Below are 54,925 nucleotides of genomic sequence, written 5' to 3'. Positions count from 1 at the left end.
TGCCGGGCGAACTCAAGACGGTGCCGGAATCGCGCTTTCATCGCGCGAAGTAAGCGCCTTCCGCGCCACGTAAAAAAGCCCGCTGACCGCGGGCTTTTTGCTGGATGGCGGCAGCCGCTCAGACGTCGAAGAACGCCGTCTCGTCCGCGCCCTGCATGTGGATGTCGAAGCGGTAAACCACCGCGCCGCCCTGTTCGCCGCGCTCGGCGACCAGCGTCTTGCGGCGTTGCGCCGGCACGCTTTGCAGCACCGCATCGCCGGCGTTGGCCTCGGCCTCGTCGCTGAAATAGATGCGCGTGAATGCGTGCAGCAGCAGTCCGCGCATCGTGACGATCACATTGATGTGCGGAGCCTCGCCCGGCGCCTCGGCGCCCGGCTTGACCGTGTGGAACACGAAGCGCTTCTGCGCGTCGGTGCCGGTGCCGCAGCGGCCGAAGCCGCGAAAGCCGCGCTGCTGCGCTTCCTCCACCGATTGCGGGTAGCGGCCGTCGCCGTCGGGCTGGCTGATCTCGACCATGGCATCGAAGATCGGGGTGCCGTCGCCGTCGATCACCCGGCCTTCGAGCCGGATGCGTTCGCCGGTGGCGCCGTCGAGTGCCACGGCCGAATCGAATGGCTGGTCGAAGTCGTAGCCGTACTGGGTGGCCGTGAGGCCGTAGGCGAAGTAGGGGCCGACCGTCTGCGAAGGGGTCTGGCCGAAGTTGGTTTCGAGTGCGCTCATCATGATCGGGGTGCTCCTCAGCGGTTCTCGAAAGGCGTTTCGTCGGCACCGCGCAGCACGATGTCGAACTGGTAGCCGAGGGCGTAGTCGGGCTCGGTGATGTCGAGGCTGAAGTCGGCCACAAGGCGGTTGCGGTATTTCTCGGGCGTGCCGGTCACCATCGGGTCGTACTGCAGCAGCGGGTCGCCCGGGAAGTACATCTGCGTGATCAGCCGGCTTGCGAAGTGCTCGCCGAACAGCGACAGGTGAATGTGCTGCGGGCGCCAGGCATTCGGGTGGTTGCCCCAGGGGTACGCGCCGGGCTTGATCGTCAGGAAGCGGTAGCGGCCTTCGTCGTCGGTCATGCAGCGGCCGGCCCCCAGAAAGTTGGGGTCGAGCGGCGCATCGTGCTGGTCGACCTTGTGCACGTAGCGGCCGGCTGCGTTGGCTTGCCAGAGTTCCACCAGCGTGTTGCGCACCGGCCGCTTGCGCTCGTCGAGCACCTGGCCGGTGAGGATCATGCGTTCGCCCAGCGGCTCGCCGTTGCGGCGCGCGTTGCGCGTGAGGTCGTGGTCGAACTCGCCGATGCTGCTGTGGCCGTACACCGGTTGCTGCAGTTCGCCGAGCGATGCCTTGAGCGGAATGAGCGGCTGCAGCGGGCCGCGCTTCGCGGTCGACTTGTAGCCGGGGTAGATGTAAGAGGGGTGGCTGGCCCAGTCGCGCGGCGTGAGCGTCGCGAGGGGTTGCTTGGTGCGGTCGAGCATGTCTTGTCTCCTGGGGAAGGGCACGTGGGAAGTCCTGACTTTAGAGGCGCCTTCCAATGATGTAAATTGAAGATTCGATGAATTTCAATAAGCATTGGTAATTGAAAGCCCCCCTGAAAGCCCCGCCCGCGCCATCGCCTGCCTTTGCCCGCAACGTGCAGTTGCGACACCTGCGCTGCTTCGTCGCCATTGCGCAGGAGCGCCATCTTGCGCGTGCGGCCGAGCGCCTGGCGCTGAGCCAGCCGGCCATCTCCAAGACCCTGGTCGAACTCGAGACGCTCGCCGGCACGCGCCTGGTCGAGCGCAGCAGCGCCGGCCGGCGCGGCGTGCAGGGCCTGACACCGACCGGCGAGCAGTTGCTCGGCCACGCGCTGCGCGTGCTCGAAGCGATCGACGCCAGCGCCGAAGCGATTGCGCCCGCCGCGGGTGAGCGGCTCGAGCGGCTGCGCATCGGCGCGCTGCCGAGCGTGGCACCGGCATTGCTGCCGCAGGCGCTGGCCAGACTGCGCAGCCATTGGCCGGCGCTGCAGATCGTCGTGAAAAGCGCCGCCAACGCCGTGCTGCTCGACGAACTGCGCGCCGGCGAGCTCGACCTGGTGGCCGGGCGCATGAGCGATCCGCGCCTGATGACGGGCCTGAGCTTCGAACTGCTCTACACCGAGCCGCTGGTGTTCGTGGCGCGCAGCGGCCATCCGCTGGCCAAGCGCGCCGCCGCGGTGCAGGCGGTGCTGGCCCATCCGCTGGTGGTTTATGCCGAGGGCACCATTCCGCGCCACAACACCGAGAGCTTTTTCCTGGCGCGCGGCCTTGCGTTGCCGCCGAACGCGCTGCAGACACTGGACTTGATGGTGGCGCGCGCGTTGGTCGCGGCGTCGGACGCCGTCTGGATCACGCCGCTGGGCGCGGTGCGCGCCGACCTGCAGGCCGGTGCGCTGGTGCGGCTGCGCATCGACACGCCTGGCACCGAAGAGCCGGTCGGTTTGCTGCTGCGCAGCGAAGCGCGCAGCTCCGCGGCGTGCACGACGATGGTGGGCCTGCTGCGGGAAGCGGCGCGCCAGAACCAGCCGCGGCCCGGCCGGAAGCCGGTGTGAGGTTCTAGTCCTGGGTGGCCCGCCGCTGGACACACGCGATGTAGGCCTCGCCGTCCGGCGGTCGGCCGGCGCGCTGGCTCTCCCACATCATCCGGCCCAGGCATTCCATCGCCTCGTGGTGCGCCTCGAGCAGCGAATCGCGCCGCGCGGCCAGCAACTCGACGGCCTGGCGGATGCCGCGCGGCTGGTCGATCGAGCATTGCTCGCTGATCGACAGGTGCATCGACAAATGCAGGAACGGGTTCTCGCGGCCGTCCTGGCCGTCGTAGACGCGGGCCACGGCGGCGTCGGCATCGGCCAGGTCGGCGTGGTATTCGGGGTGCTGGTCGATCCAGCCGGCGGCGATGGTTTCCAGCGCCTCCATCGGCAGGCCCTGGCGGCTCTTGGCGTAGACGCCGCAGAAGAAGCGGCGCACGTCCTCGGGAGAAGGATTGAACATGCGGCAAGCGTAGCACCGGGCCCGGCTCGCCGATAATCCGCCGAAGCGTCTCAGGCAGACGTTAGCGTTACCATCCGGAGTCCATTCTTGACCCAGCAAAACACGCCCGGCCGCAGCGCGCGCCGGGGCAGCGGCGGCATCACGCTGAGCGACGTGTCCAAGCTCGCGGGGGTGTCGGCCATCACCGTTTCGCGGGTGCTCAACACGCCCGATCTCGTGTCGCCTGAAACGCGCGAGAAGGTGCGGCTCGCGGTCGAGCGCACCGGCTACGTGCCCAACCTGCTGGCTGGCGGACTTGCTTCCAATCGCAGCCGCCTCGTCGCCGCGTTGGTGCCGACCATTGCCGGGCCGGTGTTCCTCGAAACAATCCAGGCGCTGACCGAAGCGCTGGCCGACAAGGGCTATCAGCTCATGCTGGGCCAGAGCGGCTACAACAACTCGCGCGAAGACGCGTTGATCGACGCCATCGTGGGACGCCGGCCCGACGGCATCGTGCTGACCGGCATCATGCGCTCGGCCGAGGGTCGGCGCCGCCTGCTGGCCTCGGGCATTCCGGTGGTTGAAACCTGGGATCTGACGCCCACGCCGGTCGATATGCTGGTCGGCTTCTCGCACGAGAAAGCCGGCGTTGCAACGGCGCAATTCCTGCACAGCAAGGGCTACCGCCGGCCGGCCATCGTCACCGGCGACGACCACCGCGCCAATTTGCGGCGCGGCGGTTTCGAGCAGGCCTGGCTGGCGCTCGGCGGCGGCGCGGTGCCGGTGCAGACCGTGCCGGCGCCAACCACCCTGGGCAGCGGCCGCACTGCGCTGTCCGAACTGCTCGTGGCCGACCCGGCCACCGACGTGGTGGCCTGCAGCTCCGATGCCCTGGCGCACGGCGTCATCATCGAAGCGCAGGCGCGCGGCCTGCGCGTGCCGCAGGACGTCGGCGTGATCGGCTTCGGCGATCTGGCCTTCGCTCGGCACGCGCATCCGGCCATCACCACCGTGCGCATCGACGGCACCGCCATCGGCCGCCAGGCCGCGCGCTTCATCGTCGACCGCGCCGAAAGGCGGCCGGTCGAGCACAAGGTGCTCGACCTCGGCTTCTCGCTCATCGAACGCGAAAGCGCCTGAGTAGGCTCGCCCCCAGGCTGCGCGCACTGCGTGTCGCTTCTCCTTCCCCCTGCCGGGGGCAACACCGGCAGACCGGCGGAGCCGGTTCTGCGGTGTTTCTGGGCTGGGCCGCGCGCGGGAAAACGGCCTTCCGATCTTGAACTGCCTTCCGATCTTGTAACGCGCTGATTTGTTGGTTGACCTGAGTTGGGCTCGGCATCTATGATCGAATGACAGCGCTAACATAAACAGCGCCATTCGAGACAGGCCATGACCGAACGAAAAAAACCTGAAGACCTCCGCTCGCACCGCTGGTACGGCGTCAAGGATCTGCGCAGCTTCGGCCACCGCTCGCGCACGGCGCAGATGGGTTTCAGCCGCGACGACTACCTCGGCAAACCGGTGGTCGCGATCCTCAACACCTGGAGCGACATGAACTCCTGCCACACCCACTTCAAGCAGCGGGTGGAGGAGGTCAAGCGCGGCGTCTGGCAGGCCGGGGGCTTTCCGGTCGAGATTCCCGCGATGAGTCTGGGCGAGGCGTTCCAGAAGCCGACCACGATGCTCTACCGCAACCTGCTCGCGATGGAGGCGGAAGAGCTGATCCGCTCCTACCCGGCCGATGGCGTGGTGCTAATGGGCGGCTGCGACAAGACCAGCCCGGGCCTTGTGATGGGCGCGCTGGCCATGAACCTGCCGACCATCTTCGTGCCCGCCGGCCCGATGCTGCGCGGCGACTACAAGGGCACCTACCTCGGTTCGGGCTCCGACACCTGGAAGTACTGGGCCGAGCTTCGCGCCGGCAACATCAGCGAAGACGACTGGCAGGACGTGGAAGACGGCATCGCCCGTTCTCCCGGGACCTGCATGACCATGGGCACCGCCAGCACCATGACCAGCGCGGCCGAGGTACTGGGCCTGACGCTGCCGGGCGCGTCGTCGATTCCGGCACCGGACTCGCGCCACGCGATGATGGCTACGCACACCGGCAAGCGCATCGTCGAGATGGTGTGGGAAGACCTGAAGCCGCTCGACTTCCTCACGCCCGCGTCGTTCGACAACGCCGTCACCGCGGTGCTCGGCCTGGGCGGCTCGACCAATGCGATCGTGCATCTGATCGCCATGGCGCGCCGTGCCGGCGTGCCGCTCGACCTGGCCCGCTTCGACGAACTGGCGCGCAGCACGCCGGTGCTCGCCAACCTGCGGCCCGGCGGCAAGTATCTGATGGAAGATTTTTTCTACGCGGGCGGCCTGCGTGCCTTCCTGGCCCAGATGGGCGACCTGATCGACGGCAGCCAGATGACCTGCAACGGCAAGACGCTGGGCGACAACATCGCCGGTGCCGAGGTCTACAACGCCGACGTGATCCGTCCGCGCGCGCATGCACTGCTGGAAAGCGGTGGCCTGGCAGTGCTGCGCGGCAACCTCGCGCCCGACGGCGCAGTGATCAAACCGGCCGCGATGGAGCAGCACCTGCGCCGCCACACTGGACCGGCGCTGGTGTTCAGGAACTACGACGATCTCGCCGCGCGCATCGATTCGCCCGACCTGCCGGTGACAAAAGACAGCGTGATCGTGCTGCAGAGCGCCGGCCCGCAGGGCGCGCCGGGCATGCCCGAGTGGGGCCAGCTGCCGATCCCGCAGAAGCTGCTGAAGGAGGGTGTGCGCGACATGGTGCGCATCAGCGACGCCCGCATGAGCGGCACCAGCTACGGCGCCTGCGTGCTGCATGTCACGCCCGAGTCGCATGTGGGCGGGCCGCTCGCATTGGTGCGCGATGGCGACCTCGTCACGCTCGACGTCGACGCGCGCCGCATCGACATGGAAGTGAGCGAAGAAGAGGTCGCCCGGCGCCGTGCCGACTGGAAAAAACCAATTCCCAAGTTCGGCCGCGGCTACGGCGTGATGTTCCTCAAGCACGTGCAGCAGGCCGACACCGGCTGCGACTTCGACTTTCTCGCGCCGGACTATGCCCAAGTGCAGGCCGGCGAGGACGAGCCCGAGATTCACTGACCTGGAGACAAACCATGACTTCATTCGCCGATCCCGATCGCCGCGCCGTGCTGCGCGCCGGCGCAGCCTTGCTGCTGCCGACCCCGTTGCTTGCGATGGCGCAAGGCGACGCCTGGCCCGCCAGGCCCATCACCTACGTCGTGCCCTTCACGCCCGGTGGCTCGACCGACGTGATCGGCCGCGTCATCGCGCAGAAGCTCGGCGAGGTGCTGGGCCAGCCCGTCGTGATTGACAACAAGCCGGGTGCCGCGGGCGCGGTCGGCGCGGGCTATGTCGCCAAGGCCAAGCCCGACGGATACACGCTGTTCGGCGGCACCATCAGCACGCATGCGATCAACGCGAGCCTCTACAAAAACCTGCCCTACGACCCGGTGAAGGACTTCGAGCCGATCTCGCTCGTGGCCTTTCTGCCGAATGTGCTGATCGTCGACCCGGCGCTAGGCGTGAACTCGGTCGCCGACCTGATCGCACTGCTGAAGAAAGACCCGGCCCGGCGCACCTTCGCGTCGTCCGGTGCCGGCACCTCGACCCACCTGGCCGGCGAGATGCTGGCCGACATCATCGGCATCAAGCTCACGCACATTCCGTACAAGGGCACGCCGCCCGCGATGCTCGACGTGTCGTCGGGCCAGGTCACTTTCATGTTCGACCAGGTCACGGCCGCACTGCCGCTGGTGCAGGCCGGCAAGCTCAAGCTGCTGGCCGTGACCACCGCCAAACGCATGGCGCTCGCGCCGCAGCTGCCGACGATGCAGGAGGCCGGTGTCATGGGCTTCGAGATGGCGTCGTGGCAGGCGGTGTACGCGCCCAAGGGTCTGCCGGCGCCGATCGCGCAAAGGCTGTCGAAAGAGATCGCGAAGATCCTCCAGAGCCCCGAAGTGAAAGAAAAGCTCACCAACCAGCTCGGCATGGACGTGGTGGCAGGCTCGCCCGCCGATCTCGCCGCACTGATGCAGAAAGAGATCCCCCGCTGGGGCGAGCTCGTGCACAAATCCGGCGCAAAGGCAGATTGAAAACATGACCCAAGGCAACTCCCCCCTTTCGAACGAAGTGCGCGAACTGCTGCGCCATGTCAGCGTCGCCACGCTGTGCACTCAGCTCTTCAAGCGCGGCTTTCGTAACGTCTACCTGCAGGGCGTCGGTCGGCTCACCAGGCCGAGCGGCGGCAACCTGGTCGGTCCGGCCTTCACCATGCGCAATATTCCGGCGCGCGAAGACCTGGACCAGATCAGCGCCTTCGACGACCCGAACCATCCACAGCGCAAGGGCATCGAGAGCGTGCCCGAGGGCTATGTGCTGGTGATCGACTGCCGCGGCGAAACACGCGTGGCTTCGGGCGGCCAGATCCTCACGACGCGGCTCAAGGTGCGCGGCGCCGCAGGGCTGGTGTCCGACGGGCCGGTGCGCGACAGCGGCCCGATCTCGCGGATGGACTTTCCCGTGTACTGCGCCGGTGGCAGCGCGCCGCTCAACCTGATCCACCATCACGCGATCGATCTCAATGTGCCGATCGGCTGCGGCGGCGTGCCGGTGTACCCGGGCGACGTGATCGTGGGCGACGATGAGGGCGTAGTGGTCATCCCGGCTCACCTGGCCGAAGAGGTGGCGCGCGACGCCACCGAGCAGGAAAAGATGGAAGCCTTCGTGCTCGAACGCGTCGAGGGCGGCGCGAAGCTCGCCGGCACCTATCCGCCGAACGCGGACACCAAGGCGGCCTTCGAGGTGTGGCGCAAGTCCAAGGGGATCTGAACGGCATCGAACCTGGCAGCGGTTCGCCGCAGCAGTTCGGCGACTTCATCGGCACCGAAATGATCAAGTGGGCCCAGGTCGCCAAAGACGCCGGTATCCAGCCCGAATGACAGACGCGACGGCCAGGCGGCTGGCTTCTAGACTCGACGCACTCGCAAGGAGTCCCAATGACGACCGTCCAACACCTCCCCTCCGCCGGCAGCTTCAAGACCCCGCCGCTCTCGGCGGCTGCCCGTATCGGCGATCTGCTCTTCGTTTCGGGCACGCCCGGCTACTACCCCGATGGGCGCATTGACGAAGGCGACTTCGGCGCCCAGTTCGACCAGGCCGTGGCCGCGCTGCGCGAGGTGCTGGCACGCAGCGGCGCTTCGATGCGCTCGCTGGTCAAGGTGAACATGCTGCTCACCCGAGCCGAAGACGTGGCCGAGATGAACCGGCGCTATGCCGAGGCGTTCGGGCCGGCGCCGTACCCGGCACGCACGACCTGCGTGGTGGCGGCGCTGCCCGATCCGCGCATGCTGCTCGAGATCGAGTGCGTGGCGGGCGTCGAAGCGCCCTGAAGCGCTCCGGGCCGGCTAGCGACGCCGTTTCGTGCGGGTCGCCGCGCGCTTGGGCGGAAACCCCAGCGCCGCACGGGCCAGTGCATCGGCCTCGCCGTTGCGGTGGCGCGGGATCCACGTCAGCGCCACGGCGTCGAACGACCGCAGCAACGCGCGCGCCTCATCGAACAGCGGCGCCAGGCGCTCGACCGGTTTGACAGCCGCATCGCCGAGCTGCTCGACCAGGATCCTGTTGTCGCTGCAGGCACGCACGGCCGTTGCACCGAGGGCTCGGGCCTCGCGCAGCGCAGCCATCAGCGCGCGCAGCTCTGCCTCGTTGTTGCAGCCGCGCTCGCCCGTGGCCTGCGACAACGTGTGTCTCGTGCCGTCGGGCGCGACGATGACCGCGCCGAGGCCCATGCGGCCCGGGTTCGGCATGGCGCTGCCATCGCAATGGACGAGCCAGATCTGCGCGTCGCCCGCGGTAAGAAGACTCATCGTCAGGCGCGGCGCTTGAACAGCGCCGATGCGCCGCTGGCGCGCGCCGCGTCGTCGGCCGTGGCCAGAAGCGCCGGCCCGAGCGCCAGCATGCGTTCTTCCGACAGCCGCACCAGCGGGCCCGCGATCGTGATGACGCCGATCACGGCGCCGTTGTTGGCGCGCACCGGCGCCGCCATGGCGGTCATGGCCGGCGCGAACACTTCGTTGATCATGCTGAAGCCGCGCTTGCGTGCGGCGCGCAGGTAAGTCAGCAGCGCCTTGACCGTCGTCGGCGCCCGGGGGCCGAAGTCCTTCGGGTTGCCGAAGCCCTGGCGTGCAACCAGTTCCAGCGCCTGCTCGTCGGTCATGGTCGACAGCCAGGCATGGCCGGCCGAACTGCACGAGAGATTGACGGACAGGCCCATGTCGGGGTCGTAGCGCAAACCCGTTCTGGCGCCCTGGGCCTTGGCCACGAAGGTCAGCTCGTCGCCATCGACCACGGCCAGCCGGACCAGTTCGCCCGACTGCGCGGCCAATGCGTCGAGCAGTGGCTGCGTCACGTCCACGATGCCGCTGTTGCTCAGGAAGCTGAGCCCCAGCGACACCATCTTGATGGTGAGCATGTAGTCGCCATGGCTCTGATCCTGGCGCACATAGCCGCAACGGATCAGCTCGGTCAGCAGCCGGTGCGTGGCGCTCAGGGGCATGGCGAGGTCAGCCGCCACGGCCGACAGGGGCCGCCCTTCGGGGTGCAAGGCCAGATGCTCCATCACCTTGAAGCTTCTCTCGAGGATTGCGCTCATTTCTTTCAGTCCGGAACCGTTGCCAGGCTTCACTGTAAGGGATTTGGCCAAGTGTTTTCCATATGGAAATGTTTTCCACCACTGACTATGATCGCGCCAGATCGCACCTTCCCCGGCAACGTGCACACATGGCGCGACCTTCACAACTCTCCTGGAGACTGCTTTGAAATCACTGCTTCGCCTGCTGGCCGTCGCCTGCATTTCCACCGGCTTGGCGGCCGCTGCCCTGGCCCAGGAGGGCCAGGAACGGGTCATTCGCTTCGGCCACCTCAACAATGCGGACCACCCAGTGAGCTTCGGCGTCAAGCGCTTCGCCGAACTGCTGGCCACCAAGAGCGGCGGCAAGATGAAGGTTCAGGAATATCCCGCCTCGCAGCTCGGCAACGAGATGCAGCAGCAGTCCGCGTTGCAGGGTGGCGTGCAGCAGATGTCGGCGCCTGCCACCACCTCGCTGGCCGGCATCGTCAAGGAGTTCGGCCTGCTCGACTTCCCGTTCTCGGTCAGCACCTTCGCGCAGGCCGACGCGCTGCTTGACGGCCCGCTCGGCCAGACGCTGCTTGCCAAGTTGCCCGAGAAGGGCCTGGTCGCCCTGGGCTACTGGGATCTCGGCTTCCGCAACGTCACCAACAGCAAGCGGCCGATCACCAAGGCCGAGGATCTGGACGGGCTCAAGATCCGCGTGATTCCGAACCCGGTGTTCCTGGAAACCTTCAAGGCCTTCAAGGCCAATCCGGTGCCGATGCCGTTCGCCGAGCTCTACGGCGCGCTCGAAGCGAAAGCCGTGGACGGCCAGGAAAATCCGTTCGCCGTGATCCAGTCGAACAAGTTCTTCGAGGTGCAGAAGTTCCTGAGCGCCACGAACCACGTCTACGCGGCCAACATCATGCTGGTCAGCAAGAAGTTCTGGGATCAGCTCACGCCCACCGAACAGAAGTGGATGCGCGAATCGGCCAACGAAGCGCGCGGCTACCAGCGGCAGGTCAGCCGGGCCGCGGCCCAGAAGGCGGTCGGCGAGTTGCAGACCAAGGGCATGCAGTTCAACGAGGTGGCGCCGGCCGAGCAGGCCCGCATGCGCCAGATCGCCAAGCCGGTGATCGAGCGCTTCTCGGCGAGCTACGACCCGGCCGTCGTCAAGCTCTACAACGACGAACTGGCCCGCATCCGCAAATGAGCGGCGAACCGAAGCCGACCATGAAAATCCTCGTTCTCCACGGGCCCAACCTGAATCTTTTCGGCCGCCGGGAGCCGCACATCTACGGCCACACCACGCTGGCGGAAATCAACGCGCGGCTCGCCAGGCTGGCTGCGGAACTGGGCGTCACGCTCGACACGATCCAGTCCAACCACGAAGGCGACCTGATCGACTTCCTGCACAGCAACATCGACGCGGCCCAGGGCGCGCTGGTCAACCCGGCCGGCCTGACGCAGCACGGCGTGCCGCTGCACGACGCGATCAAGGCCATGCCATTCCCGACGCTGGAGATCCACATGTCGAACATCGCCGCGCGCGAGGCGTGGCGCGCGCATTCGATCATCTCGCCGGCGGTCAAGGGGACGATCCAGGGCCTCGGCCCGCAGTCCTATCTGGCGGGGTTGCGTGCGCTGGTCGAAATGCAACAGGATGCCAAGGCCTGAGGGCGCCCACGGCCAGCGCCGTCAACGCGGCGGCAATCCAATCGTGGCCGCGAGCGGCACCGCGTCGATCGCCTCGCTGCCGGCAACGACGATGGCGCGTCCAGGCTGCTCGGCGGCCCCGAAGCCGCCCAGCGTGCGCCACAGGCAGCGGATCGACGCCGCATCGAGCGCGCCGGCCGGCTCGTCGAGCAGGGTCAAGGCGCGGCCCGATGCGAGGGCTGCGGCGAGATAGACCTTGCGCCTCGAACCGGTCGAGAGCATGTACAGCTTTTTGTCGATGTGCGGCGCCAGGGCGAAGCCTTCAACCAGCGCGCGCCAGAGGGCGTCGTCGAAGCGGGGGTCATCGCCACGCAGCGCTGCCGTGCATGCGTGCACGGTCATCTCGTCGAATTGCTCGGTGGCCGGGTCGCAGAAGAAAACGTTGCGGCGGTAGGCGTCCGGTGCGGCGTCGAGGCGCGTGCCGGCCAGCATGAGCCGGCCGCTCGCAGGCAGCACGCCGGCCAGAATCCGCAGCAATGTCGACTTGCCGCTGCCCGTGTCGCCGTGCAGCAGGGTGACGCCGGCGCCGATGCGCGCCGACCAGCCGTCGGCCAGCGGTGGCTGCCCGGGGTACGCGAAGCGCAGGCCCTCTACTTGCAGGATCTGGTTCACAGCATTCCCGAAATCTTCTGCGCCGCCGCCAGCAGCGCCGGAAGCATCGTCTCCTGCATCACCTTGGCGCTGGTGCGGTTGGCCTGCCCGCTGATGTTGAGCGCGGCCACGGTGCGGCCGGCGCGGTTGACGACCGGTGCGGCAATCGAGATTAGCCCTTCTTCCAGCTCCTGGTTGACCAGGCACCAGCGCTGGCGGCGCGCCTGCGCGATCTTCGAGAGCAGGGCATCGATGTCGGTCACCGTGTGCTTGGTCAGCGCTTCGGGCGCGGAGGCGGCCAGCCGCGCGCGCAGGTCGATTTCGTCCAGGCCCGCCAGCAGCAGCCGGCCCATCGAGGTGCAATACGCCGGCAGCCGCGACCCCACGCCGAGGGTGATGCTCATGATCTTGTGGGTGGGCACGCGCATCACGTAGACGATGTCGGTCGCGTCGAGCACCGCGGCCGAGCACGACTCCTGCACTTGCTGCACCAGCGCCTCCATCACCGGCTCGGCGCGATTCCAGATCGGCATCGACGACAGGTAGGCAAAGCCGAGGTCGAGGATGCGCGGTGTCAGGCTGAACAGCTTGCCGTCGGTTTCCACATAGCCGAGGGTCTGCAGCGTCAGCAGGATGCGGCGCGCACCGGCGCGTGTGAGGCCGCTCGCCGCGGCGACCTGGCTGAGCGTCTGTCGCGGGGCCTGGGCGCTGAACGACCGGATCACCTCGAGGCCGCGCGCGAACGACTGCACGTAGCTGTCGCCGGGGCGGGGAGGTGCCTCGGCGGTGGGGCTCGGTTGGGGGGTGGTTGCCATGGCGCGTCGAATCTCCTAGAATTCATTATAAGAACAAACGTTCGCTCTACGAACATGAGACGAACAAAGCGCAAACAAAAATGGCGCAGCGATTTGTTCGGTGATTTCCCTCCATCCTCAATCCCGCAGGAGACAAACCCCATGATCGACAAGATCGCGCGCTCGGTCGCCGATGCCATGGCCGACATCCAGGACGGCTCGACCGTGCTGATCGGCGGCTTCGGCACCGCCGGCATTCCCAATGAACTGATCGACGGCCTGATCGAGCAGGGCGCCAAAGACCTCACGGTCGTCAACAACAACGCCGGCAACGCCGAAGTTGGCCTGGCCGCCCTGTTGAAGGCCGGGCGCGTGCGCAAGATCATCTGCAGCTTTCCGCGCCAGGCCGACAGCCAGGTGTTCGACGGCCTCTACCGTGCCGGCAAGCTCGAGCTCGAACTGGTGCCGCAGGGCAACCTGGCCGAGCGCATCCGCGCCGCGGGTGCCGGCATCGGCGGCTTCTTCTGCCCCACGGGCTACGGCACGCAGCTCTCGGGCGACCGCGAAACGCGCGTCATCGGCGGCGTGCACTACGTGCTCGAGTACCCGATCCATGGCGACGTGGCGCTCATCAAGGCAGAGCGCGGCGACCGCTGGGGCAACCTGGTCTACCGCAAGGCCGCGCGCAACTTCGGCCCGGTGATGGCCATGGCCGCGAAGAAGACCATCGCGACCGTGCACGAGATCGCCGAACTCGGCACGCTCGACCCTGAAACCATCGTGACCCCGGGCATCTTCGTGCACCAGGTCGTCCAGATCGACCGCGTCGCCACGCAAGCCGGTGGCTTCAAGAAGGCAGCATGATGAAGCTCGCCCCCAGTCTTCGCGCACTTCGTGTCGCTACGCCAACCCCCTGCCGGGGGCAACACCTGCGGCCCGGCAAAGCCGGTTCCGCGGTGTTCCTGGAATTGATCTCGCCCGCATTCGGAGTGCAGTCATGACAACAGTCACTTACCAACGCCGCACCAAGGACCAGCTCGCCGCGCGCGTCGCAGAGGACATCTTCGACGGCGCCGTCGTCAACCTCGGCATCGGCCAGCCAACGCTGGTGGCCAACCATCTGCCGGCCGGCCGCGAGGTCATCCTGCAAAGCGAGAACGGCATCCTCGGCATGGGCCCGGCGCCGGCCGCGGGCGAGGAAGACTACGACCTCATCAACGCCGGCAAGCAGCCGGTCACCCTGCTGCCGGGTGGCTCGTTCTTCCACCATGCCGACAGCTTCGCGATGATGCGCGGCGGCCACCTCGACATCTGCGTGCTCGGTGCGTTCCAGGTGTCGGCCACCGGCGACCTTGCCAACTGGCACACCGGCGAGAAAGACGCGATCCCGGCCGTCGGCGGCGCGATGGACCTTGCCATCGGCGCCAAGCAGACCTGGGTGATGATGGATCTGCTGACCAAGCAGGGCGTGAGCAAGCTGGTCAAGCAATGCACCTATCCGCTGACCGGCATCGGCTGTGTCAAGCGCGTGTACTCCGACCTCGCTACGCTGGAGTGCACGCCCGACGGGCTCAGGCTGGTCGACAAGGTCGATGGCCTCGATCACGCCGAGCTCGAAAGGCTCGTGGGCCTGCCGATCGCCGCCTGACCAACTTCCACACGAGACAACACATGACCAACCAAGCCTTTATCTGCGACGCCATCCGCACCCCCTTCGGCCGCTACGGCGGCGCGCTCAGCAGCGTCCGCACCGACGACCTGGGCGCCGTGCCGCTCAAGGCGCTGATGGCGCGCAACCCCAAGGTCGACTGGCAGGCCGTCAGCGACGTGATCTACGGCTGCGCCAACCAGGCCGGCGAAGACAACCGCAACGTGGCGCGCATGTCGGCGCTGCTGGCCGGCCTGCCGCTCGAACTCGGCGGCTCGACCGTCAACCGCCTGTGCGGCTCGGGGCTGGACGCGGTGGGCACGGCCGCGCGCGCCATCAAGGCCGGCGAGGCGGGTTTGATGATCGCCGGCGGCGTCGAGAGCATGAGCCGCGCGCCATTCGTGATGCCCAAGGCCGAGTCGGCCTTCAGCCGCGCCAACGCGGTGTACGACACCACCATCGGCTGGCGCTTCGTCAACAAGAAGATGAAGGAACTCTACGGCGTCGACTCGATGCCCGAGACCGCCGAGAACGTGGCCACCGACCACAAGATCGAGCGCGAAGCGCAAGACCGCATGGCACTCGCCTCGCAGCAACGCGCCGTGGCCTCGCAGAAGTCTGGTTTTTTCGATGCCGAGATCACGCCCGTGACCGTGCCGCAGAAGAAGGGCGATGCCATCGTTGTCGGCAAGGACGAGCATCCGCGCGACACCACCCTCGAAGCGCTCGCCAAGCTCAAAGGCGTGGTGCGGCCCGACGGTAGCGTGACGGCCGGCAATGCCAGCGGCGTGAACGACGGCGCCTGCGCGCTGCTGCTGGCCGACGAAGCCAGCGCGGCCAAGTACGGGCTGACCCCGCGCGCCCGCGTGGTCGGCATGGCCACCGCCGGCGTGGCACCGCGCGTGATGGGCATCGGCCCGGCGCCGGCGACGCTGAAGGTGCTGGCGCTCACCGGCATTTCGCTCGACCAGATCGACGTGATCGAACTCAACGAAGCTTTCGCGGCGCAGGGCCTCGCGGTGCTGCGCATGCTGGGCCTGAAGGACGACGACGCGCGCGTCAACATCAACGGCGGCGCCATCGCGCTCGGCCATCCGCTCGGTGCCAGCGGTGCACGCCTGGCGACCACGGCTGTGAACCAGCTGCACAAGCAGGGCGGGCGCTACGCGCTGTGCACGATGTGCATTGGCGTGGGGCAGGGCATTGCTGTGATCCTCGAGCGCGTCTGAGCGGCCCGGCTCGTTCACATCTCGAAATCGGCGGTACGGACCCAGATTGGCTCGCGCTCGGTCTCGGCAAAGCGCGCCCAGGCCACCACGTTGATCGCCACGTGATGTTCCTCGTAGGCCGCGACGGCTCGGGCAGGGCCGTCCGGGCCGTCGATTTTTACTGCGAAGTGTGAATGCAGCGCGTCGGCGGTGATGTACGCCGGAATCTCCCGCCCGCGCGCCGCCAGCGTGAAGGCGACGCCGTCTCCGAACCACTGGGCGCCGGCCGGGCCACCGATCCGGTTGCCCTGCGCACTGCGCGACAACGGCGCGGACTCGAGCGCGCCCGCAACCGTTGCAGCGCTGGCCGGCAGTGAATCCGCAGGAAGGCTCGGCAGTTCCGGCAGGTCTTCAGCGTTGTAGAGATTTTTCCGGGCGAACTGCATCTCCACATCGGCGATGCGAACGAGATCGCCATGCAGCAGATAGGTCGCCGCCACCGGCTCCCCGTTCACCGTGGTGCCGTTCGTGCTGTGCAGATCGCGAACGGCCACCACGTCTGCCCGTGAGACGAACATCGCGTGAAAAGCGCTGACGGTGGCTCGCTCCAGCACCAGGTGGTTGCGCGGGCTGCGGCCGACCAGTGTCTCGCCCTCGCGAAGGCGCACGATCCGGACGACCCGGCCTTCCATCGACAAGATCAAGCTGGCCATGGTTGCGTGTGTTTCACTCGCCGCGATGCTGGCACGGCGCAAGCTTCATGCCAACCCTTGACAGTCTGCGCTGCGCCACACCAGCGTCGCCGCCGTCAGGTCTTCCAGCGCCGTCCCCACGGCCTTGAACACCGTGCGTTCATCGCCGGAAGAGCGGCCCCCGCGCTCGCCGCGGCACAACTGCGCCAGTGTCGCCTGGAGATCCGTGGCGGCCAGCGTGCCGGCTGCGATTGCGTCGAGCAGGTCGCCCGCCTTCAGCAGCGCCTCGTCGGTGTCGACGAAAACGCGCACGCCGTGGCCGAAGCAGGCCGGGTCGGCCTCCTTCATGGCGGGTGTGAAGCTGCCGATCAGGTCGAGGTGCGTGCCCGGCGTGAGCCACTCGCCGCGCACCAGCGGTGCGGTGGCCAGGGTGGCACAGCTCACGATGTCGGCGGCGCGCACGGCCAGCGCCAAGGCGTCGGGCTGGTCGGCCACCGCATGCGCGTTCCAGCCGACGGCACGCCATTCGGCCGCCAGCGCCCGCGCGCCTTCGGGCCGGTGATTCCACACATGCACCTCGCGGATCGGGCGCACGCTCGCGTGTGCGGCCGGCAGCAGCTTCGCGACGCGGCCGGTGCCGAGCACCAGCAGATTGGCCGCGTCGTCGCGTGCCAGAAAAGATGCACCGAGCGCCGCCGCTGCCGCCGTGCGGTGCGCCGTGATCTCGTTGCCGTCCATCTGCGCCAGCGGCACGCCGGTGTGGGCGTCGTAGAGCACGTAGGTCGCGTGCAGGCCGGGGAGGCCACGGGCGCTGTTGCCCGGAAAGATGTTGATGGTCTTTATGCCCAGGTAGCCCGCATCGCTCCATGCCGGCATGATCAGCACCGTGCCGCGCTCTGCGCCGTGGCCGATGCTGTGCACATGGCGCGGCGGCACGGTGACATCGCCGGCAAAGGCCTCGCGCAAAGCGGGCACCAGGCGCTCGAAGGTCAGTGCGGCGCGCGTGGCGGCGGCATCGAAGGTTTTCATGGCGGCCGAGTATGGCGCGCCGGCCCGTGCCGTGCCGGTCAGTCTTTGCGCAGCAGCGAGGCCTGCGGCGCGGCGCCGTCCAGCTGCTCGCGCAACGCGTCGCCGAACAACTCGGCCAGGTGCGCGATCTCGGCGCGTTCGGCATGGGCCTCTTGCCAGCGCAGGAAGTAGCCGTGGCCGGTCGTGACCTCGAAATCGAACGGCGCGCAGAGCCGGCCGCTGTCGATTGCGGGTTGCCCGATCACGCGATCCCCCAGCGCGACACCGTAGCCTTCAGCGGCCGCGGAGTTCGACAGGTCGAGCGTCTGGAAGTCCAGTCCCAGGGCGGGATCGATCTCGTGCAGTTGCGCGGCCTCGAGCCACTGGCGCCAGTCTTCGTGGTCGGTGCGCGCATGCAGCAGCACGCTGCGCGCCAGATCCTTCGGCCGCCGCAGCGCCTGAGCGCCATGGGTGAGGCGGGGCGAGCACACCGGCGTGAGGCGCTCGGCGAACAGCAGCCGCTGGTGCGGAGCGGGGGCGTCGAGCCGGTCGTACACGATGCCGGCGTCGAAGCGATCATCGTCCAGGTGATGCGACATCGTGGTACTGACCGCGATGCGGAACCCGGGGTGCCGGCCCTGGAAGCGCATCAGCAGCGGCATGGCCCACAACATGGCGCAGGTGGGCACCATGAAGCGCAGTTCGGGCGCCTCCATGCGGCGCCGCAGCACGCGCGTGGTCTGGGCGATCTGGTCGAGCGCGGAGCGGGCCGTGCTGGCCAGCAGCCGGCCGGCGTCGGTCAGCACCAGCCCGCGCGCCTGGCGCAGGAACAGCGCCTGGCCGTAGAACTCCTCCAGTTGCAGCACCTGCCGGCTGACCGCACCCTGGGTGACGCACAACTCTTCGGCCGCCCGCGTGAAGCTGCCGGTGCGCGCCGCCACCGCAAAGCAGCGCAGCGCCGCCAGGGGCGGCAGCAGCCGGCTCGGCGAGACGGCATCGGGCCCGTTTGCGCCGGGCGCATGAGTGGTGGTCATGGGTCGATGAGATTTAATGGATTGTGCGGCCGCGGGGCTGCCCGTCCAATACGCCGATGCAATATGCACGCCACACCGGCTCGCCGGCAACCCCCCGATGACTGCCGCCAGCCCTGCGCCCGAGGGCGGCCTGCTCTGGGGCGGCCGCTTTGAAAGCGGCCCCGATGCGGCGCTGATGCGCCTGTCGACCTCGCCGCCGTCCTACTTCCGCCTCGCGCCGCAAGATCTGCGCGGCTGCCGCGCCCATGCCCGTGAACTGGAGCGCGCCGGCCTGCTCGATGCCGGCGAAACGGTGCGCATGCTGTCGGCGCTGGACGAGGTCGAGGCCGATATCGCCACCGGCCGCTCCCAGCCGCAGCCGCGCGACGAGGATGTGCACACCTTCATCGAGCGCCTGTTGACCGAGCGCCTCGGCGCGCTCGGCGGCAAGCTGCGCGCCGGCCGCTCGCGCAACGACCAGACGGCCAACGACCTGCGCCTGTACCTGCGTGAGCAGGCGCGCGGCCTCGGCGCGATGGTGCTCGATGTGGTGAACGCACTGATGGCCCAGGCCGACCTGCACAAGACCACGCTGGCGCCGGGCTTCACCCACCTGCAGCCGGCGCAGCCGATCGTCTGGGGCCACCAGCTGCTCGCCCATGCGCAGGCGCTGAGCCGCGACGTGGACCGGCTGCACGACTGGGATTGGCGCTCGGCCCGCTCGCCGCTTGGCGCGGCCGCGCTGGCCGGCTCGGCCATCGCGATGCACCCGGAACTCGCGGCGCAGGAGATGGGCTACCTCGGCGCCTGCGACAACTCGATCGACGCGGTGGCCAGCCGCGATCACGTCAACGAGTTCCTGTTCGTCGCGGCGCAGATCGGCGTCGACCTGTCGCGCCTGTGCGAGGAAATCTGCCTCTGGTGCAGCCGGCAGTTCGGCTGGCTCAAGCTGGACGACGGCTTCTCGACCGGCTCTTCGATCATGCCGCAGAAGAAAAATCCGGACATCGCCGAGCTCACGCGCGGCATCTCGGGCCGGCTCATCGGCAACCTCACCGGTCTGCTCGCCACCTGCAAGTCGCTGCCGCTGGCGTACAACCGCGACCTCTTCGCCGACAAGCACGCGGTGTTCGACAGCATCGACGGCCTCACCCTGTGCCTGCCCGCGATGGCAGGCATGGTGCGCACCTGGCGCGCCGACACAGCGCGCATGCGCAGCCAGGCCGGCGAAGGGTTCACGCTCGCCACCGAAATCGCCGACTGGCTCGCGCGCCAGGGCACGCCGTTCGCGAGCGCGCACGAAGTGGCCGGCGCCGCCGTTCTGTACTGCGAGCGACGCGGCATGGAACTCGAAGCGCTCACGGCCGACGACCTGGCCGCGATCGACGCGCGCCTCACGCCCGAACTGCTGCCGCACATCTCGCTGGAACGCGCAGTGGCCGCACGCAGCGCCTGGGGCGGCACAGCCCCCGGACGCGTGGCCGAACAACTGGCACGGCTGCAGGCCAAGGTCGCGGCGCAGCGGCATTGGGCCGAGGGCGGCAGCCACAGCAGCGCACCGGAGAACGCACCATGACGACGCTCGACGCATCGACCCTGCCGCGCGTGCGGCGCCATCACATCGGCCGCTGGCTCGCCGCCGCCGCGATCGTGCTGCTGCTGGGCCTGGTGGTGCGCGCCTTTGCGCTCGGGCAGATCAATTGGGCGGTGGTGGGCCGCTTCCTCACGGCGCAGTCCATCCTCACAGGCCTGGGCTTCACGCTGGTCATGACGGTGCTGGCGATGCTGCTGGGCATCGGCAGCGGCGTGCTGTTCGCGGTGATGAAGATGTCGCCCAACCCGGTGCTGCGCGGCGTGGCGGAGTTCTACATCTGGATCTTCCGCGGCACGCCGTTGCTGTTGCAGTTGCTGCTGTGGTTCAACCTCGCGCTGGTGTTCCCGACACTGGGGATTCCGGGCATTCCGGGCCTGTCGTGGCGCACGGTCGACGTGATGACGCCGTTCGTCGCCACCTTGCTGGGCCTGGGTCTGAACCAGGGCGCCTACACGGCTGAGGTGGTGCGCGGCGGCATCCTCTCGATCGACCTCGGGCAGACCGAGGCGGCCAAGGCGATCGGCATGACGCGCCTCACCACGCTGCGCCGCATCGTGCTGCCGCAGGCCATGCGCGTGATCATCCCGCCGATCGGCAACGAGGTGGTCAGCATGGTCAAGCTGACCTCGATGGCCAGCGTGATCCAGTACCCCGACATCCTGCGCAACGCCCAGACCGTCTACTACGCCAACGGCCTGGTGATCGAGCTGCTGCTCGTGGCGAGCTTCTGGTACCTCAGCGTGGTCACCGTGCTGAGCCTTGGGCAGATGGTGTTGGAGCGCCACTTTGCCAAGGGCCAGGTGCGGCGGCAGATCGCGGTGGCACCTGGCGCCGCCGCTGCGCCCAAGGTCGAAGGAGCCGGCGCATGAACGGCGCCACCGCATCTCCCATGGTTCGTCCCATGGTTCGCATCGCGGCCGTCAACAAGCACTTCGGCAGCTACCACGCGCTGCGCGACATCGACCTCGAAGTGCGCGCCGGGGAGGTGCTCTGCATCATCGGGCCCTCGGGGTCTGGCAAGAGCACGCTGCTGCGCTGCATCAACCAGCTCGACAGCATCGACGCCGGCGCAATCTGGGTCGACGGCGAGCTCACAGGCCACCGCATCGTGGGCCAGACCCTGCACCCGCTGGACGACGCGCAGATCGCTGCGCAGCGCGGCAAGGTCGGCATGGTGTTCCAGCGCTTCAACCTGTTCGCCCACATGACCGTGCTGCAGAACGTCATCGAGGGCCCGGTCACGGTGCAGCGCCGTCCGCGTGAAGACGCGATCCGCGAGGCGCGCGAGCTGCTCGGCCGGGTGGGGCTGGCCGATCGGCAGAACCACTACCCGAGCGAACTGTCGGGTGGCCAGCAGCAGCGCGTGGCGATCGCGCGCGCACTCGCCATGGCGCCGCAACTCATGCTGTTCGACGAGCCCACTTCGGCGCTCGACCCCGAGCTGGTCGGCGAGGTGCTGGCCGTGATGCGCGACCTCGCCGCCAGCGGCATGACCATGGTGGTCGTGACGCACGAGCTGGGCTTCGCCCGCGAGGTGGCCGATCGCGTGGTGTTCATGGACGCCGGTGCGGTCGTCGAGCAGGGTCTGGCCGCCGATGTGCTCACGGCGCCGCAGCATCCGCGCACGCGCGATTTCATATCGGCGGTGATCAAGTGAGCACCGCCGCCTTGTCTCCCTCTTTCTACCCACCTGGAGTTGCCACCATGAAGAAGCTGTCACACGCACTGCCCGCCGCGCTCGCACTGGCTGGCGTTGTCGCCACATCGGCGTTCGCCGTCGAAACACCGGCGCGCATCAAGAAGGCCGGCAAGCTCGTCATCGCCACGCAGCCCAATTACCCGCCGATCGCTTACAAGGATCCGGCGACGAACAAGCTCATGGGCTTCGACATCGAACTCGGCGAAGCCATCGCCAAGGAACTCGGCGTGCCGGCGGAATGGCAGGAGATCGGCTTCGCGCAGATGCTGCCTTCACTCACCACCGGCCGCGTCGACATGGTCATGGCCGGCATGAGCGACCTGCCGGCGCGGCGCGAGACGGTCGACTTCGTCGACTACCTGCGCACCGGCCCGCAGTTCTACACCTCGCCGGCCGGCGCGGCCGCCGGCATCAAGGCGCCGGCCGACCTGTGCGGCAAGAAGGTGGGCGCGAGCCGCTCGACCAACTGGCCGGTGCAGATCGCCGAGTGGAGCAAGGCCAACTGCGAAGGCAAGGGCAAGGCGGCCATTGCGGTCAGCGGTACCGAAGGTTCGGTCGACGCGCGCGCACAGCTCAAGACCGGCCGGCTCGACGCCGCGGTGCAGGGCAACGAGACGCTGCCGTACTTCCAGAAGGTGGAGCCGAACGCCTACGTGATCCTGGGCGAGGCTTTCGCCGAGAACCTGGCTGGCATCCCGTTCGCCAAGAGCGACACCGCCACGCGCGACGCGGTCAAGGCCGCGCTCGACGCGCTGCGCAAGAACGGCACCTACGCCGCGCTGCTCACCAAATACAGCCTGCCGCAGAACGCGCTGCCCGAGTTCGTGCTGAACAAGGGCCAATGACGCAATGACCACGCCCGAGCGACTGGAAGCCCTGCGCAGGAAATACGAGAACGCCGGCGGCGGCGAGAGCGACGACCCGGTGTTCCGCGCCGTCGCCGACCAGCAGTTTTCCGAGGGCGATCGCCGCAAGTGGCCGTTCTCCGGCGCCGCCACCTTTCTTGGCACCGACTATCGGCCCGACGCCCACACACAGGCCGGCTTCGGCGGGCTCGATTGCGCACTGATCGGCGTGCCGATGGATCTGGGCGTGACCAACCGCGCCGGTGCGCGCCTCGGCCCGCGCGCGGTGCGCGGCGTGGAGCGCATCGGCCCGATCGAGCATGCGCTGAAGATCGCGCCGATGACCATGCTGAAGGTGGCTGATGTGGGCGACGTGCCGTTTCGCAGCCGCTTCAGCCTCGAGAGCTGTCACGAGGATATCGAGCAGTACTTCAATGGCGTCGTGGATGCCGGCGTGATCCCGCTGGCCGTGGGCGGCGACCATTCGATCACGCTGTCGATCCTGCGCGCGCTGGGCCGGAAGCAGCCGGTGGGCCTGGTGCACATCGACGCGCATTGCGACACCGGCGGCGCCTACGAAGGCTCCAAGTTCCACCACGGCGGGCCGTTCCGGCAGGCGGTGCTCGACGGCGTGCTCGACGCCGAGCGCACCATCCAGATCGGCATCCGGGGCGGCGCCGAATACCTGTGGGAGTTTTCGGAAGACGCGGGCATGACGGTGCTGCATGCCGAGGACGTGATGCGCATGGGCACTGACGCCGTGATCGCGCAGGCCCGCCAGGTCATTGGCGACGGGCCGATCTACGTGAGTTTCGACGTCGACGGCGTCGACCCGGGCTTCGCCCCCGGCACCGGCACGCCCGAGGTGGGCGGTCTCACGCCGCGCGAGGTGCTGGCCATCCTGCGCGGCCTGCGGGGCTGCCCGATCGTGGGGGCCGACGTGGTTGAGGTGGCGCCCCAGTACGACGCCACCACCAACACGGCGCAGATCGGCGCGCAGGTGCTGTTCCTGGAGCTGTGCCTGGTGGCGGAATCCTTGCGGCTGCAGCGCGGCCGCGCCGGCTGACGCGCGCCAGCAGCAGACCACTGCGGTGTGATCAGGCGGGTACGCCGGCTAGCTGCGTCCACTGCAGCCCGTGCTTGCCCAGGTACTTGCGCAGCCGGTCGGCGTCGTTCACCACGCTGCGCTGGGTGCGCGATGCGTGGAACAAGCGGCGGCCGGCATCCGACAGCGTGCGCGACTGCCGACACACGCGCACGACGGCCTCGAGTTGCAGCCGGTCGAATAGGTCGAGTGCCGCCGCGCGCTCGGGGCCGAGCAGGGCGTCGAGGTCGACATCGTCGCTGCCGCCGGATTGCGGCGCCGCGCGCTTCCACAGCCAGCGCAGGCGCGCAATCTCGGCTTCGGCCAGTTCCACGGTGATACGTCCACCATCGGCCAGCGTCGCGAGCCGCGTCACGCTGGCGGAAAGGTCGCGAAAGTTGCCGCTCCACAGCGCGTCGGTGCTCTGCGCAAACTGCAGATACCTTGCGCGCGCCTCGGCATTGAAGCGCACCACGCGGTTGTTCTCGCTCGCGTAGAGCGTCAGCAAATGATCGACGTTAGGGTCGATGTCCTCGGGCCGCTGCGCCAGCCCGGGCAGGTCGTAGGTCCAGAGGTTGATGCGGGCAAACAGGTCTTCGCGAAAACGCCCGGCCGCCACCTCGTGGCGCAGGTCGCGGTTGCTGCCCGCGATGAGCTGGAAGTCGCTCGTGACCTCGCGGTCGGCGCCCATCGGGAAGAAGCGCTTCTCTTCGATGGCCTTCAGCAGCATGGCCTGCTCGTCCAGCCCCAGCTCGCCGATCTCGTCGAGGAACAGCACGCCCTCGTGCGCGCTGCGCAGCAGGCCGGCACGTTCGGCCGCGGCCCCGGTGAAGGCGCCCTTCTTGTGGCCGAACAGCGTGGAGGCCGCACCGTCTCCGCGCAGCGTGGCGCAGTTGACTTCGACAAAAGCGCCGGTCGTCACCTGGTGCCGCGCCTTCTTGAGCTCGAACATGCGCCGCGCCAGAAACGACTTGCCGGCGCCGGTCGGCCCCACCAGCAGGATCGGCGCGCGCGACCGCACGGCCACGCGCTCGATTTCGTCGATGAGCGTGTTGAAGCGCGCGTTGCGCGTGGCAATGCCGCTCTTGAGGAACGACACCGCATCACGCTGCTCGGCCTCGAAGCGCCGCGCGATCACGTCGTAGCGCGACAGGTCGAGGTCGATCAGCGCCACGCTGCCCGCCTCGCCCGGGCGCTGCCGCTTCGGCGGTGCGGTCTGCGCGAGCACGCCGGGAATGAAGCGCGATTCGGCCAGCAGGAACATGCAGATCTGCGCGACGTGCGTGCCGGTGGTGATGTGCGTCCAGTACTGCTCGCGCTCGGTGTCGAAGGGGTAGGCGCGCGCCCAGTCGTAGAGCCGCGCATAGACCTCGCCGAAATCCCAGGGGTCGGCGATGGCGAGCTCGACCAGGTTCACCACGGTCTCCGGCGACACGCTCGCAATGTCGGCCCTGACCACTTCGGCCAGCGCGAGGTGGTTGCGTGTGTGGATCAGCTCCAGGCGGGAGACGACCTGGTCTTCGTGCTGAACCAGCGACACCGTGGGCCGCCACTTCGCCCATCGACCCGCGCCGCGACCCGAGTCGAGCTGCGTGCCGAGGAAGCCGATGACGACAGTGGGTTTCATTTGAAGATGGATAAAGTACTAGCCAGTATTCTAGAAAAAACCAATCGATTCGCCGAGGGGTCGCACGCTTTTCAGAAAAAGCTTCGCAAAATCAACAGCTTGGAGCGCTTCTGCCTTGGGTCTGCACATTGGCACACTCTTCGCAGTACCAAAGGCAAGCGCCGTGTGGCGTGAGTCGGGGGAGGGCACAGTTGGTGTCCTCCCCGAACGACCCGGAGAACCAGAAAAATGAACGACGAAAGCAACAACTACGACCTGCACGAAGTCGCGAACGGCGTGCCCGTGAAGATGTGGACGCGCGGCGTGCCGGTGGAAGACGAGGCGAAGCAGCAGCTTGAAAACGCTGCGCGCCTGCCGATCGTGTTCAGGCACATCGCGGCCATGCCCGACGTGCACTACGGCATCGGCGCCACCGTGGGTTCGGTGATCCCGACCTTCAAGGCCATCATCCCGGCCGCGGTGGGCGTGGACATCGGCTGCGGAATGATGGCCTGCAAGACCACGCTCAACGCGCGCGATCTGCCCGACAACCTCGGCCCGCTGCGCGCCGCGATCGAGAAGGCCGTGCCGCATGGCTCCAACCCCAGGCGCCAGGGCCGCGACAAGGGTTCGTGGGAAACACCGCCCGACGAAACCGACCTGGCCTGGGCCGCGCTGAAGGACGAGTTCGACGTGATCTGCGAGGACTACCCGCGCATCAAGAACACCAACAACTACAAGCACCTGGGAACGCTCGGCACCGGCAACCACTTCATCGAGGTTTGCCTCGACGAGCAGGGTGCCGTGTGGTTCATGCTGCACTCGGGCTCGCGCGGGGTGGGCAATGCCATCGGCACCCACTTCATCGAACTGGCGAAGAAGGATGCCGAGCTGCACCAGCGCAACCTGCCCGATCAGGATCTGTCGTACTTCGAGGAAGGCAGCCAGTATTTCGGCGACTACGTGCGCGCCGTCGGCTGGGCGCAGAAGTTCGCGCGGGCCAACCGCGAAGTGATGATGCAGCGCGTGGTCGCGGCCGTGCGCAAGGTCATCACCAAGCCCTTCGAGGCGCATGTGGAAGCGGTGAACTGCCACCACAACTACGTGAGCCGCGAGCTGCACTTCGGCGAAGACGTGCTCGTCACGCGCAAGGGCGCGGTGAGCGCCAAGCTCGGCGAACTCGGGATCATCCCCGGCAGCATGGGTGCCAAGAGCTACATCGTGCGCGGCAAGGGCAACCCCGAGAGCTTCATGAGCTGCAGCCACGGTGCGGGCCGCAAGATGAGCCGCACCAAGGCCAAGAAGCTCTACACCGTGGCCGACCAGATCGCCGCGACCGAAGGCGTCGAATGCCGCAAGGACGCCGACGTGATCGACGAGATCCCGATGGCCTACAAGGACATCGACGCGGTGATGGCAGCGCAGAAAGACCTGGTGGAGGTGGTTTACACGCTCAAGCAGGTGGTGTGTGTGAAGGGGTAGCGCCGTGTACGGCGTTGCCGGAAGAGGACGAACATGAAAAGCAACAAGCAACGCCGCGCCGAGATCAAGCAATTGCGACTGGCTCGCGCGGCGCGCATCGAAGCGCAACTGCGCGCTGCGCCCCGTGACCGCCATATGCCTGTGGCGGGCATGGTGCCGGCTGACGCGCATGTGCTGGCCAGCATCAACAACAGCTATTTCCTGCCGGCGTTCTACGTGGACAAGGCGTTCCGCTGTGCCGATTGCGGCGCCGAGGAGGTCTGGACTGCGAAGCAGCAGAAGTGGTGGTACGAGACGATGAAGGCCAGTATCGATAGCCAGGCCAAGCGCTGCCTGCCTTGCCGGCGCGCGCGCCGCGCGCGTATTGCCGCTGCGCAAGCCGTGCCGGGTGCGAACCGTCTCTCGCTCGAAACAGAAGCCTTGCGCGCGCTGGGCGCAGTGCCGCCCGATGCCGCGGCGCTGGCCCAGGTGGCAGCCGCGCTGCAGAGCAAGTGGTGGAGCCTGCGCGTGGTGGCCATCCAGGTACTGGGACGCTGGGGCGGTGCGAATCAGGTCGCGCAGCTGCATGCGTTCGTCGCGGCCCGATCCACGACCTGCCGCCGCTATTTCGGATGGGAGCGCGTGGCGGCAGATGCGGCTCAGCGCGCGCTGGCCGGGCGTACCGACGCATGAGTGCAGGCGTGATCGAACTCGACGGCTCCGAAGGCGAAGGCGGCGGCCAGATCCTGCGCACGGGCCTCGCGCTGTCGATGGTTACCGGCCGGCCGCTGCGCATCGAGCGCATCCGCGCGAAGCGCCCAAAGCCCGGCCTGATGCGCCAGCACCTGGCCTGCGTGAACGCGGCGGCTGAGGTGAGCGGTGCGCAGGTCGAAGGCGCCGAACTTGGCGCGCAGACGCTGACCTTTGCGCCCGGCCCGGTGCGCGCGGGCGATTACCGCTTCGCCATTGCGAGCGCCGGCAGCTGCCTGCTGGTGCTCCAGACGGTGCTGCCATCGCTGCTGCTGGCCGACAAGCCGAGCCGCGTGCAGCTGGCCGGCGGCACGCACAACCCGATGGCGCCGCCGTTCCACTTTCTGGAGCGCGCCTACGCGCCGTTGGTGCAGCGGATGGGGGCGCGGCTGCAGCTCACGCTGCGCCGCTGCGGCTTCTACCCGGCGGGCGGCGGCGAGGTAGAGGCCGTCATCAGCCCGGCCGACGGGGCGCTGCGGCCTTTCGTGCTGCTCGCGCGCGGCGCAGCGCAATCGGCGTTTGCCGAATGCCTGGCGCCGGGCCTGGCACGCGGCATCGCGCGGCGCGAGCTCGAAACGCTGGGCCAAGCCATGGGCTGGTCGGGCGATCAGCTTCGCAGCGGCGAGCAGCGCCAGAACGAAGGGCCGGGCAATGCGTTGCTGGCCACGCTGGCCTACGCGGAAGTCACCGAGGTGTTCTGCGCACTCGGCGAGCGCGGCGTGAGCGCCGAGGAAGTGGCGCGCCGGCTGGTGAAAGAAGTGCGCGCCTACCAGGCCAGTGACGCGGCCGTCGGGCCACACCTGGCGGATCAACTGGCGTTGCTGCTCGCATTGGCCGTATGGCAGTCGGGGCAACCGGCGTCGTTCAGCTGCAGCGAGATGACCGAACACACGCGCACCAACTGCGCCGTGATCGAGCGCTTTCTGCCGGTGCGCTTCGGGCTCGCACAGGGCGCGGCATCGTCTGTCGTCGAGATCCGGCGGATCCCGCAAGAATGAGGGCATGAACCCCTCTGAACCCCTGCAGGTCGATGTCGCCATCGTCGGCACCGGCCAGGCCGCCCCGAGCCTCGCAGTTGCGCTTGCGGGCGATGGCGAAACCGTGGCGCTGATCGAAGGCCATCTGGTCGGTGGCACCTGCGTAAATACCGGTTGCACACCCACCAAGACTCTGCGCAAGAGCGCGCGCGTGGCACACATGGCGCGGCGCGCGGCGGAGTTCGGCGTGCGGCTGGGTTCGGTGGAGATCGACTTCGCGGTGGCCATGGCACGCATGCAGGCGCGCGCCGACAGTGCGCGCGGCGGGCTCGAGGCGTGGGTGGCCGGCCAGGCGCGCCTGCACCTGATCCGCGGCTGGGGGCGGTTCAACGGCGTCCACGAAGAGGGCGGATTCAGCCTGCAGGCCGGCGACCGGCAGGTCGTGGCGCAGCGCGTTTATCTCAACACCGGTACGCGGCCGGTGGTGCCTTCCATCAGCGGACTCGACACCGTGCCGTTTCTGGACAACGTGTCGCTGCTGCAACTGCGCAGCCTGCCGCGGCATCTGGTGATTCTCGGCGGCAGCTACATCGGCCTGGAGATGGGGCAGATCTTTCGCCGGCTCGGCAGCCAGGTCAGCATCGTCGAGACCGGGCCGCGCATCACGGGGCGCGAGGATGCAGACGTGTCCGAAGCCATCCGCCTGATGCTCGCGGACGAGGGCATTGCAATCCATTGCGGGCAGCCGGTCGATTCGGTGGCGCCGCTCGGCAACAGCGAAGGCGTCGAAGGCGTGCGCCTGCGCGTTGGCGGCCGGGACATCGAAGGCTCGCACCTGCTGGTGGCCACGGGGCGCCAGCCGAACACCGAGCGCCTCGACCTTGAGAACGTCGGTGTCAAGGTCGATGCACGCGGCTATGTGCCGACCGACGGCCAGTTGCGCACCAACGTGTCGGGCATCTGGGCGCTGGGCGACATCAACAAGCGCGGCGCGTTCACGCACACCAGCTACCACGACCACGAGATCGCGCTGGCCAACTACCGCCGAGAGAAGCAGGGCAGCGGCGCCGCACTGCGCAGCGCGGACGACCGCACGATGGCCTACGCGATGTTCACCGACCCACCGCTGGGCCGGGTCGGCATCGGCGAGGCAGAGGCGCGCGCCCTGGTGGCGAAGGGCCGCAAAGTTCTGATTGCCACGCATGCGATGGCGGATGTGAGCCGCGCCAAGGAGGAAAGCGAAACCACGGGTCTGATCAAGCTGCTGGTCGACGGCGACAACGGCCGCTTTCTGGGCGCCGCCGTCTTCGGCATTCAGGGCGACGAGGTCATCCAGGTGATCAGCAACTTCATGGCAACCGGCGCGAGCTACCAGGTGCTCAAGGATGCGCTTCCGGTGCACCCAACGGTGACGGAGTTTCTGCCGACCATCCTTGGCAAGCTGAAGCCGTTGGTCGCTTGATGCGGGGTCGCACTCGACGATAAAGAACCTTGGCCTTTGCGGGCAGTAGCGTCTCGCTGGCGCTTCGTGCTTGACGTTTCGGGGTAGGGCTTGTGCATAGGGCCGTTGCGGGAGGGCGTTGGGGGGTAGGCCGCTGGCGGCGGGTGGCCCCTTCCGCGAATGTCCCCCGGCCTGCGGCCTCCTCCTTTATTTCGCTGCAGGGGCCACCCACCACCAGCGGCCTGGGGCACGCTCGTGGTGACCAGCGCGAAACGGTCGCGCCGCGTCCAGGATCAGCGTGCCCCGCCGCCCTGATCCCGCCCCGGAACCGAAGCGCCCCGAATCCTCAGCGCTCAGATCAAACGCCGGACTCCATGAATGCAAGGCCGCAGGCGTCGCCTCAGGCCAGCGGCGTGGCGTTGGCATAGAGCCGCAGCAGCATTGCACGCAGCGCCTTCACTTCGGCGGCGCTGAAGTCCGACAGCGCCACGGCCTCGTAGTGCTGGGCCAGCGGAATGATCTCCTGCGTGAGGTCGAGGCCGAGTGGGGTCAGCGCGATTCGTACCGCGCGGCCGTCACTGCCGCATTTTTCGCGTTGCACCAGATCCGCTGCCGCCAGCCGGTCGACGATGCGCGACAGCGCGGAGATGTCGGCCGACGCATGCACCGAGAGTTCCGAGAGCGTCTGGTTCGGCGTGTGCTGCAGCGAGGCGCACACGCGCCATTCCGACAGACTCAAACCGTACGGCTTCAGCGCCTTCGAAAACGCGTTGCCCATGCGCGCGCCGGCGCGCGCCACCAAAAAGGGAATGGCCTTCTCGAGGTCGTGATCTTGGACTAGGGTTTTCATGGAGAAATGCTTGCGAATTCAAGTATATAGTCCGCCGACTTGTTTGATTTGTCAAATAAAAAGGAGACCTTCATGAATCGTATGTGCTTTCGCCGGTCGCTGCTTGCACTGGCGGTATCGATGGTCGCGGCGGTGCCGGGTGCGCATGCGCAAGGCGCAGCTGTCAAATGGCCGGGCCAGCCGGTGCGCTTCGTGGTGCCGTTCCCGGCGGGCTCCGCCCCCGACGTGCTGATCCGCTTCGTCGGCGTCAAGCTCACCGAGAAGTGGGGCCAGTCGGTGATCGTCGACAACAAGCCCGGCGGCAGCGGCGTGATCGGCATGAACACGATCCTGACCGCGCCGACCGACGGCACCACCTTCGGCTTCGTGCAGGGCTCCGCGATCTCGGTTGCGCCCAGCACCATCAAGGGCGTGACCTACGACTTCAACCGCGACTTCGTGCCGGTCACGCTGGCGGCCGTGGCGCCGTTCATGCTCGCGGTGCCGGGCGATTCACCCTACAAGACGCTGGCCGAATTCATCGCTGCCGCCAAGGCCAAGCCGCAAGGCATCGAGGTGGCCGACAACGGCCGCGGCACGGCGCCGCACCTGGCTTCGGCGCTGCTCGGCCTCAACTCGGGCGCGCAGTTTCTCGAGGTGCATTACCCGGGCGGCGCGCAGGCCATGCAGGCCACGCTCGCCGGCCAGACCAAGATGATGGTCGAGACCTACAACGTGGTCGCGGGCAACGTGCAGGCCGGCAAGATGCGCGTACTGGCCTCGATGAGCGACCGCGTCGAGCCCGGGCTCGAATCCTTCCCGCTGGCGAAGAACACGGTGCCAGGCGCGACGGCGTTCGGCTGGTTCGCGGTGATTGCGAAGAAGGGTGTCGACCCGGCCATCCTCGCCAAGCTCAACAAGGACATGGGCGAGGCGCTGCTGCTGCCCGACGTGGTGGCCAAGTCGCGCGAGCTCGGCACCTACCCGCGGCCCGGCACGCCTGAACAACTGGCGAAGTACATCGACGACGACCGCAAGACCTGGCAGGGCGTGCTCGACAAGCTGAACATCAAACCCGAATAAAACTTCATGAAGAACAAGATCGCACTGGAAGAGCACTTCGCCATCGACCTGACCATCGGCGACTCGCAGGTGTACGCGCGGCCCGAGGTGTGGACGGGCCTCAAGAGCAACCTGCTCGACTTCGAGCAGCAGCGGCTCGAGCAGATGGACGCCTGGGGCACCGAGTTCTCGATCCTCTCGCTCAACTCGCCGGCGGTGCAGGCCATTCCCGATGCGAAGCGCGCCATCGAGGTGGCGCAGCGCGCCAACGACATCCTGGCCGAGCAGGTGAAGCGGCATCCCGCGCGCTTCGGCGGCTTCGCGGCGCTGCCGATGCAGGATCCCGATGCCGCCGCGAAGGAACTGGAGCGCTGCGTGACGCAGCTGGGCTTTCACGGCTTTCTCGTGAACGGCTTCTCGCAGGTGGGGGACGAGAACACCGTCGTCTACTACGACGACCCTCGCTTCACCGACTTCTGGAAGACCGCCGCCGCGCTCGGCAAGCCGTTCTACATGCACCCGCGCGACCCGCTCGCGAGCCGCGAACCGATCTACGACGGCGCCCACTGGCTCACCGGGCCAACCTGGGCGTTCGCGGTGGAAACCAGCATCCACGCGCTGCGGCTCCTGTCGAGTGGCCTGTTCGACCGGCACCCGGATCTGCAGATGATTCTCGGCCACTTCGGCGAAGGCCTGCCGTTCAACATCTGGCGTGTCGACCACATCCTGCGCAAGGGCCGCCGCGGCATGCCCTGCGAAAAGGAGATCGGCGACTACCTGCGCAGCAATGTGCACATCACCACCAGCGGCAACTTCCGCACGCCCACGCTGCTGTCGACCATGCTCGAAGTGGGCAGTGACCGCATCATGTACTCGGTCGACTACCCGTTCGAGAAGCACGAGGACGCCGCCCGCTGGTTCGACCGCTGCGAGATCAGCGAGAACGACCGCCAGAAGATCGGGCGCGGCAACGCGCGCAAGCTCTTCGGTCTGCCATGAGCACCGTGCAGGACAAGCGTCCCGTGCTGGTCGCGGGTGGTGGCATCGGCGGCCTGGCCGCGGCGCTGGCCCTGGTGCGCGAGGGCTACAGCGTCAAGGTGATCGAGCAGTCGGCACAGATCGGCGAGATTGGTGCCGGCATCCAGCTCAGCCCCAACGCCTTCGCGGCCTGCGATGCGCTGGGTGTTGGCGCCAACCTGCGTGGCAAGGCGGTCTACACCGAAGAGATGATCATGTTCGACGCGATCGATGCGAAGCGCGTGGCCAGCATCTCTCTCGGTGAAGGCTTTCGCGAGCGCTTCGGCAATCCTTATGCGGTGATCCACCGCGCCGACATCCATGGCGCGCTGTTCGAGGGCGTGCAGGCGACCACCGAGGGCATCGAGTTCCTGACCTCGACCAAAATCGTTCACATCGACCAGGACGACGACGGCGTGACCCTCACCGATGCAAAGGGCGGCCGGCACGAGGGCCAGGCCGTGATCGGCTGCGACGGCGTGCGCTCGGCCGTGCGTCAGCAGTACGTGGGCGACAGCATCCGCGTGTCGGGCCACGTGGTGTTCCGCGCGGTGATCGACACGGCGGAGTTCCCCGAAGCGCTGCGCTTCACCGCACCCTGCATCTGGGTCGGGCCCAACTGCCACCTGGTGCACTACCCGCTGAAGGGCGGCGACAAGTTCAACCTGGCCGTGACCTTCCACAGCGACCATGCGGAAGAGTGGGGCTCGATGGACGGCGACCCGGCCGAGGTGCAGCGCTACTTCCGCGCGACCTGCGAGCAGGTGCAGCAGATCCTGCGCATCCCCAAGGCCTGGAAGCGCTGGTCGACGGCCGACCGCGACCCGATCGAGCAATGGACGTTCGGCCGCGCCACCCTGCTGGGCGACGCCGCGCACCCGATGGTGCAGTACCTGGCGCAGGGCGCCTGCACCGCCTGCGAAGATGCCGTCACGCTGGCGCGTGCCCTGCGCCATGAAGGGGGCGATTGGCCGCGCGCCCTCGCGCTGTACGAGAAGTCGCGCGTGGCCCGCACCGCTCGCGTGGTGCTGTCGGCACGCGAGATGGGGCGCATCTACCACGCCAAGGGCGTGGAGCGGCTGGTGCGCAACGACATGTGGAAGGGTCGAGCGCAGGAGCGCTTCTACGACGCGCTCGACTGGCTCTACGGCTGGACAGCCGAAAAGTGCCTGGCACTGGATTGATTGGCGCGGCATGCACCGGCTCGACCACGACTTCGTGCTGAACCGATCCAGTCCCTGAGGGCGTTGCCGCCGGTGCCGTGCGGCGGCCGGAGCCCCAGGCCGCAGTCCGCACCAAATCGGGCGCCCGCGCGCCCCGACCGCGCACAACGCGATCGCCTGCCGAGCGGCGCACGATCGGTTTCGGTGCGAAACCGTCCCGACGCTGCCGCGCAGGCCGCGTCGCAAGTGGCACGGATATTGCTTCATCTCACCGAGTGATCCGTCGGCATCGTTGCCGCGGATATCACAGAGCCTCCGCTAATGACGGCGAGATCCGAGCGAACCGAAAGCGATGACGCTGCCAGTTCGTCTGCTCCATCCCGATTCACATCCGTTTCCATGCGGGGGCCCACTGCCGTTGTCTTTCCAGACAGCGGTTCCAGTGGCCTGCACCCTCACGGGATCGGTTGTGTGCAGGAAATCCAACATGAAAATCGCAGTAATTGGCCACGGCATGGTGGGCCACAAGTTTCTCGAGCAACTCCACGAGCTCGGCGTCGCGCAGGCAGAGGTCACGGTGCTGTGCGAGGAGCCTCGCCCGGCCTACGACCGGGTGCACCTGTCCGAATTCTTCGCCGGCAAGACCGCTGAAGACCTGTCGCTGGTCGAGCCGGGCTTCTTTGAGCGCACCGGCTTCACGTTGCGCCTGGCCGCCAGGGCGGTTGCCGTCGAGCGGCGCAATAACACCATCACGACAGCCGACGGCGAAGTGGTGCCCTACGACAAGCTGGTGCTGGCCACCGGTTCCGTGCCCTTCGTGCCACCAGTGCCGGGCCGCGACCGGCCGAACTGCTTCGTCTACCGCACGATCGAAGACCTGGAGGCCATGAAGGAATGCGGCGCCCGCTCCAAAAGCGGCGTGGTCGTCGGCGGTGGCCTGCTGGGCCTGGAGTGCGCCAAGGCCCTGCGCGACATGGGCCTGGAAACCCATGTGGTGGAGTTTGCGCCGCGGCTGATGGCCGTGCAGGTCGACGACGGCGGCGGGCGGGCGCTGCGCAACAGCATTGAGGCGCTGGGCCTGCATGTGCACACCGGCCGCAACACAGTGGAGATCATCGATGGTGCGACCGCGCGGCACCGCATGGTCTTCGCCGACGGCACGCATCTGGAGACCGACATGATCGTGTTCTCCGCCGGGATCCGCCCGCGCGACGAGCTGGCGCGCCAATGCGTGCTGGCGCTCGGCCCGCGCGGCGGCGTGGCGGTCGACAGCCACTGCCGCACGAGTGATCGCAACGTTTATGCGATCGGCGAATGCGCCTCGTGGAATGACCAGACCTTCGGTCTCGTCGCGCCGGGCTACGACATGGCGCGCGTGGCCGCCCGGCACATCGCCGGGCAGGATGACGCCGCCTTCACCGGCGCCGACATGAGCACCAAGCTCAAGCTGATGGGCGTGGACGTGGCCAGCATCGGTGACGCGCACGGCAAGACGCCGCAGGCGCGCTCCTATCAATACGTCGACGAACGCAAGCAGATCTACAAGAAGATCGTGGTCAGCGACGACGGCAAGCAGCTGCTGGGCGCGGTGCTGGTCGGCGATGCGGCCGAATACGGCACCTTGCTGCAGCTGGCGCTCAACGGCATCGCGCTGCCCGCCGATCCGGAGTTCCTGATCCTGCCGTCGAGCGACGGCAAGGCCAGGCCGGGGCTCGGCGTGGAGGCGCTGCCCGATGGCGCCCAGATCTGCTCGTGCAACGACGTCAGCAAGGGGCAGATCTGCGCAGCGGTCGGCGAGGGCGCCTGCACCACCGCCGAGCTGAAGGCCTGCACCAAGGCCGGCGCCACCTGTGGCGGCTGCGTTCCCCTGGTCACCCAGGTCATGAAGATGGAGATGGCCAAGCGCGGCATGGCGGTCAACAACCACCTCTGCGAGCACTTCGCGTACTCGCGCCAGGAGCTGTACCACCTGGTGCGCGTTGGCGAGATCCGCAGCTTCGACGATCTGCTGGCCCGGCATGGCAAGGGCCTGGGCTGCGACATCTGCAAGCCCACTGCCGCCAGCATCTTCGCGTCGTGCTGGAACGAATTCGTCCTCCAGAAAAACCTCGCCAGCCTGCAGGACAGCAACGACTACTTCCTGGGCAACATCCAGAAGGACGGCACTTACTCGGTCGTGCCGCGCATGCCCGGCGGCGAGGTCACGCCCGAGGGGCTGATCGCCGTGGGCCAGGTGGCGAAGAAGTACGGCCTCTACACCAAGATCACCGGCGGCCAGCGCGTCGACCTGTTCGGCGCCCGCGTCGAGCAATTGCCGGCGATCTGGGAAGAACTGATCGCCGCCGGCTTCGAATCCGGCCATGCGTATGGCAAGGCGCTGCGCACGGTGAAGAGCTGCGTCGGCTCGACCTGGTGCCGCTACGGCGTGGACGACAGCGTGGGCCTGGCCGTCGAACTGGAGAACCGCTACAAGGGTTTGCGCGCACCCCACAAGATCAAGTTCGGCGTCTCGGGCTGCACCCGCGAGTGCGCCGAAGCACAAGGCAAGGACGTCGGCATCATCGCCACCGAGCGCGGCTGGAACCTCTACGTGTGCGGCAACGGCGGCATGAAGCCGCGCCACGCCGAACTGATCGCTACCGACCTCACCAAGGCCGCACTGATCCAGCTGATCGACCGCTTCCTGATGTTCTATGTGCGCACGGCCGACCGCTTGCAGCGCACCAGCACCTGGCGCGAGAACCTCGAGGGCGGGCTGGACTACCTGAAGGACGTGCTGATCCAGGACAGCCTGGGACTCGCCGCCGAACTCGAAGCCCAGATGCAGCACGTGGTCGACACCTACCAGTGCGAATGGAAGACCGCCGTGAACGATCCGGCGACGCGCCAGCGCTTCCGCTCGTTCGTCAACAGCGAGAAGCCCGACGAGCACATCGTGTTCGTGCAGGAGCGCGGCCAGATCCGCCCCGCCCGCGCCGAAGAGCGAGTCGGAGCTGCCGAAGCCGCCGAAGCCGCCGATGACGTCGCCACCGCCTGAACGCCCGAGGACATTCACCATGACCACCGAAACCCTTCACTGGACTGCCGTGTGCGCCGCCAGCGACATCCTGCCCGACACCGGCGTCTGCGCTCTGGTCGAGGGCGTGCACGTCGCGATCTTCCATGTCGCCCAGGCCGGGCAGTTCTTCGCCATCGACAACATCGACCCCAAGGCGCAGGCCAGCGTGCTGTCGCGCGGGCTGGTCGGCAGCCTGGGCGACCGGATCGTCGTCGCCTCGCCGCTCTACAAGAACCACTTCGACCTGCGCAACGGCGAATGCCTCGAATCGCCCGAGCACTCGGTGCGGGCCCATGCCGTGCGCGTCCACGAAGGCCGCGTGCAAGTCGCCCTGGCCTGACGCGCGCCACGTTTCCGCCGCTGATCGAGCGGCATCCGGTGCGCTGCTGGCAATGCGCGACAGTGCAGCTGGCCGTGGCCGTGCTCGTTCTGCTGGCCCTGCGCATCATCGGGCGTTGATGCTGCGGCCCAGCCCGCAACGGGCAGAATGAGGCCAGGAGCAGTCGTCCGTCAAGGTGGCACGGATACATCGCGGCCTCTTTGATATGAGCTTTCCATCACGAACCTACCGCATGCCAGGCGCGCTCACACTGTTGTTGTGCTGCGGTTTGGCAGGCATTGCCGCCGAACCGGCCGGTGCGGCCCCTGGCCAAGGCCCGAGCTGGGGAGCGATTGCCTCCATGAACCGCTGGTACGGCTACGCGTCTGACTACCCCTCACGCGCCGCGGCCGAGCTTGCGGCACTGGCGCAGTGCGATCGCGTTGCAGGCCGCCCGGGCACCTGTGCCGTGCGAACCTACTTCGATCGATCCTGCGGCGCTCTCGCCGAAGGCAACTACGGGGAATGGGGCACAGCCACCGCTTCCACCAAGGGGGCCGCGGACAAGGCGGCTGCCGGCCAGTGCGACACTCATCTGCCAGCGGAGCCCTGCAAAGTCGTCGTCAGCATCTGCTCACGGCAGTGACCGCGGCCCACCAGCCTGTTCTGCGCCAGCCGGCGCCACCCACCTTCGCCTTTTCCCCGGGGAGCCACCCTTGTCATCCAAAGTCTTCCGCATTGCGCTATCCGCTTCGGCCGCCACTGTTGGCGGCATCGCGGCCTACTGGACCCTCCTTGCGACACGCCAGGGACACATCCTGTTCAACGCGCGCAAGCTCCCCGTCGTTCATTTGTCCGACGACTTCTCCACCTACTCTCACACGGTGCCGGGCGGGATGGTGCGCGGCTATGTCTATCACCCGCAAGGGGAGGACGCGCTGCAGGACCTGTTCATCTATTTCGCGGGACGAGGCGAGGATGTCCGCGCCACCGCACAGGCGCTGCACTGGCTTCCGGAAGGTTTCGGATTCGCGGCGGTCAACTACCGGGGCGTGGCCGACTCGCAGGGGCGACCCTCCGAGGTCGCCTCGGTCGAGGACGCAAGCCAGTTCGCCAATCACCTGCGCCGGGCCTTTCCGCACGTGCGCCTGCACGTGGTCGGTCGAAGTCTGGGGTCGGGCGTCGCAATTCAGCTGGTGGCGCGACAAGACTTCTCTAGCCTGCAACTCGTCACGCCCTACGACTCGATGCTGGAGGTGGCCAAGAAACGCTTCCCGCTCGTTCCGCTTTCCCTGTTGCTGCGGCACCAGTTCAACTCCCTGGCGCACTGCCGGGAAGTCGCGGCGAAAACCCAGGTTCTGCTGGCCGAGCGGGACGTCGTCGTGCTGCCGGAGCGCTCGCAGAAGCTCATCGCTGCCTGGCCAACGCCAATCTGCGTGCAGACGATCCCAGCCTCCGACCACCACAACATCATGGGACTGGAAGCGACCTGGCTCCATCTCGTTGACTTCGCATTGACAGCGGTCCTGCCTGAGCCGAAGGCCGCATGAGGGCTGATCCCGAGACTCGACAATTTCACCCCTGTTAGCTTTCGTCTTACACTGGGGTGTCGCCTGATGCAAGAAAAGCAGGCGCGTGGGAATATTTCATATTCCTTGTGAACCCTTCCGAGGCTCAAGATGCGTCCTGACCGTCTCTCGCCTTTCGACATGCAACGCCAGTTGCAAGGCTGGTCGTATAGGGGCGCAGCGTTGGCGGGCTCGTCCCGCGCATAAGTCATGGCGAGCCTTGCCAAAAAGGATCTGTCGGCACCCTGCAGGCGTTGCTCTGAAACCTTGCAAGAGTGGGAACGGTTTTGCCCATTCTGCGGTGAGGATCAGGCCGCCACGATCGACGCCGACGATGCAGGTTCCCGGGTCGAGCGCACGGCCGAGGTGCCTGCCGCGGACTCCACGTTCGCCCCCATGGTCCTCGACTTTGCGAACACGGTGCAGCCCGATGCGGAGGAAATCATCGAGCTCCCCGAACCGATCGACGTGGACACGGCAGTGCAGGCGGGCATCGTCCAAACAGATGTCCCACAACACGCGGACGGGCTCGGAGATGGCGGGGAAGCGCGCCGGGCAACACGGTCGCTCACGCCGAGACGCAAGGCGGCTATGGCGATCGGCATCGCGTTGGCCCTGATCCTGGGGCAGCTTGCCTATCTGACGCTGGAGCGTGGCTATCTCGACAGCAGGGCCGGCGCCGGCGGGCTTCCAGCAGTCAAAGCCGACATTGCGCGCTTGCACACGGCCCTGAATCGTGCCGACCTGGGCGCTGACGCAACGGTGCTGAACCGGCCCGCTACGCCCGCTACGCCCGCTACGCCCGCTACGCCCGTTGGGCCAGCTACCCCTGCTACGCCCGCTGCAGCTGCCCCCGCTGCGCCTTCCCCGTCTCCGGCGCTTCCCGAAGCGCCGACGGCGCAAGCCGCGGCGAACGACTGCAGCGAAACCCTCGCGGCGCTGGCCTTGTGCCCGACGAAATAGAGAACCCAAAAATAGAGAGCGTCACAAAAACATGAGCCAGGCATCTCCTGGCGGTTCACCAACCTTTGATGGAGCGAACATGCCAACCAGATTCCTGCTGACCTTGCCCTTGTGGATGGCCTTCCTCGCCTGTGCCGCCGCAGCCCCCCGGGCGGAATACAAAGCTCCCCGGGCTGAGTACAAGATCGTCACGGCATCCAAGACCGGCACCTACATTCAAATCGGGCGGGACTTGGCCACATTGGTCGCCGAGCCGGCCGGGATCGATCTCGAAGTGCTCGAGTCGAAGGGTTCGGCGGAGAACGTCCAGCGCATGCGCTTCGAGGCCGGCGTCAAGCTGGCGCTGGTGCAGTCCGATGTCTACCAGGCGTTTCTCGACGAGGCGAAGGCCGGCAACGCCGATGCGGCCAACATCATCCGCCCGCTGCGCCTCATCATGCCGCTCTACGACGAAGAGATCTATTTCATCGCACGTGCCGATTCGCCGTTGAACAGCATCCACGAGATCAAGAACAAGAAGATTGCCGTCGGGCCGCTGGGAAGCGGCACAGCCCTGACCTCGAGAACGCTCTACCAGCTGATGTTCGGCGAGGCGCTGCCGCCTGCCAACACGCAGTACCTGAGCAACGAGGAGGCGCTGGCCAAGCTCACGGTCGACAAGTCCATCGACGTCGCGATCATCGTCGCCGGCCAGCCGGCCAAGCTGTTTTCCGACATGAAAGCCGAGGCACGCAACTACATCAAGATCCTGCGGCTCGACGATGCAGCACCCGAGACGGCGCGTGCGAAGAAAACGTACTTTCCCGCGGCGATCCGTGCCACCAGCTATGCAACCTGGCTCAAGTCCGACGTGCCCACCCTGACGGTCAAGGCCTACCTGGTCACCTACGAATATGGACTGCAGTCGACTGTCGGAAATCTGAGCCGTTTTGCCGAATCCCTGTGCACCAATTTCGACAATCTGCAAGCCAACGGACATCCCAAATGGAAGCAGGTGCGCCTGGAACTCCCCGCTCTGGGCCAGGGGTGGCGCTACTACGCACCGATGGAAAAGCGCCTGCGCGCCTGCATCGCTCGCCGGTCAGCCGTCGCTGCTTCGGCCGCAGCGCAGGCGGCGCTGCCGCCACCGCGCACTTGCACGGAGCAGGAGGTGGTACTGGGGATTTGCAGGCGATGAATGTCGGCCCGCGGGTGGGGTGGATACGGCGAACGACGAGCTGTTTGAGTCCCTACCTTTAGAGGACGAAGCGGATGATCGCCAGAGGTCGGCAACTCTGGGAGAATCCCGCGCTTGCCATCGTTCAGCCCGATCCTCGACCCGCATTTCTACGCCGCCGCGGTGCCGGCCGTGCTGCTGCTCGGCGTCAGTAAGAGCGGCTTCGGCGCCGGCTTCGGATCGCTGGCCGTGCCTTTGATGGCCATGGCCGTCACCGTGCCCGAAGCGGCCGCCATCCTGATGCCGGTGCTGCTGCTCATGGACTTGCTCGGCATCGCGGCTTTTCGCCGCGACTTCGACCGCAAGCTGCTGATGTTCCTGATTCCCTGCGGGCTGGTCGGCACGCTGATCGGTACCCTGCTGTTCCGCCTGCTCTCGCCGCACACGGTCGCCGGCATCGTCGGTGTTTTCACGCTGCTGTTCCTGGCGCAGCGCCTGCTGTTGCCGCCGCGGCCCGATGCCGCGCCGCCGTCGCGCATCGTCGGCGGCGTGTTGACCACGATCTCGGGTTTCACCAGCTTCATCGCCCATGCGGGCGGGCCGCCGGTCAACGCGTACGTCATTCCCATCAAGCTCACGCCCGTGGTGTTCACGGCCACCATGGCGTACTTCTTCTTCATCCTGAACCTGAGCAAGTGGGCGCCGTACGCCTGGCTCGGGCTGCTCGACTGGCGCCACCTCGCCACTTCGCTGGTGCTGCTGCCGCTGGCACCGCTGGGGGTGTGGGCGGGCGTGCGCATCGCACGCCGCATCAGCGCGGTCTGGTTCTATCGCATGCTGTACCTCGGCATGCTGTTGACCGGGCTCAAGCTTGTGTGGGACGGCTTCATTGCCTGAGGGAATTTCCATCCATGTCTCGTCTCACCGTTCTCACCGGCGCCTCGCGCGGCCTGGGCCGCGCCATGGCGCAGCAACTGCTGCAGCCGGGCGCAACGCTGCTCTGCATCTCGCGCCACAGCGATACCGCGCTGCTGCAGCAAGCGAAGGCGGCCGGCGCCACGCTCGAGCAGTGGGAGCAGGACTTGTCGGAGCCAGTCGCGGCGGCTGCCCGCCTCGCCGCCTGGCTGCAGGCGATCGACCCTGCGCGCTTCGCGCGCGCCACGCTCGTCAACAACGCCGGCACTGTCGGCCAGCCGCGTCCGCTGGCCGACGGCGTCGCGGCCGAACTCGCGCAGGCCTTGCGCGTGGGGCTGGAAGCGCCGATGCTTCTGGCCGGCGCTTTCCTCGGCGCCACGCGCAATTGGCCGGGCCGGCGCGAGGTGCTCAACATCTCGTCGGGCCTGGGCCGCAACGCGATGGGCAGCCAGGCGCCGTACTGTGCGGCCAAGGCCGGCATGGATCACTTCTCGCGCGCCGTGGCGCTGGAGCAGGCCGCGTTGCCCAACGGTGCGAAGATCGTTTCGCTCGCACCGGGCGTGATCGACACTGACATGCAGATCCAGCTGCGCGGCACTTCGGCCGAGGCATTCCCGGATCGCGAGCGCTTCGTACAGCTGAAGGCGCAGGGCCTGCTGGATTCGCCGGCAACGGCGGCGGCGAAGGTGCTCGCCTACCTGGATCGTGCCGACTTCGGCAGCAAGCCGGTGGCGGATGTGCGGGACGCTTGATTTCTGCAAGGAGAAACCCGATGTCGAAACTTTGTGTCCGCAGCTTCGCGATTTCCATCGACGGCTATGGTGCCGGGCCGAACCAGGATCTCCAGAACCCGCTTGGCGTCAGGGGCCCGGAGCTGATGGAGTGGTTCTTCCCCACACGCGCGTGGCGCAAGATGCACGGCGGGGACGACGGGGAGACGGGCGTCGACAACGACGTTGCGGAGCAGGGCTTTACCGGAATCGGCGCCTGGATTCTGGGGCGCAACATGTTCGGCCCCGTCCGGGGCCCGTGGCCGGACGACAGCTGGAAGGGCTGGTGGGGCGACGAGCCGCCGTATCACACGCCCGTCTTCGTGCTGACGAACTATCTGCGAGCGCCGCTCACGATGGCGGGCGGTACGGAGTTCCGCTTTGTCACCGAGGGCATTCACGCCGCGCTGGAGCAGGCGACCGCCGCAGCGGGTGGCCGCGACGTTCGACTGGGTGGCGGTGTGTCCACGGTTCGGCAGTATCTGCGTGCCGGCCTGATCGACGAGCTGCACCTCGCCGTCCGGCCGGTCTTGCTGGGTTCGGGGGAGTCTCTCTTTCAGGACGTCGACATCCATGCCTTGGGCTACGAATGTGCAAGGCATGTGGCTGGCGAGCGTGCGACCCACGTCTTTCTTCAGCGACGGGAAGCTGCAGAAAAATAGCCCCTGCCGGAGCCTACCGTCAGAGGTACAGCTTCTGCAGCAGCTTGATCAGGCTCTCGCGCTCGCGCGCCGACAGCTTGGCGCTCGCATCGAGCTCGAGCTGCACCACCGCTGCCTCGGCCTCGCGAATGAGCTTTTTGCCGGCGGTCGTGAGGTGCAGGCCGACGGCGCGGCCGTCGTGCGGGTGCGGGCGGCGCTCGATCAGGCCGCGGCTGTCCATCGCGGCGATCAGGCTCACCAGGTTGGGCGGCAGGATGTCGAGCGTGGCGCAGAGCTGGCGCGAGGTGGCGCCCGGGTTGTGCGCCAGCAGCGACAGCACCGAAAAATCCACCTGCTTGAGCCCGTAAGCCGCCATGCGCTCGGCGAACACCGCGCTGATGGTGAGCCAGGCGCGGCGGGTGTTGTAGCCGACCAGTGTTTCAAGCACGCGCGTGTCCAGCCGTTCGGTGCGGGTGGTGGGAGGATCGATCCTGCTGCTGCGCTGGATGGCCATGTTGCGAGCGTACCCGTAGCGCGCGTTTCAGGCCACTGCGACGGGCGCCGTGACGGCCTCGCACGCGCGCTTGACCATGCCGAGCCGCATCTCGAACTCCGGCAGCAGGTGGCGTCGGAAGGCCGCCGATGGCACCGACCAGCGCGCCGGATCCGGCGCGGACGCTGCGGCCACGTCGATGCGCGCCCAGGCCCAGGCCATCAGCGCCAGCATCACCACGCGCAGGTAGTCGTCGGCCACTTCGTACGGCAGCGAGGGGTTGGCGTGAGCCGCCATCGCGACCGTGGTGGTCAGGTAGCGCAGCTGCGCCAGCCGGCGCTGCGCGTCGGCATCGGTGTCGCGCGCTGCTTCGAGTTCGTCGCGCAGCTCGACCAGCAGCTTGCCCATGCCGATGCCGCCGTCGGGCAGCACCTTGCGCACCAGCAGGTCGATCGCCTGGATCTCGTTGGTGCCCTCGTAGATCATCGACACGCGCGCATCGCGCACCGTCTGCTCGATGCCCCATTCGCGCACGTAGCCATGCCCGCCGAACACCTGCAGGCATTCGCTCGCGCCCTGAAAACCCTGCTGCGTGCAGGCCGCCTTGAGCACTGGCGTGATCAGCGCGCACCAGCGCTGCGCGCGCTCCCGCGTGGCGCCGTCGGCATCGTGCTTGGCCACGTCGAGCATCAGGGCGGTGCGGTACGCGATCACCCGCGCGCCGTCGATCCAGGCGCGCTGGCTGTCGAGGATGCGGCGCATCGCCGGGTGCTCGATCAACAGGTCGGCCGCGTCGTTCGGGCCGCGGCTCGCGGGCGCTTGCGGCGCACGCATCTGGCGCCGCTCGCGGGCGTATGCGTCGGCTTTCTGCCAGGCCGAATCGAGCAGGCCGATGCCCTGCAGCGCGGTGTGCAGGCGCGCCGAATTCATCATCACGAACATCGCCTGCAGCCCGCGGTTCGGCTCGCCGATGAGCCAGCCAGTGGCTTCGTCGAACCGCATCTGGCAGGTCGGACTGCCGTGCAGGCCCATCTTTTCTTCGATGCGTTCGCATTGCACCGCGTTGCGCGTGCCGTCGGGCAGCACCTTGGGCACGAGCACCAGCGACAGGCCCTTGGGGCCCGCCGGTGCATCGGGCAGGCGGCACAGCACCAGGTGCACGATGTTGTCGCAGAGGTCGTGCTCGCCGCCCGAAATGAAGATCTTGCTGCCGCTCACGCGCCAGCTGTCGTCGGCCTGCGCGGTGGCGCGCGTGCGCACCTGGCCCAGGTCGCTGCCCGCGTGCGCTTCGGTCAGGCACATCGTGGCCAGCCACTCGCCGCTCGCGATCTTCGGCAGGTACGCGCGCTGAAGCGCGTCGCTGCCGTGGTGCTTCAGGCATTCGTAGGCGCCGTGCAGCAGGCCGGGCGCCATGTTGAAGCCCTGGTTGGAGGCACTGAGCCATTCCGAGACGATCGCCGTCATCAGCGCGGGCAGGCCCTGGCCGCCGTCTTCGGGTGCCGCGGCCAGCGCCGGCCAGCCGGCCTGCCAGAACGCGCGGTACGCGTCGGCAAAGCCGGGCGGCGAGGTGACCTCGCCGCGCTCGAAGCGGCAGCCGGCCTCGTCGCCGCCGCGGTTCAACGGCGCGATCACCTCGCCGACGAAGCGGCCGGCCTCGTCCAGCAACTGCGCCTGCAGCGCTTCGTCGAACTCGGCGAAAGGTGCCAGGGCGCGCAGCTTCGGCGTGGTGCCGAGCACCGCGTCGAGCACGAAGCGCTGGTCTTCGGGGCGGGGTTGGTAGTTCAAGGGCTGCACGAAAAGCTGGTTGCACGTTCCGGGTCACCGCCCTTGTAGCGCGCGACTTGCGGGTAGGGGCAGAGCGGCCGGGTGCGGGTGGCAGACCAGCCGGCCGGCAGCTCGGCATTGGCGGCGCTGGAACCAGCGCCGCGTGCGCTGGCCGTCACCGAAGCGGGCGCTTCGCCGCGCTCGACCCAGCCGACCAGCGCGCTCAGCATGTCGAACTGGTCGGTGGCCGGGCCGCCCGAACAGTGGTTCATGCCGGGAACCGGAAAGTAGCGCGCAAAGGCCGTGGCGTTGCCGCCGTTGGCGGCCTGCAGCCGTTCGTACCAGGCAGCAGTGTCGTCGGACGAGAACACCGGGTCGCTGGTGCCGTGATAGACCATCAGCTTCGCGCCACGGTTGCGCAGCGTGGCGAGGTTGGCTGCGTCGGGTGGTGTCATGAAGGCCATGGCCGATTCGCGGTAGACGCCGCCGGTCGCGTCGATCAGGGGCGCGTCGCGATCCATGTCGAAGCCCAGCGCGAACGCCAGGCCGCCGGGTCGAGCTGCCAGCGGCGGCGAGGTGAAGATGAAGCCGACCGCACCGGGGTCGCGGGTCTGCGAGCTGTTGAATTTCCAGTCGCGCCAGTTGCTGCCGCCTATGCCGCTGTCGAACGGAAAGCTGCTGTAGATCGCGCGGCCTGCGCTGTTGCGGGCACCGGCGAAGACGTTGTTCAACGCCGTCTTCTGCGGCGCGCTGAGGCAACTGCCGTCACGCACGCCGGCGGCGCAGGTGGGCACGGCCGCATCGAGCTTGAAGCGTGCCTGGCAGGCCTTGACGTCCGACACGATGCCGTCGGCGAGACCATCGAGTGCATCGCATTGCGCCACCACCTTGTTGCTCACCATCGTGAGCTCGGCGGGCGTGAAGGCGCTTTGCAGATCGGGCAGGCCGGCCGGCGTCTGCGCGCTCGCCACCTTCGCATACTGCTGGGCGCCGTAGAGCTGCGCCACGGCAGCGCGCGGCAGGTTGAAGCCGGGGTTGCCGGCCAGGATGCCGTCGTACTCGCCGGCCGAGCGCGCGGCCGCCACCATCGCGTGCCGGCCGCCGTTGGAGCAGCCACCGATGTAGGAGCGATCGGGCCCGCGGCCGTATGCCTGCGCGATGACGTTCTTCGCCATCGGCGTGAGCTGGGCGACCGCGTTGTAGCCGTAGTCGAGCCGCGCCTGCGGGTCGATGGCGAAGAGCGGGCCGAGTGAGCCGGCATGCCCGGCGTCGGAGCTGATCACGGCAAAGCCCATCTGCAGCGCGCTGGTGGTCGGTGCACCGCCGCCGATGCCGCCCATCGCCGGCACCACCGCGCCATCGAGGCCGCCGTTGCCTTGGTAGAAGAAGCGCCCGTTCCATGCGACCGGCAGGCGCATCTCGAAGCCGATGGCATAGGTGTTGTTGTCCACCGGGCTCTTGCGCTCGGCCATCCTGCCCAGCACCAGGCAGTGCGCCGGTGCCGGCTGGCTGGCAGTGCCGACGGCGACCGGGCCCGCGGCCACCGACGTCACGCTGGTGTAGACCACACCGGCGCGTGCGGCCCGGGCTGCCAGGTCGGTGCAGGCCTGCAAGGTGCCGGGTCGTGCTGCCGCCAGTTGGGGCAGCGGCCCGTCGCTGCGACCGGTGCCGACACAGGCCGCGAGCAGGGCAACGGAACCGAGTGCCACCGCGGCGGCCAGGACGGGTTTTGTCTTGGTCATTTTTTTGTCCCCAGGTAGGTATCGATCACACGGGAGTCGCCGGCCAGATCGCGCGCCGGGCCTTCGAGGCTCACGCTGCCCATTTCGAGCACGTAGCCGTGGTCGGCCACTTCGAGTGCGGCACGCGCGTTCTGCTCGACCAGCAGGATGGTCACGCCGGTTGCGCGCAGCGCGCTCACGGTGCGAAAGATCTCCTGCACCACCAGCGGCGCGAGACCGAGGCTGGGCTCGTCGAGCATCAGCAGCGTGGGGCGCGACATCAGCGCACGGCCGACCGCCAGCATCTGCCGCTCGCCGCCGGAGAGCGTGCCGGCCAGTTGGGCGCGGCGCTCTTTCAGGCGTGGAAACAGCGTGTAGACCTGTTCGATCTGGTCGCGCCACTGGCGGTTGCGCAGCCGCACCTGGCGGAACGCGCCCAGCACCAGGTTGTCTTCCACCGGCATGGTGCCGAACAGCTCGCGCTTCTCGGGCACCAGGGCGATGCCCAGCATCACGCGTTCTTCGAGCGACAGGCTGCCGATGGCGCGACCCTGGAACTCGATCGCGCCGCTGGCGGGCAGCACGCCCATCAGCGCATTCAGCAGCGTGGACTTTCCGGCACCGTTGGGGCCGATCACGGTGATCACGCTGCCCTTGTCGGCCTGCAGGTTGATGCCATGCAACACCTCGGCGCGGCCGTAGCCGGCGCGCAGGTTGCGGATCTGCAAAAGAGGGGTGCTCATGTCAATGCTCCGTGCCCAGGTAGGCGGCGCGCACCTTCGGGCTCTGCTGCACCTCGGCAGGCGTGCCCTCCATCAGGTGTGTGCCGAACTCCATAACCACGATGTGGTCGCAGATGTCCATCACCAGGCCCATGTCGTGTTCCACCAGCAGGATGCTCATGCCCTCGGCAGTCAGGCTGCGCAGCACCTCGGCCAGCGCCTGCTTTTCCTTGTGGCGCAGGCCGGCGGCGGGCTCGTCGAGCAGCAGCAGGGCCGGGTCGGCGCACAGGGCGCGCGCGATCTCGAGCAGACGCTGCTGCCCCATGGCCAGGTTGCCCGCCAGCTCGTGCAGCAGATCGCCCATGCCGACGCGCTGCAACTGGCGCTCGGCCTCGCGCAGCAACTGGCGTTCTTCCGTGCGGTCGATGCGCAGCATGGCGGCGATCGCGCCCTTGCGGCCGCGCAGGTGGGCGCCGAGGGCCACGTTCTCGAGCACTGTCATGTCGGGCACCATCTTCACGTGCTGGAAGGTGCGCGAAACGCCGCGCTCCGCAATCCGGCGCGACGACAGGCCGCCGATAGCCTCGCCGCGAAACTGCACGGCGCCGCTGGTCATGCCGAGCACGCCGGTGATGAGGTTGAACGTGGTCGACTTGCCGGCACCGTTGGGGCCGATCAGCCCGACGATCTGGCCGGCGCGGATGCGAAAGCTGATGTCGTTCACCGCAACCAGCCCGCCGAAGGTCTTGCGGATCGCCTGCACCTCGAGCACCACCTGGCCGGCCGCCGGCTTGCTGCGCGCCGGCAGGTGCGCGGCGTCGTGCCAGTCGACCACGCGCTGCCTGCGTGGCAACCTGCGGTCGATGAAAGACCACACGCCGTCGGGCAGGTACTTGAGCACCAGCACGATCAGGATGCCGAACACGATGAGTTCGTAGCTGCCGCTGGTGCCGATCAGCTTGGGCAGCAGCACCTGCAACTGGTCTTCGAGCAGCTTCACGATGCCGGCGCCGGCGACGGCGCCCCACACATGGGCCGCGCCGCCGAGCACCGCCATGAACAGGTACTCGATGCCCATTCGGATGCCGAAGGGAGAGGGGTTCACCGTGCGCTGGAAATGCGCGAACAGCCAGCCGGACACCGACGCCAGCAACGCGGCCAGTACGAAGATGCCGACCTTGTGGCGCAAGGTGTTCACGCCCATGGCTTCGGCCATCTGCGAGCCCCCGGCCAACGCACGGATGGCACGCCCGCTGCGCGAGTCGAGCAGGCGCAGCAGTGCCAGCGCGCCCAGCAGCACGAAGGCCCAGACCACCGCGTAGAACACGCGCTGCTGCCCGAGTTCGAAGCCGAGCACCGAGAGGCCCTTCACGCCGAGGATGCCGTCGTATTTGCCGAGCGCGTCGAGGTTGCCCATGAGGTAGTAGAGCGACAGCGCCCAGGCGATGGTCGCCAGCGGCAGGTAGTGGCCCGACATGCGCAGCGTGATGGCGCCGATGATGGCCGCGCTGACGCCCGTGAGCGTGAGCCCGATGAACAGCGTGACCCAGGGCGACAGCCCCAGGTTCACCGTGAGATAGGCCGTGGTGTAGGCGCCGATGCCGACGAAGGCGGCCTGGCCGAAGGAAGTGAGCCCGCCCACGCCGGTGAGCAGCACCAGGCCCAGCACGGGCAGCGCGTAGATGCCGATGTAGTTGAGCTGCAGGATCCAGAAATTGGGCAGCGGCAGCAGCGGCAGTGCCACCACCAGCGCGACCAGCGCGAGCGGGCCCCAGCGGCGCAGTGCGCTCGGGCGCTCCTGCGCGGCAGCAGGGCTCGACGGCGCGACGACGGGTTGTACGGCGTCCATCTCAATGTTCCTCGTTCGAATGGCCGCTGCGCAGCGAGCGCCACAGCAGCACCGGCAGGACGATGGTGAACACGATCACCTCCTTGAATGCACTGGCCCAGAACGAACCGAACGACTCGATCACGCCGACTGCGAGGGCGCCGAGGAGCGCGCCCGGGTAGCTCGACAGCCCCGCGATCACGCCGGCCACGAAACCCTTGAGCCCGATCAGGAAGCCGGAGTCGTAGAAGACGGTGGTGGTGGGGCCGATGAGCAGGCCCGAGAGCGCGCCGATCAGCGCGGCCATCGCGAAGGTGAGCTGGCCGGCCGTGTGGGTCGAGATGCCCATCAGCCGTGCGCCGAGCCGGTTGACGGCGGTGGCGCGCAGCGCCTTGCCGTACAGGCTGCGCTCGAAGAACAGCCACAGCAGCACGATCAGCGCGGCCGAGGCGGCAAAGATGATCAGCGTCTGGCCACTGAGGGCCAGCGGGCCGAGTGAGAAGCGGGTGTCCCAGAACGGTGGATTGCGAAAGCCCTCCGCGCCGAAGAACAGCAGGCCGAGCCCGGTCATCGCGAAATGCACGCCGACCGAGACGATCAGCAGCACCAGCGAGCTCGCCCCCGCCAGCGACTGGTAGGCGACGCGGTACACCAGCGGCCCGAACGCGGTGACGATGCAGACCGTCAGCAGCGCCTGGATCGGCAGTGCCAGGTTGCGCGGACCGGCCCAGGCCGAAACGGCGCAGACCACCGCGGCCGGCAGGAAGGTGCGCAGCGCGGCCACGACGGCCGGCACCGCGCTGCCGCGATGGCGCCAGGTGGTGACCAGCTCCATGAGGGCGGCGACTGCCGCCAGGATCAGCAGAAGCCAGACCGTGCCGGGTACCTTGCCGGTCTGGAAGATCGCCAGCGTCAGCGCGCCATAGGCCACGAACTCGCCCTGCGGGATGAAGATGACGCGGGTCACCGTGAACACCAGCACAATGCCGACGCCGAGCAGGGCGTAGATCGCGCCGTTGGTGAGTCCGTCCAGCGTCAGGATGCTGGTGATCGAAAGATCCATGATGCGGCCGGTTTACTGCTCGACCTTGAAGGCGCCGTTCACGACCTTCAGCATCACGCCGGTTTCGTTGGTGTAGCCCCAGTGGTTCTGCGGCGTCCACTCGAGCACGCCGTGGGCAATCACGGTGCGGCCCATGGTTTCGAAGGCATCGCGCAGGGCCGAGCGGAATTCCGGGGTGCCCGGCTTGGCCTTCTTGAGGGCCAGCGGGACGGCCTTTTCGAGCACGGTGAGAACGTCTGCGCTGTGGCCGGCAAACTGGTTGCGCGAACCGACGCCGTAGGCCTTTTCGTAGTTCGTCACGAACGCGATCGCCATCTTCTTCGACGGGTGGCTGTCGGGCAACTGCTCGGCGACGGTGGCCGGGCCGGACACCACGTAGGTGCCTTCGGCGTCCTTGCCGGCGGTGCGCATCAGGTCTTGCGTGGCGGCGGCATGCGTCTGGTAGACCTTGCCCTTGAAGCCGCGCTCCATCACCGCTTTCTGCGGCATGCCGGCACCGCTGCCCGAGGCCACGATCAGGATCGCATCGGGGTTGGCCGACGTCAGCTTGAGAACTTGGCCGGTCACGCTGGTGTCGGCACGCGCGAAGCGTTCGGTGCCGACGATCTTGATGCCGTTCTTCTCGCCTTCCGCGGTCAGCGCCTTGAGCCAGAGTTCGCCGTAGGCGTCGGTGTAGCCGAGAAAGCCGACCGTCTTGACCCCTTGCGCCTTCATGTGCTTGACCATGGCGAAGGCCATCACGTCATTGGACTGCGGCAGGCGGAAGAACCACTTGTCCTTGCCGGGCGGCAGCCCGGCCGGGGAGGTCGCGAGCTGCGGCGTGCCCGATTCGGCCGTGACGTCCGCCATCGGAATGGCCACAGGCGTGGCGCTCGAGCCGACCACCACGTCGACCTTGTCTTCGGTGACCAGGCGTTGCGCGTCCTTGACACCGGTGGTCGGATCGGTGGCGTCGTCGAGCACGACCAGCTTGACGGTTTCGCCCGCGATGGTCTTGGGCCAGATCATGATCCCGTTCTTGACCGGAATGCCCAGGCCCGAGGCCGGGCCCGTGAGCGGTTGCACCACGCCGATGGTGAGGTCGGCATGGGCGCTGCCGAGGGCTGCCAGCGTGAACGCGGCGGCCAGAGCGATCTTGGTGAATTTCATGATGTCTTCCTTGGGTTGAACGGTTGCAGGAGGAGGTTGCGCCGGTTTTCAGCGTGGCGCCATGCGCAGGGCGCCGTCGATGCGGATGACTTCGCCATTCAGATGCCCGTTGGTCACGATATGGCAGGCCAGTTCGGCAAATTCCGAGGGTTTGCCCAGGCGCGGCGGGAACGGGATCGACGCGGCCAGCGACTGCTGCACCGGCTCGGGCAATTCCATCAGCAGCGGGGTGGCAAAGAGGCCGGGTGCCACGGTGCACACGCGGATGCCGTGCTGCGCCAGGTCGCGCGCCATCGGCAGCGTCATGCCGACCAGGCCGCCCTTCGATGCGCTGTAGGCCTGCTGGCCGACCTGGCCGTCGAAGGCCGCGACCGAGGCGGTGAACATCATCACGCCCTTTTCGCCACCTTCGAGCGCTTCGAGCTTGGCGCACTGGGCGGCGAACAGGCGGCTGATGTTGTAGCTGCCGATCAGGTTGACGTTGACCACGCGCACGAAGTCTTCCAGCGGCGCCGCGTTGCCGTCCTTGCCGACGATGCGCTTGGCGCTGCCGATGCCGGCCACGTTCATCAGGATGCGTGCCGGGCCGTGGGCTGCGGTGGCCTTTTCCAGCGCGGCGGTCACGCTGTCGGTGTCGGTGATGTCGCAGGTGCACGCGACGCCGCCGATGTCGGCCGCGACCTTCGCGGCCAGTTCGGCGTTGCGGTCGAGCACTGCGACCTTCGCGCCCAGCCGCGCCAGCTCGCGCGCGGTGGCCTCGCCGAGGCCCGATGCACCACCGCTCACGAGGGCTGCCTGTCCTTCGATTTTCATTGCTTGTCTCCTTGGGGTTGCAGGATGAAGGGGAGTGCACCCGCATGCAGCGCGTCGACCAGCGCGGCGCGGTGCTTGAGCACGGCGCGCTGGTTGAGCGAGCCCTTGTCGGTGACCTCGCCCTTGTCGATCGATGGCGGCTCGTCCACCAGGTGCGCGCGCGCGATGCGGTTGGCGCTGCCGGTGCTGGCTGCGGCCAGCGTGTCGAGCATCTGCTGGAAGTGCGCACGCACCGGGGCGCTGTCGAGCACCTCGCGCATCGGCGCGTCCGGCGCCAGCCCGGCGAGCTGGCGCACGGCCTGGGTCGGGAACAGCAGTGCGCCGACTTCCTTGAGGTTGATGCCGGTGAGCACCACGTCCTGCACGTAGGGCGCGCCGGCCGCGATGATCTTCGCGCGCATCGGCCCGACGCTCACGAAGGTGCCGGTCGCGAGCTTGAAGTCTTCGGCGATGCGGCCATCGAAACGCAGGCCGCGGTGGATGTTGCCGGGGTCGATCCAGGTCACCGCGTCGCCGGTCGAGAAGAAGCCTTCCTCGTCAAAAGCCTCTGCCGTGGCTTCCGGCGCGCGCCAGTAGCCGGGCGTGATGTTGGGGCCGCGGTAGCGCACCTCGGTCTTGCCGTCGATGTCGACCAGCTTGATCTCGATGCCGGCGGCCGGCAGCCCGAGGTCGCCCGACTTCACTTCGGGCCCCGTGACGTAAAGCGCGAACGGGCCCGACTCGGTCATGCCCAGGCCGGTTCCCATGACGATGCGCTCGCCGACTTCGGCCTCCTGCGTGCGGTGCAGGCTGTCCCAGATCGGCTGCGACAGTGCGGCGCCCGAGTAGAAGAACATCTTGACGCGCGACAGCAGGTTCTTGCGCAACACCGCGTCGCTTTCCATGGCATGGGCGATGGCCTCGAAGCCGGTCGGCACATTGAAATAGATGGTCGGTGCGATCTCGCGCAGGTTGCGCAGCGTTTCGGCCATGCCGCCAGGCGTCGGCTTGCCGTCGTCGATGTAGAGCGTGCCGCCGTTGTCGAGCACGATGCCGACGTTGTGATTGCCCCCAAAGGTGTGGTTCCAGGGCAGCCAGTCGACCAGCACCGGCGGCTCGTCGCCCAGGGCGGGAATGGATTGCCGCAACTGCTGCTGGTTGGCGCACCACATGCGGTGCGTGTTGATCACGGCCTTGGGCAGCTTGGTCGAGCCCGAGGTGAACAGGAACTTGGTGATGGTGTCGGGGCCGGTGGCGGCCAGCGCGGCATCGACCGCGGCGGTGGCGGGCGTTGCGGCAAGATCGTCGAAAGCGGTGATGACGCGGCCGTCGATCGTGCCTTCGGCGAGCACCACTTCCACGTCGGCCGGCACCACGGCCGTGATGGCGCGGGCGAAGCGCTTTGCGTCGGCCGCGAAAACCAGGCCTGGCGTCAGCGTGTCCAGCACATGGCGAAGCTTGTCGAAATCCTGGCTCACGATCGAGTAGGGCGGCGACACCGGGCAGTAGGGCACGCCGGCGTAGAGGCAGCCGAGCGCCAGCAGCGCATGCTCGATGCCGTTTTCGCTGAGGATGGCGACGGGCCGGTCTGCGTCCAGGCCCCGGTTCAGCAGCCCTTGCGCGATGCTGCGCGCCTTGTGCAACGCCTCGGCATAGCTCACGCGCTGCCAGTCGCCGGTGCTGCCATCGGGCAGGCGCTCGCGCCGGGCGATGAAGGTGCGATCCGGCGCCACGCTGGCCCAGTGGTGCAACCGGTCGGACATGCGTTCCGGGTAGGGCGCGAGTTCGGCTTCGGCCTTCAGGTAGCGGGCGCCGGACGGCGCCTCGGTGAGCACGGCGCGCGTGATGCCGAACGCCAGCGTGCGGTAGCGCGGCGCCGCGGCGGTGTTTGTCTCGTTCATCTCGTTGTTCTCTTTCGCGGGCGCCGCGTCAGCCCTTGCTGACCTTGGCGCCGCGGCCTTCGAGGAAGTCGCGCACGCGTTCCTTGGCGTCCGGCGCGCTCTGGGCGATGCCGGCCATCAGCGCTTCGGTGAAGAAGCCGTGGTCGGCCGGCTGCTCGGCGATGCGCGGCAGCGCATGCATCAGCGCGTAGTTGGTGAGCGGTGCGTTCTGCGCCACGCGCTGCGCCAGTTCCAGTGCCTTGTCGAAGGCCGTGCCCTCGGGCACGAGGT

At 67.8% G+C, this 54,925-nt stretch carries 56 protein-coding genes (2 of these 56 running past the window's edge); 34 read left to right on the top strand and 22 right to left on the bottom strand.

Going from position 1 to position 54,925, the window contains the following annotated elements; translation table 11 throughout:
- On the top strand, positions 1–53 hold the 3' end of the coding sequence (locus ACSFA8_RS17075; protein ID WP_435480686.1) for a c-type cytochrome. 628 nt of this gene lie to the left of the window's left edge; the window shows 53 of its 681 coding nt (coding positions 629–681); the start codon falls outside the window, past its left edge; the stop codon is at positions 51–53.
- Positions 54–118: 65 nt separating this feature from the next.
- Here ACSFA8_RS17075 and pcaG read toward each other — a convergent pair whose 3' ends face one another.
- Both pcaG and pcaH read right to left on the bottom strand, forming a co-directional pair.
- Complete coding sequence (gene pcaG / locus ACSFA8_RS17070) at positions 119–727, bottom strand: protocatechuate 3,4-dioxygenase subunit alpha (RefSeq protein ID WP_435480708.1); 609 nt, start codon at positions 725–727, stop codon at positions 119–121.
- A gap of 11 nt (positions 728–738) precedes the next feature.
- Positions 739–1,464 carry a protocatechuate 3,4-dioxygenase subunit beta gene (gene pcaH, locus ACSFA8_RS17065; RefSeq protein ID WP_435480685.1) on the bottom strand — a complete coding sequence of 242 codons (726 nt, stop codon included), beginning with the start codon at positions 1,462–1,464 and terminating at the stop codon, positions 739–741.
- A gap of 113 nt (positions 1,465–1,577) precedes the next feature.
- Between pcaH and ACSFA8_RS17060 the strand changes: the two genes are divergently transcribed.
- Positions 1,578–2,555 (top strand): LysR substrate-binding domain-containing protein, encoded by a 978-nt coding sequence (locus tag ACSFA8_RS17060; RefSeq protein WP_435480707.1) that lies wholly within the window; start codon positions 1,578–1,580, stop codon positions 2,553–2,555.
- 4 nt (positions 2,556–2,559) lie between these two features.
- Here the strand turns inward: ACSFA8_RS17060 and ACSFA8_RS17055 are convergent, their stop codons facing one another.
- Positions 2,560–2,994 carry a DUF1841 family protein gene (locus tag ACSFA8_RS17055; protein ID WP_435480684.1) on the bottom strand — a complete coding sequence of 145 codons (435 nt, stop codon included), beginning with the start codon at positions 2,992–2,994 and terminating at the stop codon, positions 2,560–2,562.
- An 87-nt stretch (positions 2,995–3,081) separates the two neighbouring features.
- Here ACSFA8_RS17055 and ACSFA8_RS17050 point away from each other — a divergent pair, with 87 nt between their 5' ends.
- The 6 genes from ACSFA8_RS17050 to ACSFA8_RS17025 all read left to right on the top strand — a co-directional run bounded on the left by ACSFA8_RS17050 (position 3,082) and on the right by ACSFA8_RS17025 (position 8,414).
- Positions 3,082–4,113, top strand: a complete 1,032-nt coding sequence (locus tag ACSFA8_RS17050) for a LacI family DNA-binding transcriptional regulator (RefSeq protein WP_435480683.1) — start codon at positions 3,082–3,084, stop codon at positions 4,111–4,113.
- A gap of 249 nt (positions 4,114–4,362) precedes the next feature.
- Complete coding sequence (araD, locus tag ACSFA8_RS17045) at positions 4,363–6,105, top strand: L-arabinonate dehydratase (protein ID WP_435480682.1); 1,743 nt, start codon at positions 4,363–4,365, stop codon at positions 6,103–6,105.
- Positions 6,106–6,119: 14 nt separating this feature from the next.
- Entirely contained in the window at positions 6,120–7,118 is a 999-nt protein-coding gene (locus ACSFA8_RS17040) for a Bug family tripartite tricarboxylate transporter substrate binding protein (RefSeq protein WP_435480681.1), read from the top strand.
- 4 nt (positions 7,119–7,122) lie between these two features.
- Entirely contained in the window at positions 7,123–7,854 is a 732-nt protein-coding gene (locus ACSFA8_RS17035) for a ribonuclease activity regulator RraA (RefSeq protein ID WP_435480680.1), read from the top strand.
- Positions 7,830–7,964, top strand: a complete 135-nt coding sequence (locus ACSFA8_RS17030) for a hypothetical protein (protein WP_435480679.1) — start codon at positions 7,830–7,832, stop codon at positions 7,962–7,964. Before ACSFA8_RS17035 ends, ACSFA8_RS17030 begins: the two co-directional genes overlap by 25 nt.
- Positions 7,965–8,021: 57 nt before the next feature.
- Complete coding sequence (locus tag ACSFA8_RS17025; protein ID WP_435480678.1) at positions 8,022–8,414, top strand: RidA family protein; 393 nt, start codon at positions 8,022–8,024, stop codon at positions 8,412–8,414.
- Positions 8,415–8,429: 15 nt separating this feature from the next.
- Here ACSFA8_RS17025 and ACSFA8_RS17020 read toward each other — a convergent pair whose 3' ends face one another.
- Positions 8,430–8,891, bottom strand: a complete 462-nt coding sequence (locus ACSFA8_RS17020; protein WP_435480677.1) for a ribonuclease HI family protein — start codon at positions 8,889–8,891, stop codon at positions 8,430–8,432.
- 2 nt (positions 8,892–8,893) lie between these two features.
- A complete protein-coding gene (locus ACSFA8_RS17015; protein ID WP_435480676.1) occupies positions 8,894–9,676 on the bottom strand; it encodes an IclR family transcriptional regulator in 783 nt (260 codons plus the stop codon).
- A gap of 163 nt (positions 9,677–9,839) precedes the next feature.
- Here ACSFA8_RS17015 and ACSFA8_RS17010 point away from each other — a divergent pair, with 163 nt between their 5' ends.
- Together ACSFA8_RS17010 and ACSFA8_RS17005 are read left to right on the top strand one after the other, a co-directional pair.
- Entirely contained in the window at positions 9,840–10,847 is a 1,008-nt protein-coding gene (locus tag ACSFA8_RS17010) for a TRAP transporter substrate-binding protein (RefSeq protein WP_435480675.1), read from the top strand.
- 20 nt (positions 10,848–10,867) lie between these two features.
- Positions 10,868–11,311 (top strand): type II 3-dehydroquinate dehydratase, encoded by a 444-nt coding sequence (locus ACSFA8_RS17005; RefSeq protein WP_435480674.1) that lies wholly within the window; start codon positions 10,868–10,870, stop codon positions 11,309–11,311.
- 21 nt (positions 11,312–11,332) lie between these two features.
- Here the strand turns inward: ACSFA8_RS17005 and ACSFA8_RS17000 are convergent, their stop codons facing one another.
- Positions 11,333–11,962 carry an ABC transporter ATP-binding protein gene (locus ACSFA8_RS17000; RefSeq protein WP_435480673.1) on the bottom strand — a complete coding sequence of 210 codons (630 nt, stop codon included), beginning with the start codon at positions 11,960–11,962 and terminating at the stop codon, positions 11,333–11,335.
- Positions 11,959–12,756, bottom strand: a complete 798-nt coding sequence (locus ACSFA8_RS16995; RefSeq protein WP_435480672.1) for an IclR family transcriptional regulator — start codon at positions 12,754–12,756, stop codon at positions 11,959–11,961. Before ACSFA8_RS16995 ends, ACSFA8_RS17000 begins: the two co-directional genes overlap by 4 nt.
- Before the next feature lie 141 nt (positions 12,757–12,897).
- Between ACSFA8_RS16995 and ACSFA8_RS16990 the strand changes: the two genes are divergently transcribed.
- From ACSFA8_RS16990 to pcaF, 3 genes are all read left to right on the top strand, one after another.
- A complete protein-coding gene (locus ACSFA8_RS16990) occupies positions 12,898–13,599 on the top strand; it encodes a 3-oxoacid CoA-transferase subunit A (protein WP_286539364.1) in 702 nt (233 codons plus the stop codon).
- 133 nt (positions 13,600–13,732) lie between these two features.
- Positions 13,733–14,383 (top strand): 3-oxoacid CoA-transferase subunit B, encoded by a 651-nt coding sequence (locus tag ACSFA8_RS16985; RefSeq protein ID WP_435480671.1) that lies wholly within the window; start codon positions 13,733–13,735, stop codon positions 14,381–14,383.
- Between the two features lie 23 nt (positions 14,384–14,406).
- Complete coding sequence (gene pcaF, locus ACSFA8_RS16980) at positions 14,407–15,612, top strand: 3-oxoadipyl-CoA thiolase (RefSeq protein ID WP_286539361.1); 1,206 nt, start codon at positions 14,407–14,409, stop codon at positions 15,610–15,612.
- A 14-nt stretch (positions 15,613–15,626) separates the two neighbouring features.
- Here the strand turns inward: pcaF and ACSFA8_RS16975 are convergent, their stop codons facing one another.
- From ACSFA8_RS16975 to ACSFA8_RS16965, 3 genes are read right to left on the bottom strand one after another with little or no spacing between them, the layout of a single operon-like run.
- A complete protein-coding gene (locus ACSFA8_RS16975) occupies positions 15,627–16,304 on the bottom strand; it encodes an FHA domain-containing protein (protein ID WP_435480670.1) in 678 nt (225 codons plus the stop codon).
- A 45-nt stretch (positions 16,305–16,349) separates the two neighbouring features.
- Positions 16,350–17,312: a bifunctional Delta(1)-pyrroline-2-carboxylate/Delta(1)-piperideine-2-carboxylate reductase gene (lhpI, locus tag ACSFA8_RS16970; RefSeq protein ID WP_435480669.1), complete on the bottom strand. Its 963-nt coding sequence runs from the start codon at positions 17,310–17,312 to the stop codon at positions 16,350–16,352.
- 38 nt (positions 17,313–17,350) lie between these two features.
- Complete coding sequence (locus tag ACSFA8_RS16965; RefSeq protein ID WP_435480668.1) at positions 17,351–18,325, bottom strand: LysR substrate-binding domain-containing protein; 975 nt, start codon at positions 18,323–18,325, stop codon at positions 17,351–17,353.
- A 97-nt stretch (positions 18,326–18,422) separates the two neighbouring features.
- Here ACSFA8_RS16965 and argH point away from each other — a divergent pair, with 97 nt between their 5' ends.
- Genes argH through speB form a run of 5 tightly spaced genes read left to right on the top strand, consistent with a single transcriptional unit; the run spans position 18,423 to position 23,508 of the window.
- Positions 18,423–19,880: an argininosuccinate lyase gene (argH, locus tag ACSFA8_RS16960; RefSeq protein ID WP_435480667.1), complete on the top strand. Its 1,458-nt coding sequence runs from the start codon at positions 18,423–18,425 to the stop codon at positions 19,878–19,880.
- Positions 19,877–20,767 (top strand): amino acid ABC transporter permease, encoded by an 891-nt coding sequence (locus ACSFA8_RS16955; protein WP_435480666.1) that lies wholly within the window; start codon positions 19,877–19,879, stop codon positions 20,765–20,767. Before argH ends, ACSFA8_RS16955 begins: the two co-directional genes overlap by 4 nt.
- Complete coding sequence (locus ACSFA8_RS16950) at positions 20,764–21,555, top strand: amino acid ABC transporter ATP-binding protein (RefSeq protein WP_435480665.1); 792 nt, start codon at positions 20,764–20,766, stop codon at positions 21,553–21,555. The genes ACSFA8_RS16955 and ACSFA8_RS16950 overlap by 4 nt, the downstream gene beginning before the upstream one ends.
- A gap of 47 nt (positions 21,556–21,602) precedes the next feature.
- Entirely contained in the window at positions 21,603–22,442 is an 840-nt protein-coding gene (locus ACSFA8_RS16945; protein ID WP_435480664.1) for an ABC transporter substrate-binding protein, read from the top strand.
- A gap of 4 nt (positions 22,443–22,446) precedes the next feature.
- Positions 22,447–23,508: an agmatinase gene (gene speB, locus ACSFA8_RS16940; protein WP_435480663.1), complete on the top strand. Its 1,062-nt coding sequence runs from the start codon at positions 22,447–22,449 to the stop codon at positions 23,506–23,508.
- 31 nt (positions 23,509–23,539) lie between these two features.
- Here speB and rtcR read toward each other — a convergent pair whose 3' ends face one another.
- Positions 23,540–25,153, bottom strand: coding sequence for an RNA repair transcriptional activator RtcR (gene rtcR, locus ACSFA8_RS16935; RefSeq protein WP_435480662.1), 1,614 nt, complete (start codon positions 25,151–25,153; stop codon positions 23,540–23,542).
- A gap of 228 nt (positions 25,154–25,381) precedes the next feature.
- Here rtcR and ACSFA8_RS16930 point away from each other — a divergent pair, with 228 nt between their 5' ends.
- The 4 genes from ACSFA8_RS16930 to ACSFA8_RS16915 are packed head-to-tail and all read left to right on the top strand — an operon-like array spanning position 25,382 to position 29,782.
- Entirely contained in the window at positions 25,382–26,614 is a 1,233-nt protein-coding gene (locus tag ACSFA8_RS16930; protein ID WP_435480661.1) for an RtcB family protein, read from the top strand.
- A 33-nt stretch (positions 26,615–26,647) separates the two neighbouring features.
- A complete protein-coding gene (locus ACSFA8_RS16925; RefSeq protein WP_435480660.1) occupies positions 26,648–27,286 on the top strand; it encodes a zinc-ribbon domain containing protein in 639 nt (212 codons plus the stop codon).
- 8 nt (positions 27,287–27,294) lie between these two features.
- Complete coding sequence (rtcA, locus tag ACSFA8_RS16920) at positions 27,295–28,341, top strand: RNA 3'-terminal phosphate cyclase (RefSeq protein WP_435480659.1); 1,047 nt, start codon at positions 27,295–27,297, stop codon at positions 28,339–28,341.
- A gap of 4 nt (positions 28,342–28,345) precedes the next feature.
- Positions 28,346–29,782, top strand: coding sequence for a mercuric reductase (locus ACSFA8_RS16915; RefSeq protein WP_435480658.1), 1,437 nt, complete (start codon positions 28,346–28,348; stop codon positions 29,780–29,782).
- A 379-nt stretch (positions 29,783–30,161) separates the two neighbouring features.
- On the opposite strand, the gene ACSFA8_RS16910 is transcribed toward ACSFA8_RS16915, so the two are convergent.
- Complete coding sequence (locus tag ACSFA8_RS16910) at positions 30,162–30,611, bottom strand: MarR family winged helix-turn-helix transcriptional regulator (protein ID WP_435480657.1); 450 nt, start codon at positions 30,609–30,611, stop codon at positions 30,162–30,164.
- A 72-nt stretch (positions 30,612–30,683) separates the two neighbouring features.
- Between ACSFA8_RS16910 and ACSFA8_RS16905 the strand changes: the two genes are divergently transcribed.
- The 12 genes from ACSFA8_RS16905 to ACSFA8_RS16850 all read left to right on the top strand — a co-directional run bounded on the left by ACSFA8_RS16905 (position 30,684) and on the right by ACSFA8_RS16850 (position 43,243).
- On the top strand, positions 30,684–31,673 hold the full coding sequence (locus ACSFA8_RS16905; protein WP_435480656.1) for a Bug family tripartite tricarboxylate transporter substrate binding protein: 990 nt from the start codon (positions 30,684–30,686) through the stop codon (positions 31,671–31,673).
- A 6-nt stretch (positions 31,674–31,679) separates the two neighbouring features.
- The gene (locus ACSFA8_RS16900) at positions 31,680–32,651 is read left to right on the top strand and encodes an amidohydrolase family protein (RefSeq protein WP_435480655.1); all 972 of its coding nucleotides are present in this window, start codon (positions 31,680–31,682) and stop codon (positions 32,649–32,651) included.
- Positions 32,648–33,853 carry a 3-hydroxybenzoate 6-monooxygenase gene (locus ACSFA8_RS16895; RefSeq protein WP_435480654.1) on the top strand — a complete coding sequence of 402 codons (1,206 nt, stop codon included), beginning with the start codon at positions 32,648–32,650 and terminating at the stop codon, positions 33,851–33,853. Before ACSFA8_RS16900 ends, ACSFA8_RS16895 begins: the two co-directional genes overlap by 4 nt.
- 466 nt (positions 33,854–34,319) lie before the next feature.
- Entirely contained in the window at positions 34,320–36,869 is a 2,550-nt protein-coding gene (gene nirB, locus ACSFA8_RS16890) for a nitrite reductase large subunit NirB (RefSeq protein WP_435480653.1), read from the top strand.
- A 19-nt stretch (positions 36,870–36,888) separates the two neighbouring features.
- On the top strand, positions 36,889–37,230 hold the full coding sequence (gene nirD, locus ACSFA8_RS16885; RefSeq protein ID WP_435480652.1) for a nitrite reductase small subunit NirD: 342 nt from the start codon (positions 36,889–36,891) through the stop codon (positions 37,228–37,230).
- A 205-nt stretch (positions 37,231–37,435) separates the two neighbouring features.
- Positions 37,436–37,855 carry a DUF4189 domain-containing protein gene (locus ACSFA8_RS16880; protein WP_435480651.1) on the top strand — a complete coding sequence of 140 codons (420 nt, stop codon included), beginning with the start codon at positions 37,436–37,438 and terminating at the stop codon, positions 37,853–37,855.
- Positions 37,856–37,925: 70 nt separating this feature from the next.
- Complete coding sequence (locus ACSFA8_RS16875; RefSeq protein WP_435480650.1) at positions 37,926–38,759, top strand: alpha/beta hydrolase; 834 nt, start codon at positions 37,926–37,928, stop codon at positions 38,757–38,759.
- 228 nt (positions 38,760–38,987) lie between these two features.
- Positions 38,988–39,740, top strand: a complete 753-nt coding sequence (locus ACSFA8_RS16870; protein WP_435480649.1) for a hypothetical protein — start codon at positions 38,988–38,990, stop codon at positions 39,738–39,740.
- A gap of 79 nt (positions 39,741–39,819) precedes the next feature.
- Positions 39,820–40,917, top strand: coding sequence for a TAXI family TRAP transporter solute-binding subunit (locus ACSFA8_RS16865; protein WP_435480648.1), 1,098 nt, complete (start codon positions 39,820–39,822; stop codon positions 40,915–40,917).
- 114 nt (positions 40,918–41,031) lie between these two features.
- Positions 41,032–41,793, top strand: a complete 762-nt coding sequence (locus ACSFA8_RS16860; protein WP_435480647.1) for a sulfite exporter TauE/SafE family protein — start codon at positions 41,032–41,034, stop codon at positions 41,791–41,793.
- A 14-nt stretch (positions 41,794–41,807) separates the two neighbouring features.
- Positions 41,808–42,563 carry an SDR family NAD(P)-dependent oxidoreductase gene (locus ACSFA8_RS16855; protein ID WP_435480646.1) on the top strand — a complete coding sequence of 252 codons (756 nt, stop codon included), beginning with the start codon at positions 41,808–41,810 and terminating at the stop codon, positions 42,561–42,563.
- A gap of 20 nt (positions 42,564–42,583) precedes the next feature.
- Complete coding sequence (locus ACSFA8_RS16850; protein ID WP_435480645.1) at positions 42,584–43,243, top strand: dihydrofolate reductase family protein; 660 nt, start codon at positions 42,584–42,586, stop codon at positions 43,241–43,243.
- A 19-nt stretch (positions 43,244–43,262) separates the two neighbouring features.
- Here ACSFA8_RS16850 and ACSFA8_RS16845 read toward each other — a convergent pair whose 3' ends face one another.
- The 10 genes in view from ACSFA8_RS16845 to ACSFA8_RS16800 are tightly spaced (at most 48 nt apart) and all read right to left on the bottom strand, a layout consistent with a single transcriptional unit that may run on beyond the window.
- Entirely contained in the window at positions 43,263–43,736 is a 474-nt protein-coding gene (locus ACSFA8_RS16845) for a MarR family winged helix-turn-helix transcriptional regulator (protein WP_435480644.1), read from the bottom strand.
- Between the two features lie 27 nt (positions 43,737–43,763).
- Positions 43,764–45,500 (bottom strand): acyl-CoA dehydrogenase family protein, encoded by a 1,737-nt coding sequence (locus ACSFA8_RS16840; RefSeq protein WP_435480643.1) that lies wholly within the window; start codon positions 45,498–45,500, stop codon positions 43,764–43,766.
- Positions 45,497–47,221 (bottom strand): tannase/feruloyl esterase family alpha/beta hydrolase, encoded by a 1,725-nt coding sequence (locus ACSFA8_RS16835; protein ID WP_435480642.1) that lies wholly within the window; start codon positions 47,219–47,221, stop codon positions 45,497–45,499. Before ACSFA8_RS16835 ends, ACSFA8_RS16840 begins: the two co-directional genes overlap by 4 nt.
- Positions 47,218–47,943: an ABC transporter ATP-binding protein gene (locus tag ACSFA8_RS16830; RefSeq protein ID WP_286539313.1), complete on the bottom strand. Its 726-nt coding sequence runs from the start codon at positions 47,941–47,943 to the stop codon at positions 47,218–47,220. Before ACSFA8_RS16830 ends, ACSFA8_RS16835 begins: the two co-directional genes overlap by 4 nt.
- Position 47,944: 1 nt before the next feature.
- Entirely contained in the window at positions 47,945–49,771 is a 1,827-nt protein-coding gene (locus ACSFA8_RS16825; RefSeq protein WP_435480641.1) for a branched-chain amino acid ABC transporter ATP-binding protein/permease, read from the bottom strand.
- Between the two features lies 1 nt (position 49,772).
- Entirely contained in the window at positions 49,773–50,813 is a 1,041-nt protein-coding gene (locus ACSFA8_RS16820; protein WP_435480640.1) for a branched-chain amino acid ABC transporter permease, read from the bottom strand.
- A 12-nt stretch (positions 50,814–50,825) separates the two neighbouring features.
- The gene (locus ACSFA8_RS16815; RefSeq protein ID WP_435480639.1) at positions 50,826–51,962 is read right to left on the bottom strand and encodes an ABC transporter substrate-binding protein; all 1,137 of its coding nucleotides are present in this window, start codon (positions 51,960–51,962) and stop codon (positions 50,826–50,828) included.
- Positions 51,963–52,010: 48 nt separating this feature from the next.
- Complete coding sequence (locus ACSFA8_RS16810) at positions 52,011–52,775, bottom strand: SDR family NAD(P)-dependent oxidoreductase (protein WP_435480638.1); 765 nt, start codon at positions 52,773–52,775, stop codon at positions 52,011–52,013.
- On the bottom strand, positions 52,772–54,655 hold the full coding sequence (locus tag ACSFA8_RS16805; RefSeq protein WP_435480637.1) for a feruloyl-CoA synthase: 1,884 nt from the start codon (positions 54,653–54,655) through the stop codon (positions 52,772–52,774). Before ACSFA8_RS16805 ends, ACSFA8_RS16810 begins: the two co-directional genes overlap by 4 nt.
- A gap of 28 nt (positions 54,656–54,683) precedes the next feature.
- Positions 54,684–54,925, bottom strand: partial view of a crotonase/enoyl-CoA hydratase family protein gene (locus ACSFA8_RS16800; protein WP_435480636.1) — the 3' end only. Its footprint extends 532 nt past the window's final position; only the last 242 of its 774 coding nucleotides appear in the window; its start codon lies off the right edge, out of view; the stop codon is at positions 54,684–54,686.

This window comes from Variovorax nitratireducens (assembly GCF_051216545.1).
In the GTDB taxonomy this organism is placed as follows: domain Bacteria; phylum Pseudomonadota; class Gammaproteobacteria; order Burkholderiales; family Burkholderiaceae_C; genus Variovorax.
Note: the sequence above shows the minus strand (reverse complement) of the source record. Positions and strands in the feature narration are given on the sequence as shown.

Excerpts from the sequence above, each read along its gene's own strand:
- pcaH (WP_435480685.1), bottom strand. The coding sequence starts at position 1,464 with ATGCTCGACCGCACCAAGCAACCCCTCGCGACGCTCACGCCGCGCGAC.
- ACSFA8_RS17055 (WP_435480684.1), bottom strand. The coding sequence starts at position 2,994 with ATGTTCAATCCTTCTCCCGAGGACGTGCGCCGCTTCTTCTGCGGCGTC.
- araD (WP_435480682.1), top strand. The coding sequence starts at position 4,363 with ATGACCGAACGAAAAAAACCTGAAGACCTCCGCTCGCACCGCTGGTAC.
- ACSFA8_RS17040 (WP_435480681.1), top strand. The coding sequence starts at position 6,120 with ATGACTTCATTCGCCGATCCCGATCGCCGCGCCGTGCTGCGCGCCGGC.
- ACSFA8_RS17035 (WP_435480680.1), top strand. The coding sequence starts at position 7,123 with ATGACCCAAGGCAACTCCCCCCTTTCGAACGAAGTGCGCGAACTGCTG.
- ACSFA8_RS17025 (WP_435480678.1), top strand. The coding sequence starts at position 8,022 with ATGACGACCGTCCAACACCTCCCCTCCGCCGGCAGCTTCAAGACCCCG.
- ACSFA8_RS17020 (WP_435480677.1), bottom strand. The coding sequence starts at position 8,891 with ATGAGTCTTCTTACCGCGGGCGACGCGCAGATCTGGCTCGTCCATTGC.
- ACSFA8_RS17015 (WP_435480676.1), bottom strand. The coding sequence starts at position 9,676 with ATGAGCGCAATCCTCGAGAGAAGCTTCAAGGTGATGGAGCATCTGGCC.
- ACSFA8_RS17005 (WP_435480674.1), top strand. The coding sequence starts at position 10,868 with ATGAAAATCCTCGTTCTCCACGGGCCCAACCTGAATCTTTTCGGCCGC.
- ACSFA8_RS16995 (WP_435480672.1), bottom strand. The coding sequence starts at position 12,756 with ATGGCAACCACCCCCCAACCGAGCCCCACCGCCGAGGCACCTCCCCGC.
- ACSFA8_RS16990 (WP_286539364.1), top strand. The coding sequence starts at position 12,898 with ATGATCGACAAGATCGCGCGCTCGGTCGCCGATGCCATGGCCGACATC.
- ACSFA8_RS16985 (WP_435480671.1), top strand. The coding sequence starts at position 13,733 with ATGACAACAGTCACTTACCAACGCCGCACCAAGGACCAGCTCGCCGCG.
- pcaF (WP_286539361.1), top strand. The coding sequence starts at position 14,407 with ATGACCAACCAAGCCTTTATCTGCGACGCCATCCGCACCCCCTTCGGC.
- ACSFA8_RS16975 (WP_435480670.1), bottom strand. The coding sequence starts at position 16,304 with ATGGCCAGCTTGATCTTGTCGATGGAAGGCCGGGTCGTCCGGATCGTG.
- lhpI (WP_435480669.1), bottom strand. The coding sequence starts at position 17,312 with ATGAAAACCTTCGATGCCGCCGCCACGCGCGCCGCACTGACCTTCGAG.
- ACSFA8_RS16965 (WP_435480668.1), bottom strand. The coding sequence starts at position 18,325 with ATGACCACCACTCATGCGCCCGGCGCAAACGGGCCCGATGCCGTCTCG.
- argH (WP_435480667.1), top strand. The coding sequence starts at position 18,423 with ATGACTGCCGCCAGCCCTGCGCCCGAGGGCGGCCTGCTCTGGGGCGGC.
- ACSFA8_RS16955 (WP_435480666.1), top strand. The coding sequence starts at position 19,877 with ATGACGACGCTCGACGCATCGACCCTGCCGCGCGTGCGGCGCCATCAC.
- ACSFA8_RS16950 (WP_435480665.1), top strand. The coding sequence starts at position 20,764 with ATGAACGGCGCCACCGCATCTCCCATGGTTCGTCCCATGGTTCGCATC.
- ACSFA8_RS16945 (WP_435480664.1), top strand. The coding sequence starts at position 21,603 with ATGAAGAAGCTGTCACACGCACTGCCCGCCGCGCTCGCACTGGCTGGC.
- speB (WP_435480663.1), top strand. The coding sequence starts at position 22,447 with ATGACCACGCCCGAGCGACTGGAAGCCCTGCGCAGGAAATACGAGAAC.
- rtcR (WP_435480662.1), bottom strand. The coding sequence starts at position 25,153 with ATGAAACCCACTGTCGTCATCGGCTTCCTCGGCACGCAGCTCGACTCG.
- ACSFA8_RS16930 (WP_435480661.1), top strand. The coding sequence starts at position 25,382 with ATGAACGACGAAAGCAACAACTACGACCTGCACGAAGTCGCGAACGGC.
- ACSFA8_RS16925 (WP_435480660.1), top strand. The coding sequence starts at position 26,648 with ATGAAAAGCAACAAGCAACGCCGCGCCGAGATCAAGCAATTGCGACTG.
- ACSFA8_RS16915 (WP_435480658.1), top strand. The coding sequence starts at position 28,346 with ATGAACCCCTCTGAACCCCTGCAGGTCGATGTCGCCATCGTCGGCACC.
- ACSFA8_RS16910 (WP_435480657.1), bottom strand. The coding sequence starts at position 30,611 with ATGAAAACCCTAGTCCAAGATCACGACCTCGAGAAGGCCATTCCCTTT.
- ACSFA8_RS16905 (WP_435480656.1), top strand. The coding sequence starts at position 30,684 with ATGAATCGTATGTGCTTTCGCCGGTCGCTGCTTGCACTGGCGGTATCG.
- ACSFA8_RS16900 (WP_435480655.1), top strand. The coding sequence starts at position 31,680 with ATGAAGAACAAGATCGCACTGGAAGAGCACTTCGCCATCGACCTGACC.
- ACSFA8_RS16895 (WP_435480654.1), top strand. The coding sequence starts at position 32,648 with ATGAGCACCGTGCAGGACAAGCGTCCCGTGCTGGTCGCGGGTGGTGGC.
- nirB (WP_435480653.1), top strand. The coding sequence starts at position 34,320 with ATGAAAATCGCAGTAATTGGCCACGGCATGGTGGGCCACAAGTTTCTC.
- nirD (WP_435480652.1), top strand. The coding sequence starts at position 36,889 with ATGACCACCGAAACCCTTCACTGGACTGCCGTGTGCGCCGCCAGCGAC.
- ACSFA8_RS16880 (WP_435480651.1), top strand. The coding sequence starts at position 37,436 with ATGAGCTTTCCATCACGAACCTACCGCATGCCAGGCGCGCTCACACTG.
- ACSFA8_RS16870 (WP_435480649.1), top strand. The coding sequence starts at position 38,988 with ATGGCGAGCCTTGCCAAAAAGGATCTGTCGGCACCCTGCAGGCGTTGC.
- ACSFA8_RS16865 (WP_435480648.1), top strand. The coding sequence starts at position 39,820 with ATGCCAACCAGATTCCTGCTGACCTTGCCCTTGTGGATGGCCTTCCTC.
- ACSFA8_RS16855 (WP_435480646.1), top strand. The coding sequence starts at position 41,808 with ATGTCTCGTCTCACCGTTCTCACCGGCGCCTCGCGCGGCCTGGGCCGC.
- ACSFA8_RS16850 (WP_435480645.1), top strand. The coding sequence starts at position 42,584 with ATGTCGAAACTTTGTGTCCGCAGCTTCGCGATTTCCATCGACGGCTAT.
- ACSFA8_RS16845 (WP_435480644.1), bottom strand. The coding sequence starts at position 43,736 with ATGGCCATCCAGCGCAGCAGCAGGATCGATCCTCCCACCACCCGCACC.
- ACSFA8_RS16835 (WP_435480642.1), bottom strand. The coding sequence starts at position 47,221 with ATGACCAAGACAAAACCCGTCCTGGCCGCCGCGGTGGCACTCGGTTCC.
- ACSFA8_RS16830 (WP_286539313.1), bottom strand. The coding sequence starts at position 47,943 with ATGAGCACCCCTCTTTTGCAGATCCGCAACCTGCGCGCCGGCTACGGC.
- ACSFA8_RS16825 (WP_435480641.1), bottom strand. The coding sequence starts at position 49,771 with ATGGACGCCGTACAACCCGTCGTCGCGCCGTCGAGCCCTGCTGCCGCG.
- ACSFA8_RS16820 (WP_435480640.1), bottom strand. The coding sequence starts at position 50,813 with ATGGATCTTTCGATCACCAGCATCCTGACGCTGGACGGACTCACCAAC.
- ACSFA8_RS16815 (WP_435480639.1), bottom strand. The coding sequence starts at position 51,962 with ATGAAATTCACCAAGATCGCTCTGGCCGCCGCGTTCACGCTGGCAGCC.
- ACSFA8_RS16810 (WP_435480638.1), bottom strand. The coding sequence starts at position 52,775 with ATGAAAATCGAAGGACAGGCAGCCCTCGTGAGCGGTGGTGCATCGGGC.
- ACSFA8_RS16805 (WP_435480637.1), bottom strand. The coding sequence starts at position 54,655 with ATGAACGAGACAAACACCGCCGCGGCGCCGCGCTACCGCACGCTGGCG.